A 57,132-nucleotide genomic window follows, 5' to 3' on the forward strand; every position below is an offset into this window, starting at 1 on the left:
GCGGCCGGTCCTGCTCGTGCAATACCTCGACCGATCCCGCGAACTGCTGCGCCTGTCGCCCTGCATGGCAGGTGCACCGTGCATCGATGCAGGAAACAACGGCCTGGCCATGCCACGGCTGCTCGACACCGATGGCGATGGCCGCGTGGACCTGGCCTACGCGGGCGATCTGCGGGGACAGCTATGGCGCTTCGACCTGGGCGGGGCCGAAAGCAGCTGGCGTGCAAACCGGATCTTCAGCGCCTGCGACGCGCAGGGCCGTCGCCAGCCCATCACCACGGCGCCGTACGCGCTGCCGCACCCGTCGGGCGGATGGATGCTGGTGCTTGGCACCGGTCGCCATCTGCAAAACCAGGATGGCCCCATGACCGACACGCAATCGCTGTACGGCTTGCACGACCGCGGTCCGTCCGACCCACTGCAGCCCGACGAAGCAGGTTGCCGCCGCCCCGACACCTTGGTGGCGCTGGCATATGGTGAAGCCACTGCCGTGCAGGGCACCGACTACCACACCATCCGCAGCATGGCGCAGACCGACCGCGCGCAGCAACGTGGCTGGTGGGTCGACCTGCCGCATGCCGGCCAACGCGTTCTGCACAACCCCCAGGCATTCGAAGGTTACAAGCTCCTCGTGCGCAGCGTCGTGCCGGCCGGGGGCGCACAGCAGCCGCGCACCGCCGGGCGCGCCTGGTTGTCGGTCCTGAACATGTTGACAGGACTGGCCCCGGCCCAGACGCCATTCGTGCTGACCGACACCACGCTGCAACCTCAGCCATTCGCCATGTCGGACGCAGCGGACGGACCCGCGCTGCTGGTGCGTCGGCCCGGCGAAGCCTGGTTGCGCTTTGCCAACGGCACGCAGTTGACGCTGCGCACCGGCACCACCGTGGGCGCGCGTGCCGGCTGGCGCGAACAGCCTTGAACGATCCCCGACAATCCGGCGCGTGATCCCCGATTTCATGCCCGAGGCACTGGCGCTGGCCGAACAGGCGCTGACTCTGTCCAATCCCAATCCGCGCGTCGGCTGCGTGCTCAGCGACGCCCAGGGCCGTGTGCTGGGCCGCGGCTTCACGCAGCAGGCGGGCGGTCCGCACGCGGAAATCATGGCCTTGCGCGACGCGCATGCCCAGGGCCATTCGTTGGCGGGTGCCACCGCCTGGGTCACGCTGGAGCCGTGCGCCCACCACGGCCGCACCGGCCCCTGCTGCGATGCGCTGATCGCTGCCGGCGTCGCCCGGGTGGTCGCAGCCTGCGAAGACCCCAATCCCAAGGTGGCCGGCCAGGGCCTGGCCCGGCTGGCCGCCGCCGGCATCGCAGTCGAATGCGGGCCTGGCGCCGACGCCGCGCGCGCGCTGAACATCGGCTTTTTCAGCCGCATGCTGCGCGGCCAGCCCTGGGTGCGCATGAAGATCGCGGCCTCGCTCGATGGCCGCACCGCGCTGGACGACGGCCGCAGCCAGTGGATCACCGACACGCCTGCCCGCACCGACGGCCACGCCTGGCGTGCCCGTGCCTGCGCCGTGCTGACCGGCATCGGCACCGTGCTGCAGGACGATCCGCTGCTCGACGTGCGTCTGGTGCCCAGCACGCGCCAGCCGCACCTGGTTCTGGTCGACAGCCGTCTGCAGTTGCCGTTGTCTGCCCGGCTGTTCGCCCCCCGGCGGCAGCTGTTGATCTACACCGCCAGCGACGATGCGGCCAAGGCCGACGCGCTGCGCGCACGCGGTGCCACGGTCATCTGCCTGCCGGGCAAGACGCCGCAGACGGCCGCCAAGGTCGACCTGGCCGACCTGCTGCGCGACCTGGCCATGCGCGAGGTCAACGAAGTCCATGTCGAAGCCGGCACGCAGCTCAACGGCTCGCTGCTGCGCGAAGGCCTGGTGGACGAACTGCTGGTCTACCTCGCGCCGAAGCTGATCGGCCAAGGCATGGGCATGGCGCGCCTGGGGCCGCTGGCCGACCTGGTCGAGGCGCAGGCCCTGGAATGGACCAGCGTGGAACACGTAGGCCCCGACCTCCGCATCCTCGCCCGCATCCCTGGCCGCGAGCACTTCTGACCCCGCGCGCCCGTCGCAGGCGCAAAGCCTGCGAAAATGCGCGGCTATGTTCACGGGAATCATCACCGGCGTGGGGCGCATCGCCGCCGTCCACGACCTCGGCAGCTCCTCCAGCTACGGCAAGCGGCTCGTCATCGAGACGCCCGCCGACTACCTCGACGACGTGGGCCTGGGCGACAGCATCGCCCTCAACGGCGCCTGCATGACGGTCACGACGCTGGACGCGCCCGCGCTGCGCTTCACCGTCGACGTCTCGGCCGAATCGCTGGCCCGCACCGCGGGACTGGCCGAAACCGGCCGCGTCAACCTCGAGAAGGCATTGCGCGCGCACGACCGGCTCGGCGGCCACATCGTCTCGGGCCATGTCGACGGCCTGGGCCACGTGCAGCGCTTCGAGCAGGTCGGCGAAAGCTGGACGCTGGACATCCTGGCGCCCACCGAACTGGCGCGCTACATGGCGTACAAGGGCTCGGTCACGGTGCAAGGCGTCAGCCTGACGGTCAATGCCGTGGAAGACGTGGAGGGTGGCTGCATCATCCGCATCAACCTCATTCCCCACACGGTCGAGAACACCACCCTGGGCGACCTGCGCCAGGGCTCGCCCGTGAACCTGGAAATCGACACCATCGCCCGCTATGTGGAACGCATGCTGCGGCTGGGCAAGGACAACAACGCATGACATCCCCTTTCCCCGCGCCGATTTCGCCTGTGCAGGACATCGTGGCCGAGCTGCGCGCCGGCCGCATGGTCATCCTCGTGGACGAGGAAGACCGCGAGAACGAAGGCGACCTGGTGCTGGCCGCCGACCATGTGACGCCCGAGGCCATCAACTTCATGGCCCGGCATGCGCGCGGCCTGATCTGCCTGACCCTGTCGCGTGAACTCTGCGAGCGCCTGCGTCTGCCGCCGATGGTGGCGCGCAACGGCGCCAAGCACTCCACCGCCTTCACCGTCTCCATCGAAGCTGCCGAGGGCGTCACGACCGGCATCTCGGCCGCCGACCGTGCCCGCACCGTGCAGGCCGCCGTGGCCCCGAACGCGCGCGCCGAAGACCTGGTGCAGCCCGGCCACATCTTCCCGCTGCAGGCCGTGGACGGCGGCGTGCTCATGCGCGCCGGCCACACCGAGGCGGGTTGCGATCTCTCCGTGATGGCCGGCTGCAGCCCGGCCTCGGTCATCTGCGAGGTCATGAACGAGGACGGCACCATGGCCCGGCTGCCAGACCTGCAGCTGTTCGCCGCGCAGCATGGCCTGAAGATCGGCACCATCGCCGACCTGATCGAGTACCGCAGCCGCACCGAGTCGCTCGTCGAGCGCGTGGGCAGCCGCGAGATCCAGACCGCCTATGGCCCGTTCACGGCCCATGCCTACCAGGACAAGCCCAGCGCCAGCGTGCACCTGGCCCTGGTCAAGGGCAGCTGGAGCCCCGACACCAGCGTGGCCGTGCGCGTGCACGAGCCGCTGTCCGCACTCGACCTGCTGGAAGTCGACCGCTCCATGCACTCCTGGACGCTGCCGTCCAGCCTGGAGCACATCGCGCGCGAGGGCGCTGGCGTGGCCGTGCTGCTCAACTGCGGCGAGAGCGCGGCCGACCTGCTGTCCCAATTCGAGGGCACGGCCCGCGCCGCACAGGCACCCGAACGCGGCCGCATGGACCTGCGCACCTACGGCGTGGGCGCGCAGATCCTGCGCGACTGCGGCGTGCACCGCATGCGCCTCATGGGCAACCCGCGCCGCATGCCCAGCATGACCGGCTACGGCCTGGAAAGCACGGGCTACCTGACGCCCGGCCAAGACAAGGAACAAGCATGAAAGGCGCCAACCAGGGTGAACTCGCCGGCAACGATCCCCGCCTGGACGGCCGTGGCCTGTCCATCGGCATCGTGCAGGCCCGCTTCAACGCCGACATCACCGACGCATTGGCCAACGCCTGCAAGCAGGAACTGGCCGCCCTGGGCGTCGCACCCGAGCAGGTGCGCCACGAAACCGTGCCCGGTGCGCTGGAGGTGCCCACCGCGCTGCAGGCCATGGCCGCCTCGCGCCGCTACGACGCCCTGGTCGCGCTGGGCTGCATCGTGCGCGGCGAGACCTACCACTTCGAACTGGTGGCCAACGAATCGGGCGCCAGCGTGAGCCGCATCGCACTGGACCACCGCATCCCCATCGCCAACGCGATCCTGACCACCGAAAACATGGAGCAGGCCGTGGCCCGCCAGACCGACAAGGGCCGCGACGCGGCCCGCGTGGCGGTCGAGATGGCACGCCTGCTCGAACAACTGCGCCCATGACCGAACCCCAAGACGACAGCCGCCCCGAAGGCGCGCAAGGCCACCAGACCCGCACCGGCCGCACTGCCACCGGGGCGCGCAAGGCCGCGGCCAAGAATCCGCGCAGCCGCGCGCGGGAGTTCGCGCTGCAGGCGCTCTACCAATACCAGGTCGGCGGCAACGACCCCACGGCGATCGACCTGTTCACGCGCGACCTGTCGGGCTTCCACAAGGCCGACGCCGTGCACTACGACGCGCTGCTGCACGGCTGCATCCGCGAAGCCGCCGAGCAGGACGCACTGATGGAGCCGCTGCTGGACCGCAGCATGGAGCGCATCTCGCCCATCGAGCGCGCCGTCCTGTGGATCGGCATCTACGAAATGCGGCATTGCCCCGACGTGCCCTGGCGCGTGGTGCTGAACGAAGCCATCGAGCTGGCCAAGGAATTCGGCGGCACCGATGGCCACAAGTACGTCAACGGCATCCTGAACAGCCTGGCCCCCACGCTGCGCGCCACCGAGGTCGAGGCCGACCGCGGCAGGAAGAAGCCGGCCGCATGAGGATCTCGCGCCGGGCCCAGGCCATCGAACCCTTCTACGTGATGGAGGTGGCCAAGGAGGCCGCCGCGCTCGCACGCGAGGTGGCCGGCGGTTCGCAGCCCATGGTGTTCCTCAACATCGGCGAGCCCGACTTCACGGCACCGCCGCTGGTGCAGGAAGCCGCCGCACGCGCGGTGCGCGATGGCCGCACGCAGTACACCCAGGCCACCGGCCTGCCCGAACTGCGCGAGCGCATCAGCGCCTGGTATGCCGAGCGCCTGGGCGTGCAGGTGCCGGCGCGCCGCATCGTGGTGACGGCCGGGGCCTCGGCCGCGCTGCAGCTGGCCTGCCTGGCGCTGGTCGAAGCCGGCGACGAGATCCTGATGCCGGACCCCAGCTACCCCTGCAACCGGCATTTCGTGAGCGCCGCCGAAGGCCGCGCCGTGCTGCTCCCGACGACGGCCGCCGAGCGCTTCCAGCTCAGCGCCGACAAGGTGGCCGCGGCCTGGAACGCGCAGACGCGCGGCGTGCTGCTGGCCTCGCCGTCCAACCCCACCGGCACGTCCATCGCACCCGACGAACTGTCCCGCATCCACGCCCAGGTGGTGCAGCGCGGCGGCATCACGCTCATCGACGAGATCTACCTGGGCCTGTCCTACGACCCGGCCTTCGGCCGCAGCGCGCTGGCGCTGGGCGAGGACGTGGTCAGCATCAACAGCTTCTCCAAGTACTTCAACATGACAGGCTGGCGGCTGGGCTGGCTGGTGGTGCCGGACGCGCTGGTGCCGGTGGTCGAGCGCATGGCGCAGAACCTGTTCATCTGCGCCAGCACCGTGGCCCAGCACGCCGCGCTGGCCTGCTTCGAGGCCGAAAGCCTCGCGCTGTACGAGCAACGCCGTGCGGAGTTCCGCGCGCGGCGCGACTACTTCGTGCCGGCCCTCGATGCGCTGGGCCTGAAGGTGCCGGTCATGCCCGACGGCGCCTTCTACGCCTGGGCCGATTGCTCGCAGGCCTGCGAGCGCCTGGGCGTCGACGGCAGCTGGGACCTCACCTTCGCGCTGATGCGCCAGGCCCACCTCGCCGTGACACCGGGCCGCGACTTCGGCCAGGCCGACACCGGCCGCTTCATCCGCTTCTCCACGGCCAGCTCCATGGCCCACCTGCAGGAAGCCGTGGCACGCCTGCGCGCGTTGCTCGCATGACCACCGCCGCTTTCCACTTCCCCGTGCGCGTGTACTGGGAAGACACCGATGCCGGCGGCATCGTGTTCTACGTGAACTACCTGAAGTTCTTCGAACGTGCACGCACCGAATGGCTGCGCGCACGCGGCATCGGCCAGCGCGCTTTGAAGGACCAGACCGGCGGCATGTTCGTGGTCAGCGACACGCAGGTGCGCTACCTGCAGCCTGCGCGGCTGGACGATGAACTTCTGGTCACCGTGCGCGTGGAACGTTTTGGCGCTGCCTCGCTCCTACTGGCCCAGCAGGTCCTGGCAGGGCCGGCACCCGGCGGGCCTGTTCTTTGCGAGGGAAGCATCCGCATCGGCTGGGTGCAGGCCGACACCCTGCGCCCTGCGAGAATTCCGCCCTCGGTCTTGAACGTACTAGAACAAACATGAAGCCTATCCTGCGCCCGTCCGTCCGGAGTTCCCGATGAACCAGGACATGTCCATCCTGCACCTGGTGCTCAATGCCAGCTTCGTCGTCCAGTTCGTGATGGCGCTGCTGGTCTGCGTTTCCATCGCCAGCTGGGCGGCGATCTTCCGCAAGCTGTTCGCTCTCAAGAAGGTGCACGCGCTCAACGAGGAGTTCGAGCGCGACTTCTGGTCCGGCAGCAACCTCAACGAGCTGCATGCGGCCGCCACGCAGAACGCCAAGAGCGCCGGCCCCATGGAACGCATCTTCGCCAGCGGCATGCGCGAGTACCAGAAGCTGCGCGAGCGCCGCATCACCGACGCCGGCACGCTGATGGACGGCGCACGCCGCGCCATGCGCGCCAGCTTCCAGCGCGAGATGGACGTGATCGAGACCAACCTCTCGTTCATGGCATCGGTCGGATCGGTCTCGCCCTATGTCGGCCTGTTCGGCACGGTCTGGGGCATCATGCACGCCTTCACGGGCCTGGCCAGCATGCAGCAGGTGACGCTGGCCACCGTGGCGCCCGGCATCGCCGAAGCGCTGGTGGCCACGGCCATCGGCCTGTTCGCCGCGATCCCGGCCGTGGTGGCCTACAACCGCTTCGCACGCGACATCGACCGCACGGCGATCCGGCTGGAGACCTTCATCGAAGAGTTCTGCAACATCCTGCAGCGCAACGTGGCGACGCAATCGCCATCCGGGCACTGACATGCCCGGAACGATCTCCCGGGGCCGCGGCCGCCGCACCATGAACGAGATCAACATGGTGCCCTTCATCGACGTGATGCTGGTGCTGCTGATCATCTTCATGGTCACCGCCCCCATGGTCACGCCCAGCCTGATCGACCTGCCCAGCGTCGGCAAGGCCGGCCGCCAGCCCGACAAGATCATCCAGGTCGTGATCGGCAAGGACGAGCGGCTGGAGGTCAAGGGCGGCGACAGCACCCAGCAGGTCTCCCAGCGCGAGCTGGCGGCCGCCGTCAAGCGCGCCCAGGGCGAGGACACGAACGCACCCGTGGTGATCAGCGCCGACCGCAACGTGAAGTACGAGACGGTGGTGAAGGCCATGGACGCGCTGCAGCGCGCCGGCGTCGCGCGCGTGGGCCTGTCGGTGCAACTCGGCGGGCAGTAGGCGCGGGCAGATGGCCACGTTGACCCACGCTGCACTGGACCCGTCCAGCCTCGCGCCACCGCAACAGGGCGGCCTGCTGCGCTCCATCGGCCTGGCGCTGGTGGCGCATGCGCTGTTGATCGCCGCACTGACCTGGGGCGTGAACTGGAAGTCGCAGGAAACCCCGGCCGTCGAGGCCGAGATCTGGTCGTCCGTGCGCCAGCAGGCAGCGCCACGTGCGGTCGAGCCGCCGGCCGTGCAGCCTGAACCCCAGCCACCCAGGCCCGAGCCACCGAAGCCCGAACCCAAGGTGGAGCCGCCGCCGACACCACCGGCGCCGCCCAAGGTGGCACCGCCACCGGACACCAGCGTGCGCGACGCGCAGATCGCGCTCGAACGCGAGAAGCAGGAACGCGAACGCAAGGAGCGCGAGCGCGACCTGGCCGAGCGGCGCGAGCAACAGAAGAAGGCCGCCGCCGAGAAGCAACGCCAGGAAGACCTGGCCGAAGCCAAGCGCGAAGCCCAGCAGAAGGCCGAGGCCCAAAAGAAGCTCGAAGCCCAGAAGAAGGCGGAAGCGCAGAAGAAGGCCGATGCCGAGGAACGCAAGGCCGCCGAGGCCGCCGAAGCCAAGCGCAAGCAACAGCAGCAACAACAGCAGGCCGCCGCCAAGGCGGCCGACGAGAAGGCCGCCGAAGCCCGCCGCCAGGAGAACATCCGCCGCATGCAGGGCATGGCCGGCGCCAGCGGCGGGCCCACCGCCACGGGCAGCGCGCTGCAGTCCAGCGGCCCGTCGGCCAGCTACGGCGCGCGGGTGGCCGCACGCGTGCGGCCCAACATCGTGTTCCCCGACAGCGTGCAGGGCAACCCGAGCGCCGAGGTCGAGGTGCGCAGCGCACCGGACGGCACCATCGTCGGCAAGCGCCTGGTCAAGTCCAGCGGCAACAAGGCCTGGGACGACGCCGTGCTGCGCGCCATCGACAAGACCGAGACCATGCCGCGCGACACCGACGGCCGCGTGCCTTCGCTGATGACCATCAGCTTCCGCCCCAAGGACAACTGAGGGCGTGTCGCTTCGACGGGGCGGCAGCCGGCTGCGGCGCCCACGCCGCTCAGGCGGTGGGCGGGGCCTTCTGCTCGCGCAGCCAGCGCCATAGCGTCGACCGGCTCACGCCGAGCAGCCGCGCGGCTTCCAGGCGGTTCTGCCCTGCGTTCCTCATGGCCTCGGCCACGCGCTCGGCCTGCGTCGCGGCCGGCAACGCCGGCGCCAGCACGCCGCGCGCGCCCGCGAACAGCTCGGGGCATTCGGCACGCAGTTCGCTGCAGTCCGCCTCGGGCGGCCGGTCCACCGCGCTGAAGAACACCGCCAGCCGCTCGCAGATGTTCTGCAGTTCGCGCACGTTGCCCGGCCAGTCGTAGCTGTACAGGGCGGGCAGCACAGGCCCCAGCATGGCGCCCGCGTCGCGCCGCACGCCAAGACGGCCCAGGCCCCGCTGCACCATCTGCACCGCCAGCGCCGCAATGTCTTCGCGCCGCTCGCGCAGCGGTGGCAGCGGCAGCCGCAGCGTGTTCAGCCGGTAGAACAGGTCTTCGCGGAACTGCCGCTGCGCGACGCGTTCGGCCAGGGGCTGGTGGGTGGCGGCGATGACGCGCAGGTCCACCGGGATGGCGCTGCTGCCCCCGAGCCGCGTCACCTCGCGCTCCTGCAGCACGCGCAACAGGCGGCTCTGCAGCGCCATCGGCATGTCGCCGATCTCGTCGAGGAACAAGGTGCCGGTGTGCGCCGCCTCGACCAGGCCGCGCTTGCCGCCACGGCGCGCGCCGGTGAAGGCGCCCTCCTCGTATCCGAACAGTTCGCTTTCGAGCAGCGATTCCGGGAACGACGCGCAGTTCACCGCGATGAATGGACGGGCCGCGCGCGCGCTCTCGTTGTGGATGGCCTGGGCAAACAACTCCTTGCCGGTGCCGCTCTCGCCCGTCAACAGCACCGTCAGGTCGGTGCGCGCGAAGCGCCGCGCCGCCTGCACGGCGCGCTGGAAGGCAGGCGCCTCGCCCACCAGGCCACCGAAGTCATGGCGCGCCGTGGCCTGGCGCCTGCGCTGCTGCAGGCGCAGGCTGGTGTCGGCCGCCTCGATGTCGCGGGCGTCGTACAGCATCAGCGCGGCGCCCACAGGGCTGCCCTGCTCGCGGATCGGCGTGCGGTGGGCGATCCAGTCGCGCTGCCCGAAGCGCAGCACCGCGCCGCGCTCGGCCACGCCGCGTTGCAGCGTGGCCTGCAGCGACAGCTCGGGCTCCACCTGCTCCAGCGCGCGGCCGAGCAGGCCTTCGGCCGGCAGGCCCAGCAGCGCCTGCATGGGTGGATTGACCGCCGTGATGCGGTGCAACCCGTCGACGGCCAGCACGGCCTCCTGCAGGTTGTCCAGCACGCCGTGCAGCAGTTCGTAGCGGCTGGCCTCCAGGCGCGCCACCCGCGCCAGTTCGATCGCGTCATCGATGCCGCGGCGCACCGAGGCCAGCGAATACGCCAACAGTCCCGCCAGCCCGCACTCCTCGGCCAGTTCCACCACCAGGCTGGAACCGATGATGACGCGGTAGCCCTCGCGGCGCAGTTGTTCGAAGCGCTCGCGCGCGTCGGCCGGCGTGTGGTAGGCGTACTGCTGCACCTCCACGTTCAGCAGCCCCTTGACCGCGTCCAGCTCCGGGATGGTCTGGCCGTACATCACGATGCCCACCCGGTCGGCGATGCGCCGGGCCCGGATCAGGGCCTGCAGCAGGTCGAAGCCGGTCAGCTGGATCGTGGCCACGGGCGCCTGCAGCCCCTTGCGCAACACGCTGGCGTTGGAGCCAGCGCTGACGAAGGCATCCACCTGCCCTCGGGCCAGGCGTTCGCGCGCCAGCATCAGCGCGTCGGTGAACACGCCGTCGACCAGCTCGATGTCGGCCCGGTCGTGGTACTCGGCGATCACGGGCATGGCGAACTGCCTGATGTGCCGGTAGCTCATGAAGCACAGCCGCGGCTTGAACGGCTGCAGGGCGGCGGGGGCGACGTTCGATGGCATCGCACCAGTGTCGCACGGACGTTGCACGACAGTCGCATGCAACATGGAGCAGCCCGGCCCACCGGTAAATCTTCAATCGAATCAACGCCCTCGCCGGGTTTGGACGCTTGGCATGCAAGCTGCAATCGGGCTGGTACCGACAACCAGGAGACAGCCCCTTGGCACTTGAGCACATCACCGTCCTTGACCTCACCCACATGCTGTCCGGCCCCTACGGCACCATGCTGCTGGCCGATCTCGGCGCCCGGACCATCAAGGTCGAGCCCCCCGGCACCGGCGAAGGCACGCGCCGCCTGCTGGAGCACGACCCGGACTACGCGCGCGACGGCATGGGTGCCTACTACCTGACGCTCAACCGCAACAAGCAAAGCGTCTGCGTCGACCTGAAGAGCCCCGCGGGCAAGGCCGTCTTCATGGACCTGGTGCGGCATGCCGACGTGGTGTTCGACAACTTCAGCGTGGGCGTTCCCGCGCGGCTGGGCATCGCCCACGCCGACCTGGCCCAGGTCAACCCGCGCATCATCACCTGCTCGGTGACCGGCTTCGGCGAGACCGGGCCCGAAACCCAGCGGCCCGCATTCGACCAGGTCGTGCAGGCCATGGGCGGCGGCATGTCGATCACCGGCACGCCGGAAAGCGGCCCCACGCGCAGCGGCATTCCGATCGGCGATTTGGGCGGCGGCATCTTCGGCGCCATCGGGGTGCTGGCGGCCCTGGCCGAACGCGAGCGCAGCGGCGTCGGCCAGCATGTCGACGTCTCCATGCTGGACGCGCAGATCTCGCTGCTGAACTACATGGCCACCATGCACCTGCTGTCCGGCCACGTGCCGGGCGGCATCGGCAACGGGCACTTCGTGCACGTGCCCTACAACAGCTACCCCACGGCCGACGGCCACGTCATCGTGGCCTGCATCGGCGACCCGTTCTTCGAGCGCTTCGTCGAGTTCATCGACCTGCCCGCGCTGCGCGACCCGGCCTACCGCAAGCAGCCCGTGCGCTTCGCCGCCAAGGCGCAGATCGACGCCCTGATCGCCGACGCCTTCCGCCAGCACGGCACCGCGCACTGGCTGGAGCGCCTGCGCGCGGCGCGCATCCCGTGCGGACCCGTCAACAACTTCGCGCAGGCCCTGGCCGACAGCCAGGTGCAGGCGCGCGACATGGTGGTGCCGGTGCAGCTCAAGACCGGCGAGACCGTGCGCATGCCCGGCAACCCGGTCAAGCTGTCCAACGCGCGGGCCAGCACCTACACCTGCCCGCCGGCTCTGGGCGAAGACACCGACGCGGTGCTCACGCAGCTGCTGGGCTATCCGCACGACAAGCTGGCCGCGCTCAAGAGCGCCGGCGTGGTGGCCTGAGGTGGAGCGCACGATGGAACGGATCCACATCACCGACGTGGCGCCGCGCGACGGCCTGCAGAACCAGCAGGTGCCGGTGTCGACCGACGCCAAGCTCCAGCTGATCCGCCTGCTGGCGGCGGCCGGCGTGCAGAGCGTGGAAGCCACGAGCTTCGTCTCGCCCAAGGCCGTGCCGCAGATGGCGGACGCCGGCGACCTGGTGCCGCGCCTGCACGCGGCATTGCCGCAGTTGCGCACGTCGGTGCTGGTGCCCAACCTCAAGGGCCTGGAGCGTGCGCACGCGGCCGGAGCGCAGGAGATCGCGGTCGTGCTCTCGGCCACCGAGACCATGAACCGCAAGAACATCAACATGGGGCTGGAGCAGGCCACCGAGGTCAGCGCGCAGACGCTGGCCGAGGCCCGGCGCCTGGGCCTGCGCACGCGGGCCTACGTGGCGGTGGCCTTCGACTGCCCCTTCGAGGGCCCGACCGCGCTGACGGCCGTGCAGGCCAGCTGCGCACGCATGCTGGAGGCCGGCGCCGGCGAGATCGTGGTGGCCGACACCATCGGCTCGGCCGCGCCGGGCCAGGTGCGCCAGCGCCTGGGCGCGCTCGCCGGCACGGTACCCATCGAACGGCTGGCCGTGCACTTCCACGACACGCGCGGCATGGGCGTGGCCAATGCCTGGGCCGCGCTGCAGGCGGGCGTGCGCCGCTTCGACGCCAGTGCCGGCGGCATCGGCGGATGTCCCTTCGCCCCCGGAGCGGCCGGCAACGTCGCCACGGAAGACCTGGTGCTGATGGCCGAGCAGAGCGGCTTTGCCACCGGCATCTCGCTGCCCGGGCTGCTGGAAGCCATCGACTTCGCCCAGGACCAGCTGCAACGGCCGCTGGGCGGGCGCGCCATCACCTGGCTGCGCAGGCAGCGCGACAAGGCGCTCGCCAGCACGTCCTGAAGCCTGCGCGCGCACCGGCCGCACCGGCGCACTGCCGCTGCGCGCGAACGGCGTGGCCGGCACGCGCGACCGCCCCCTCTCGACAACAACGACCGGAGACCTATGCAACCCCCATCGCAGCCCCGCACCGCCCGGCCAGCGCCGCCCAGCCCCGTTCGCCAGCGCCGCGCCGTGCTGTCCGCCCTGGCCGCATCGCTGGCCTGGCCGCTGGCCGGACCGGCGCAGGCCCAGGCGGCCTACCCCGCCAAGCTCGTCACGCTGGTCATCCCCTACTCGCCCGGCGGCGGCACCGACATCGTCGGCCGCATGGTGGCCCAGCGCCTCAGCGAGCTGTGGGGCCAGTCCGTGGTGGTCGACAACCGTCCGGGCGCCAACGGCGTGATCGGCACCCACCACGTGGCCAAGGCCGCGCCCGACGGCTCGACGCTGCTGCTGGTGGTCGGCTCGCACGCCATCAACCCGGTGCTGATGAAGTCCATTCCCTACGACACGGCCAAGGCCTTCACGCCGATCACCGTGCTGGCCCGCTCGCCGATGGTGGTGGTCGCGTCCACCAAGGGGCCCTACAAGGACCTGCCAGGCGTGCTGGCCGCCGCGCGCAAGGAAGAAGTGGCCTACGGCTACTCGGAAGGGCAGACGCGCCTGACCGGCGAGATGCTGCGCCAGGCCGGCAACCTCAAGCTCACGGGCGTGCCGTACAAGGGTGGCGCGCCCATCATGGTGGACGTGATCGGCGGCCACCTGCCGCTGGGCGTGACCAGCGTGCTGACCGCGTTGCCGCACGTGAACGCCGGCACGCTGCGCGTGGTGGCCACGGTCGCCGACCAGCGCCTGCCGCTGTTCCCGGACGCCATGACGCCCAGGGAGGCAGGGCTGCAAGGCGTGGAGTCGTTCAGCTGGTATGGCCTGTTCGGCCCCGCCGGCATGCCGCCTGCCATCGTCGAGCAGATCATCCGCGACCTGCGCAAGGTCACGGCCGAGCCCGCCGTGGCCAAGCAGATCCAGGACCAGGGCGCGGCCGTCGTGCTGAGCCCGCCGGACGAGTTCCGCCGCTTCCTGGACAGCGAACTCGCCAAGTGGGCGCAGGTCGCCCAGCGCGGCGGCATCCAGCCCGAATGAACGAACACCCCCAAGGAGGAGACATCCCATGCAACGACGCACCGCCCTGGCTGCCGGCATCGCCGGCGCCGCACTGCTGACCCAGGGCCCGGCCCTGCGCCTGGCCCAGGCCCAGGGCTATCCCGCCAAGCCGATCCGGCTGGTGGTGCCCTTCTCCCCGGGCGGCGTCTCGGACACCGCCGCGCGCGTGGTGGCCGAGAAGCTCGGCCAGCAACTGGGCCAGCAGGTCATCGTCGACAACAAGCCCGGCGCCTCCGGCAACATCGGCACGCAGCAGGTGGCGCAGGCCGAGCCCGACGGCTACAACATCGTGCTGGGCTACGACGGCACGCTGGTCATCAACCCCCACCTGCAGCGCGTGCCCTTCGACACGGTCAAGGACTTCGCCCCGGTCGGCAAGATCGGCGACGCCGTGCTGATCATCGTCGTCAACCCCAAGCTGCCGGTGCGCACCTTCGCCGAGCTCGTGGCCTACGCCAAGGCGCAGCCGGGCGGCCTGTCGTACGGCAGCGCGGGCACCGGCAGCACGCCGCACCTGGCCGGCGAGCTGCTCAAGCAGCGCACCGGCATTGCGCTGACGCACATTCCCTACAAGGGCGGTGGCCAGGCCATGGGCGATGTCGTCGGCGGCACGCTGCCCATGCTCTACACCGCAGTGGCCGGCGCGCTGCCGTTCGTGAAGAACCAGCAGCTGCGCGCCATCGCCGTCTCCAGCGCGGCGCGCGTGCCCTCCATGCCCGACGTGCCCACGCTGATCGAGTCCGGCGTGAAGGACTTCGTGTTCGACTCCTGGGTCGGCCTGATGGCACCGGCCCGCACGCCGCGGCCCGTCATCGACCGGCTCAACCAGGCCCTGCAGGCCGTGCTGCGTGCGCCCGACACGCGCGACCGGCTGCAGACCATGGGTGTCATCCCCACACCCGGCACGCCCGAGGCGTTCGGCCAGCAGATCGCCGCCGACCTCGAGAAGAACCGCGCCGTGGTCCAGGGCGCGCAGATCAAGATCGAGTGACCGGAACCCCCATGCCCACCTTGTTCGATGCGATCTGGGCCGCCCACGTGGTGGCCCGCAACGACGCCGGCGAAGACCTGGTCTACATCGACCGCCACCTCGTGCACGAGGTGTCCAGCCCGCAGGCCTTCGCCGGCCTGGCCGCGGCCGGCCGCCCGCTGCGCTCGGCACAACGCCACCTGGCGGTGCAGGACCACAACGTGCCCACCACGCCGGACCGCCTGCAGGCCATCCCCAACGCCGAGAGCGCCGCGCAGATCGCATTGCTGCGCAGCAACGCGCGGCAGTTCGGCGTGCCGCTGCTGGACCTGGACGACCCACGCCAGGGCATCGTGCACGTGGTGGCGCCCGAGCTCGGCCAGGTGCTGCCGGGCAGCACCGTGGTCTGCGGCGACTCGCACACCGCCACGCTGGGCGCCTTCGGCGCCATCGCCTGGGGCATCGGCACCTCGGAGGCCGAGCATGTGATGAGCACCCAGTCCCTGTGGCTGCGCAAGCCCGGCACGCTGGGCATCCGCGTGGACGGGGCGCTGCCCGCCGGCGTCTGTGCCAAGGACCTGGCGCTGGCCATCATCCACCGCATCGGCACCAGCGGCGGTGTCGGCCAGGCCATCGAGTACACCGGCGCGGCCGTGCGTGCGCTGTCCATGGAAGGCCGCATGACCCTGTGCAACATGACGATCGAGGCCGGTTCGCGCTTCGGCATGGTGGCCCCGGACGCGACCACCATCGACTACCTGCGCACCCGCGTACAGGGGCCCGCGCGACAGCACTTCGACACCGCCGCCCAAGCCTGGCTGGCGGCAGCCCATGCCGCCGGCGGCGGGCATGCACGCACGGTGCAGGTGGACGCCGGCGCCATCGGCCCGCGCGTGACCTGGGGCACCACGCCCGCCGACAGCGCGGGCTTCGACGGCCACGTGGCCGACCCGTCCAGCGTGGCCGACGCGGCCGAGCGCACGCGGCTGGCCGGCGCCCTCGCCTACATGGGCCTGGTGCCGGGCCAGGCGATCGCCAGCATTCCCGTGGACGTGGCCTTCATCGGCTCGTGCACCAACGGGCGCATCGAAGACCTGCGCGCGGCCGCCGCCGTGCTGCAGGGCCGCCGCATCGCGGCCGGGGTGCGCGGCCTGGTCGTGCCCGGTTCGAGCAGCGTCAAGCGCCAGGCCGAGGACGAAGGCCTGGCCCAGCGCTTCGTCGACGCCGGCTTCGAGTGGCGCGCCTCCGGCTGCTCCATGTGCGTGGGCATGAACGGCGACAACCTGGCGCCGGGGCAGCGCTGCGCCTCCACCTCCAACCGCAACTTCGAGAACCGCCAGGGCCCGGGTGGCCGCACCCACCTGATGAGCCCGGCGGCCGTCGTGGCATCGGCGCTGCGCGGGCGGCTGACCGACCCGCGGGAGGTGCAGCCATGAAGAAGGCCGTCCACGCCGTCGCCGGCCCCACCGCCGTCCTGCTGCGCGACGACATCGACACCGACGCGCTGCTGCCCGCCGAGTTCCTGAAAGTGACCACGCGCACCGGCCTGGGCCGCTGCCTGTTCGCCGACTGGGTGCGCGCGGGCCATCCGGAGGTGGCCTTCGTCGCCGCCGGGCGGCCCGTGCGGGTGCTGGTCGCCACGCGCAACTTCGGCTGCGGCTCCTCGCGCGAGCACGCGGTCTGGGCGCTGGCCGACTACGGCGTCGAGGCCATCGTCGCGCTGTCGTTCGGCGACATCTTCCGCAACAACTGCGCCAAGAACGACGTGGTCGCCGCCACCGTGTCGCCGCAGGTGCATGCCCGCCTGCTGGAGAGCCTGGCCGCGGCCGGCACCGCCGCGCAGTTGTCGCTGACGCTGGCCGACCTGACCTTGCACCTGCCCGACGGCCAGGCGCTGCCCTTTGCGCTGGCGCCCGGCCACGCCGAGCAGCTCACCTCGGCCGAGGACGACATCGCGCGCACGCTGCGGCTGGACGACGCGCTGCGCGCCCACGAAGCCCGCGTGGCATGCGACACCCCCTGGCTGCTGCCGCAGTCCTGATCCATCCACTGAACCAACGGACACCCGAATGGCCAACCCCATCCTTCGCCAGAAGCTCGACGCCGGCAACTACTTCACCGTTCCCGGCGTGCAGGACATGATCGCCGCCGTGGTGGCCGACAAGGTCGGCTTCGACATCGTCTACGGCTCGGGCTACTGGCTCACGGCCTCCAGCCTGGGCTTGCCGGACGCCGGCATCGCCACCTACACCGAGATGGTGGACCGCATGCGCACGCTGGTGCGCACCAGCAAGGCGGCCGTGATCGCGGATGCCGACACCGGCTACGGCGGCCTGCTCAACGTGCACCACACCGTGCGCGGCTACGAGGCGGCCGGCGTCACCGCCATCCAGCTGGAAGACCAGGAATTCCCCAAGAAGTGCGGACACACGCCCTTCAAGCGCTGCATCCCGACCGAGGACATGGTGCAGAAGATCCAGGTGGCGGCCGAGGCGCGCGAGGACAAGAAGAACTTCCTCATCATCGCGCGCACCGACGCGCGCGCAGGCGATGGTGTGGATGCCGCGCTGCGCCGGCTCGAAGCCTACGCGCGCGCAGGTGCCGACGTGCTGTTCTTCGAGGCGCCGCAATCCGAGGAGGAGATGCGCCGCGCCTGCGAGGCCTTCGACCTGCCGATGATGGCCAACCTCTCCAACGGCGGCAAGACGCCCATGCTGCCGGCGCAGACGCTGGCCGAGATCGGCTACGCCTTCGGCATCTACCCGGCGCTGACCAGCCTGTCGGCCGCCGCGGCCATGGAGCAGGCACTGCGCACGCTGAAGGACACCGGCAACGGCGACGCCCCGGGCCAGCCGCTGTTCGGCTTCCAGGACTTCTGCGAGCGCATCGGCTTCGAGGAGGTCTGGGCGTTCGAGCGGCGCTGGGCGCGCTGAGCCCCCGCAGGCGCGTGCCCCTGCGTCGCACGGGCGTTGCATGCGACAGCAGCGCACGTCGCATGGAAACAGCCGGCCGCACCTCCGCGCCCGCGCAAGCGCCGCAAGCTACAAAAACCGGAGCGGCATAGCGAGTCCACACAGGCTTTCCAGGCGCTCGCGCGCCAGGCAACAGCGGCCTACACCCCGCGTGTGAAGCTGGCATGGCACTTGCGCTGTGTCCTGCGCCATGCAGTTCACGCCAGTTGCTGTTCGACGCACATGACCAAGGGATACCACGTGGGGCCATCCAGGGATCTTCCTTCCGCTCCGCTGTGGTCGCTCTCGATCGGCGAGGCGCTGGCCGCTCTGCGCAGCGGCGCGCTCACCGCGTCGCAACTGGTCGAAGCCTGCATCGCCCGCGCCGCCGCGGTCGAACCCTGCATCCATTCCTACATCCATCTCGCCGCCGACGAGGCACGCCGGCACGCACAGGCGCTGGACGGCCGGCCCGCGGCTGAACGCGGGCTGTTCGGCGGCATCCCGTTCGCGGTGAAGGCCACGTACGACGTGGCCGGCATGCCGTCGAACGCCGGCTCGCGGCTGCGCAGCGCACGCGTGCCCGATGCCGATGCGGCACTGGTCGCGCAGCTGCGCGCGCTGGGCGCGGTCTGCCTGGGCCAGCTCAACACCTGGGAGTTCGGCACCGGCAACGGCGGCGAGTACTTCGACCTGCCGTACCCGCCGGCGCGCAACCCCTGGGACACGGCACGCTTCACGGGCGGATCGAGCTCCGGCTGCGGCACCTCGGTGGCCGCGGGCACCGCGCTGTTCGCGCTCGGCTCGGACACCACGGGCTCGGTGCGGCTGCCCGCGTCGGCCACCGGCGTGGTGGGCCTGATCCCCACACCCGGGCGCTTCAGCCTCGCGGGCATCCTGCCGAACTGCCATTCGCTGGACATCCCCGGCAGCTTCACGCGCACCGCGCACGACGCGGCCACGCTGTTCGCGGCACTGACGCTGCCCGATGCGGGCGCGGCCGAGCCATTCGCCGCGGGCCTGGCGGCGCAGGGCCTGCGCGGCATGCGGATCGCCGTGCTGCGCGATCCGGGGCCGGGCTTTCCGCAGGCCGACGCCGCGCTGGCCACCGGCTTCGACGCGGCGCTGCGCACCATCGAGGCGCTTGGCGCGCACTGCACCGCCGTGCGGCTGCCCGTGGCGGCCGCGGAATGCTTCGCCGTGACCCGGCTGATCGGCCCGGTCGAATCGGCCGCCATCCACGAGACGGAGTTGCGGACCCAAGCCGCGCAGATGGGCTTCGCGCTGCGCGACAAGCTGCTGGCCGGCTCGCTCGTCCGCGCGGTCGACTACCTCGCTGCGCAGCGGCGGCGCGCCGAGATCGGCGAGCAGATCCGCGCGCTGCTGGACGGCTACGACGCACTGGTGACCTTCGGCTCCCTGCACCTGCCGCCCTTGCTGGGCGTGGAGCCGGCGATGACGGCCTTCACGGTGGAGACGCTGCTGACACCGTTCAACCTGTCGGCCTCGCCCGCACTGGTGCAGTGCACTGGGTATTCGGAGACGGGCCTGCCCCTGCACTGGCAGATCGTCGGCCGCCAGCACCGCGAGGCCGACATCCTGCGCCTGGCCATCGCCTACGAGCGGGCCACCGGCTGGCACACCCGGCTGCCGGAACCCCAGCCGCATCCGCCGGCCCCGGTGGCCCTGGTGGCCCCGGTCGCCGATCCATTGCCGCCCGGCGCGCCCGCCCTGGACGAGGTGGCGGCCTTCGCCGCGCGCCATGGCCTGGCCCGGCTGGCGCCGGAACACCTGCACCGCCTGCAGCAGCAGGTGCCCGCGGTGGCCGGCTTCGGCAGCAGCCTGCAGCGTGTCACCGACAAACACCGCGCGCCGCTGGCCGGCCCGCCCACCGCATCCCCCGTCCCACCGCAGCGCCCAGAGGCTGCGGACTTTCCAACCTAGAAAGAAAGCGCCCCCATGTCGCGACGACTCGAACAACCCGACGACGCAGGCCGTCGTCATGTGCTCGCCCTGCTCGGCGCCATCGGCGCGGTGTCGGCGGCCGGCGGCTGGGCCGGCAGCGCGGCCGCGCAGACGGCGGCCAGGCAGCTGCGCATCCGCATCGGTGCCGACATCTCCGGCCTGGACCCGGCCAAGATCTTCCAGATCGAGAACCAGTCGGTCGCGACCAACGTCTACAACGGCCTGGTCAAGTACGACCCGGCGACCAACAACATCGTGCCCGACCTGGCCGCCAGCTGGACCGTGTCGCCCGACGCCAAGGTCTACACCTTCAAGCTGCGCAGCAACGTGAAGTGGCACAAGAACTACGGCGCGTTCAGCTCGGACGACGTGAAGTTCTCGTTCGAGCGCGTGATCAACCCGGCCACCGGCAGCGCCTACCGCGGCCAGATCGCCGACGTGATCCAGTCCATCGAGACGCCGGACGCCACCACCGTGCGCTTCACGCTGGCCGCGCCCAATGCCGAGTTCCTGCACAAGGTCACCGCGTTCAACCAGGGGTGGATCGTGTCGCGCAAGGCGGTGACCGAGCTGGCCGAGAAGTACACGATGAACCCGGTCGGCACCGGCCCGTTCGTGTTCAACCGCTGGGTGGCGGGCAGCGAGGTGCGCCTGTCCGCCAACCCCGAGTACTTCGACGGTGCGCCCAAGGTCGACGAGATCGTGCTGCGCGTGATCCGCGACGAGGCCGTGGCCGCCATCGCGCTGGAGAAGCGCGAGATCGACATCTTCTTCGCGCTGCAGCAGCCCGAGGTGATCGAGCGCCTGCGCCGCACCGCCGGCGTGAAGGTGGTCGACCGCGCCGCCAGCAACACCGTCAACCTGGTTCTCAACACCGCGATCAAGCCGCTGGACGATGTACGCGTGCGCCGCGCCATCTACCACGCGATCAACCGCAAGGCGCTGATCGAGGGCTTCTTCCGCAGCACCAAGTACGAAGCCGGCACGGTGCTGACCAGCGCCTTCCCCGAGAACACGACGGACGTGCCGGCCTACGCCTACGACCCCGACCGCGCCCGCGCGCTGCTGAAGGAAGCCGGCGTCTCCAACATGAAGTTGGAGATCACCACGCCGGGCCTGAACCCCTACGACAAGTTCGTGGTGCCGATCGCCAACGACCTGACGCAGGTGGGCATCCAGGGCACGGTGCGCGTGCTCGAGCGCGGCGCCTACGGCCAGGCGCGCGCGGCCGGCACCGTGCAGAGCTGCATCACCGCGGTGGTGGGCCCGCCGGACCCGGGCGCCCCGCTGGTGACGCTGTACGCGAAGAAGTCGTTCCCGCCGGGCCTGAACACCGCGCGCTACGAGGGCGTGGAAGACCTGCTGGGCAGCGTCACCAGCGAGCTGGACGCCGCCAAGCGCAAGGCGGCCTATGCGGCCATCCTGCGCAAGACCATGACGGACCTGCCGGTGATCCCGCTGTTCGCGGACCGCCTGTTCCTGGCCTATTCCGACGCGGTCGAGGGGCTGGCGCAGAACTCGATGTTCACGGTGCAGGTCTCCAACGGCGTCACGCTGAAGAGCGCCTGAGCCGTGCAGTACCTGTCGCGCTGGGTCCTCCAGCTGATCGTGACGGTGGTCGGCGTGGTCACCGTCACCTTCTTCCTGATGCGCGCGATTCCGGGCGACCCGGCGCTGTACATGCTCGGCGACTACGCCACCGCCGATGCGGTGGCCAGCCTGCGCGCCAAGCTGGGCCTGGACCTGCCGGTGGCCGAGCAGTACCTGCGCTTCATGGGGCGCGCGCTGAGCGGCGACCTGGGCGCATCCGTGGTCACCGGCCAGAGCGCGCTCAAGGAAGTCATGGACAGCGTGCCCTGGTCCATCGCGCTGACGGGCTGGGGCATGGCGATCGCGGTGGCGCTCGGCGTGCCGCTGGGCGTGGTGTCGGCCAGCAGGCAAGGCACCTGGGTCGACACCACGGTGATGGTGGTGGCACTGGGCGGCATCTCCTTCCCGGTGTTCTGGATCGGGCTGGTGGCCATCCTCGGGCTGTCGCACTGGGCCGGGCTGTTCCCCACGCTGGGCGCCTCCAGCGGCGGCGGCTTCTGGACGGCCATGCACCACCTGGCCCTGCCGGCGCTGGTGCTGGGCGTCTCCGTCGCGGCCTACATCGCCCGGCTCACGCGTTCGGCCATGCTGGAAGTGCTGGGCCAGGACTACATCCGCGTGGCGCGCGCGCTGGGCGTGCCGAAGCGGCGCGTGCTCTACCGGCTGGCGCTGCGCAACGCGGCCGTGCCCATCCTGGCGGTGATCAGCGTGACCTTCGCCTGGTCGCTGGGCAACGCCATCCTGGTCGAGATGGTGTTCAGCCGGCCCGGCCTGGGCTCCACCATCATGAAGGCCGTGCTGGCACGCGACTACCAGCTCGTGCAGGCCGGCCTGCTGGTGCTGGCCGCAGCCGTGGTGCTGGTGAACGCCACCTGCGACCTCCTTTACGTGGCCATCGATCCGCGCCTGAAGTCACGATGAAACAAGACACTCTGCTCCCCCCGGGCGGCGCGCACGCGCAGGCCGCCGCGCCGCTGGAAACGCCGACCCTGGCACGCCGGCCGCCGCGCTGGAAGACCATGCTGTCGCATCCGGGCCTGGCGATCGGCGCGGCCATCATCGCGGCGATGTTCGTCGTCGCGCTGGGCGCGCCCTGGCTGGCACCGCATTCGCCGACGGCGACCGACCTGATGGCCACGCTGGCACCGCCCTCGCTGGCCTACCCGCTGGGCACCGACCAGTTCGGCCGCTGCATCCTGTCGCGCCTGATCTGGGGCTCGCGGGTGTCGCTGCAGGTGGCGATGTCGGTGGTGCTGCTGTCGCTGTCGATCGGCACGCTGGTCGGCGCCATCGCCGGCTACGCGGGCGGCTGGGTGGAACGCGTATTCACCACGCTGACCGACGTGCTGCTGGCCTTCCCGGGCTTTTTGCTGGCGCTGGCCATCGTCGCGGCGCGCGGCTCCTCGCTGGAATCCATCATCATCGCCGTGTCGGTGGCCTACATCCCGCGCGTGGCGGTGGTCATGCGCTCGGTGGTGCTGACCATCAAGCCGCGGCCCTTCGTCGAGGCATCGCACGCGATCGGCATGTCGCACCTGCGCATCCTGTTCAAGCACATCGTGCCGAACGCGATGCCGCCGGTGATCGTGGTGGCCACCGTCAGCGCGGCCACGGCGATCCTGGCCGAGGCCGGGCTGAGCTACCTGGGGCTGGGCGTGCAACCGCCCACGCCGACCTGGGGCAACATCATTTCCGACGGGCAGGGCCTGATCGCGGACCACCCGCTGATCTCGCTGTCGGCCGGGCTGTGCATCGCCGTCACCGTGGTGGCGTTCAACCTGATGGGCGACGGCCTGCGCGACACGCTGGACCCGCAGATGCGCAAACAGACCGGGGCCTCGCTGCTATGAACCAGGTGACCCCCCTTCCTGCCGCGGCCGATGGCGCCTACGCGCTGGACATCCGCAACCTGCGCACCACCTTTCCGGGCGCGTACGGCCGCGCGGCCATCGTCGACGACGTGTCCCTGCGCCTGCACCCCGGCGAGATGCTGGCCGTGGTGGGCGAATCGGGCTCGGGCAAGAGCATGAGCTTCATGTCGGCCCTGGGCCTGGTGGCGCCGCCCGGCCGGGTGGAATCGGGCCAGGTGCTGGTCAACGGCACGGACCTGCTCAAGCTGTCGCCGCAGGCGCTGCGCCTGCAGCGCGGCAAGGCCATCTCGATGATCTTCCAGGACCCGCTGAGCGGGCTCAACCCTGTGTTCACCGTCGGCCAGCAGATCGTCGAGGTGCTGCAGGCGCACCTGCCGCTCGGCGCCGCGCAGGCCAAGGCCCGCGCCATCGGGCTGCTGGAGAAGGTGCAGATCCCGGATGCCGCGCGCCGCTTCGACCACTACCCGCACCAGTTCTCCGGCGGCATGCGACAGCGTGTGCTGACGGCGATGGCGATCGCGCTCGACCCCCAGGTGCTGATCGCCGACGAGCCCACCACCGCGCTGGACGTGACGGTGCAGGCGCAGGTGCTGGACCTGATCGACGGCCTGCGCCGCGACACCGGCATGGCGGTGGTGCTGATCACGCACGACCTGGGCATCGTGGCGCGCCATGCGGACCGCATGGCCGTGATGTACGCCGGCCGCTTGGTGGAGCAGGGCACGGTGCCCGAGGTGTTCGCCAGGCCGAGCCACCCCTACACCGTCTCGCTGCTGCGCAGCGTGCCCAACCTGGACGAGCCAGCCGGCCAGGAATTGATGTCCATCAGCGGCACGCCGCCGCTGCCCGGCAGCGTGCGCCAGGGCTGCGCGTTCGAGGCCCGGTGCTACCTGGGCAAGGGCCGCGAGGCCTGCCGGTCTGCCCGGCCGGCGCTGCAGGCCGTCGACGGCGGCGAACACCTCAGCGCCTGCCATTTCTCGGAAACAGTCACCCTGGAGGCGCGCGCAGCATGACGGCACCCGATCCGGCAGCCGCCCCGCTGCTGCAGGTCACCGACCTGGCCAAGACCTTCGGCGCCACCGGCGCGCTGCTCAGCAAGGGCGTGCAGGTGCGCGCGGTGGACGGTGTCTCGTTCTCCATCCGCGCCGGCGAAACGCTGGGCCTGGTCGGCGAGACCGGCAGCGGCAAGAGCACGCTGGGCCGCCTGGTGCTCAAGCTGATCGAGCCCAGCGCGGGCCGCATCGTGTTCGACGGGGCCGACGTGACGGCGCTGCAGGGCGCAGCGGCCCGGCAGTTGCGCGGGCGCATGCAGATGGTGTTCCAGGACCCCTACGGCTCGCTGAACCCGCGCATGACGGTGGGCGAACTGGTGCGCGAACCCATGGTCGTGCACGGCTACGGTGGCGACCTCATGCGCACGCGGCTGGAATCGACGCTGCGCGAGGTGGGCATCGATCCGCGCATGGCGGCGCGCTACCCGCACGAGTTCTCCGGCGGCCAGCGCCAGCGCATCGCGATCGCGCGCGCGCTGGTGCTGGACCCCAAACTGCTGATCCTGGACGAGCCGGTGTCTGCGCTGGACGTGTCGATCCAGGCCCAGATCCTGAACCTGCTGCAGGGCATCCAGCGCCGCACCGGCATCGCCTACCTGTTCATCGCGCACGACCTGGCGGTGGTGCGGCACATCAGCCACCGCGTGGCCGTGATGTACCTGGGCAAGATCGTCGAGAGCGCGCCGCGCGACCAGCTCTACAGCGCGCCCCACCATCCCTATACCAAGGCCCTGCTGTCGGCCGTGCCGGTGCCCGACCCGGTGCTGGAGCGCGGCAAGACGCGCATCGCGCTGCATGGCGAGATCGGCTCGGCCGCCTCCATGCCCGACGGCTGCCGCTTCCACCCGCGCTGCTTCCGCGCCCGCCAGGCCGGTGCGGAGCCTGGCACGCAGGCCGCATCGTGGCGTGGCCTGGCCATGCCGACGGCCTGCCTGCAGCAGCTGCCGCCGTTCGAAACCGTGGGCGCCGGGCACCAGGCCGCCTGCCACTTCGCCCGGCTGGAAGACCGCTTCGCGGCACCCCACGCCGTGCAGCAGCCGCCGGCCCTGGCCGGCGCCGCCTGAGCCCTGACACTTCGAGAGGAAAACGACATGGAATCGCGCGAGAACAACTATGCCGGCGTGTTCGCCACGCCGCTGGGCTTCGGCAAGCGGCCGGCGGTGGTGGTGATCGACTTCATCCTGGCCTACACCACCCCTGGCGAACCGCTGTTCGCGCAGGGCGTGGTCGAGGCCGTGCAGGCCAGCGTCCCGCTGCTGGCGGCCGCGCGCGCCGCGCAGGTGCCCATCATCTACACCAAGGTGCTCTACCACCCCTCCGGCCACGATGGCGGCCTGTTCGTGCGCAAGGTGCCGGTGCTGCGCACCATGGTCGAGGGCGAGCCCATGACCGAGATCGTGCCCGAGCTGCCGCCGCAACCCGACGACCTGGTGATCGTGAAGAACTACCCCAGCGCGTTCTTCGGCACGTCACTGGCGTCGACCCTGCATGCGCGCGGCATCGACACGCTGGTGCTGATCGGCTGCTCCACCAGCGGCTGCGTGCGCGCCACGGCGGTGGACAGCATCCAGCACGGCTACAACGTCGTGGTGCCGCGCGAATGCGTGGGCGACCGCCACGACGGCCCGCACGATGCGAACCTGTTCGACATCAACGCCAAGTACGGCGACGTGCTGGGCCGCGCCGAGGTCGAGGCCTACTTCGCGGGCCTGGACCCGCAGCGCTGAAGCGCCTGCGCGGCCCCCGACAACAGAAAAACCCGCCGAGGCGGGTTTTTTCTTTGGGGGAGCGGCGGCGCCGATGCCGCCGCGGCGATCAGGCCGTGGCCTTGTCGGCCACGTCCGTGTAGTCGTCGATCTTGTCGAAGTTCAGGTACTGGTAGATCTGGCTGCTGGCCGCGGTCAGCACGCCCATGTCGGCCATGTACTCTTCCTTGGTCGGGATGCGGCCCAGCTTGGAGCAGATCGAGGCCAGCTCGGCAGAACCCAGGTAGACGTTGGTGTTCTTGCCCAGCCGGTTCGGGAAGTTGCGGGTGCTGGTGGACATCACCGTCGCGCCTTCGCGCACCTGCGCCTGGTTGCCCATGCACAGCGAGCAGCCCGGCATCTCGGTGCGCGCACCGGCATTGCCGAACACGCCGTAATGGCCTTCCTCGGTCAACTGCTGCGCGTCCATCTTGGTCGGCGGTGCGATCCACAGCTTGACCGGGATGTCGCGCTTGCCTTCGAGCAGCTTGGAAGCCGCGCGGAAGTGGCCGATGTTGGTCATGCACGAGCCGATGAAGACTTCGTCGATCTTGGCGCCTGCCACGTCGGACAGCGTCTTCACGTCGTCCGGGTCGTTCGGGCAGGCCACGATGGGTTCGTGGATGTCCGCGAGGTCGATCTCGATGACGGCGGCGTATTCGGCGTCAGCATCGCCCTTGAGCAGTTGCTGGTCCTTGAGCCAGGCTTCCTGCGCGGCGATGCGGCGCTGCAGCGTGCGCGCGTCGGCATAGCCCTCGGCGATCATCCACTTCATCAGCGTGATGTTGCTGTTGATGTACTCGGCGATGGGCTCCTTGTTCAGGTGCACCGTGCAGCCGGCGGCGGAGCGCTCGGCGGACGCGTCCGACAGCTCGAAGGCTTGCTCGACCTTCAGGTCCGGCAGGCCTTCGATCTCGAGGATGCGGCCCGAGAAGATGTTCTTCTTGCCCTTCTTCTCGACCGTCAGCAGGCCCGCCTTGATCGCGTACAGCGGGATCGCATTGACCAGGTCGCGCAGCGTCACGCCGGGCTGCATCTTGCCCTTGAACTTCACGAGCACGGACTCGGGCATGTCCAGCGGCATCACGCCCGTGGCGGCCGCGAAGGCCACCAGGCCGGAACCGGCCGGGAAGCTGATGCCGATCGGGAAACGCGTGTGCGAGTCGCCGCCGGTGCCCACGGTGTCGGGCGTCAGCAGGCGGTTCAGCCAGCTGTGGATCACGCCGTCGCCCGGGCGCAGCGAGATGCCGCCGCGCGTGCTGATGAAGTCGGGCAGCTCGTGGTGCATCTTCACGTCCACCTTCTTCGGGTAGGCGGCCGTGTGGCAGAACGATTGCATGACGAGGTCGGCCGAGAAGCCCAGGCAGGCCAGGTCCTTGAGCTCGTCGCGCGTCATCGGGCCGGTGGTGTCCTGCGAGCCGACCGAGGTCATCTTGGGCTCGCAGTACGTGCCGGGACGCACGCCCTGGCCTTCCGGCAGGCCGCAGGCGCGGCCCACCATCTTCTGGGCCAGCGAGAAACCCTTGCCGCTGTCCACGGGGGCCTGCGGCAGGCGGAACAGGGTGGATGCAGGCAGGCCCAGGGCCTCGCGCGCCTTGGTCGTCAGGCCGCGGCCGACGATCAGCGGAATGCGGCCGCCGGCACGCACTTCGTCGAACAGCACGTCGCTCTTGACCTTGAACTCGGCGATGACCTGGCCATCCTTGAGCGCCTTGCCGTCGTAGGGGCGCAGCTCGATGGTGTCGCCCATGTTCATCTGGTCGACGTTCAGCTCGATCGGCAGCGAGCCGGCGTCTTCCATGGTGTTGTAGAAGATCGGCGCGATCTTGGTGCCCAGGCAGATGCCGCCGAACTTCTTGTTCGGGATGAAGGGGATGTCTTCGCCGGTGAACCACAGCACGGAGTTGGTGGCCGACTTGCGCGAGGAACCGGTGCCCACCACGTCGCCGACATACGCCACGGGCAGGCCGCGCTTGACCAGGTCCTCGATGTACTTGATCGGGCCGCGCTTGCCGTCTTCCTCGGGCACGAAGGCGGCGCCGTCGCGCTTGTTCTTGAGCATGGCCAACGCGTGCATCGGGATGTCCGGGCGCGTGGTGGCGTCGGGCGCGGGCGACAGGTCGTCGGTGTTGGTTTCGCCTGGCACCTTGAACACCGTGAAGGTGATGCTCTGCGGCACCTCGGGGCGGCTCGTGAACCACTCGGCGTCGGCCCAGCTCTGCAGCACGGCCTTGGCGTTGGCATTGCCGGCATCGGCCAGTTCCTTGACGTCGTGGAATTGGTCGAACATCAGCAGCGTCTTCTTCAGGCCTTCGGCCGCCACGGTGCCGACTTCGGCATCCTTGAGCAGATCGACCATGGGGCCGATGTTGTAGCCGCCCAGCATGGTGCCCAGCAGTTCGGTGGCCTTGGCGCGCGAGATCAGCGGGCTCTTCTCGGTGCCGTGCGCCACGGCGGCCAAATAGCTGGCCTTGACCTTGGCGGCATCGTCCACACCAGCCGGCACGCGGTGGGTGATCAGGTTCAGCAGGAACGCTTCCTCGCCCGCCGGCGGCGCCTTCAGCAGCTCGATGAGCTCGGCCGTCTGTTTCGCCGACAAGGGCAGCGGCGGGATGCCGAGCGCGGCGCGCTCGGCAACATGGTCACGGTAGGCTTGCAACATTGCGTTCTTCTCCGGTTCTGGGATGTGGGGAAAGGGGTGCGTCCGCCGTCAACGGTTGGCCGCGGGCTGGGCAGCAACCGCCGTGCCAGCGGGGATCTGTGCCGGCGCCGGGGCCGCGTCGAGCACGCTGGGCGGCGGCGTCAGCTTGAACTGCTCTGCCACGGCCACCTGTTGCGGGCTCTTGCATTCGTCGGCCATGCGCTGGCCGAGCTTGTGGTTCATCAGCATGGACTTGTTGGCCAGTTGCAGCCACACGGCACCGGAGTGCGCATCTTCCAGGCGGATGGCGCCGGTGGTCGTGGCGACCGGCACCAGCCGGTAGCGCGCCTTGGCGATCTGCAGGTCGAAATATCCGGGCTTTGCGGCATCGGCCGTCAGCTGCACCGTGTTGCCGAGCTCGCACGGCATGGAGCCGACGTGCACGCGTTCGGCAATCGCCAGTTCGGCAGCGCCCAGCACGGCTTCGGTGGCGGGCGCATGCGCCGCGAGTTGCTCCACGTCCAGCTTGCCTTTGGCGGGGGCCGCCTTCTTCGCCGTGGTGGTGGTCTTGGCTGGGGCGGTCTTGGCCGTGGCCGCCTTGGCGTTGGCCGCGGGCGCCTTGGCCGTTGTGGCGTTGCTCTTCGCGGCGGGCTTGGCCGTAGCGGCCTTCGCAGGCTCCTTGGCGGCGTCGTTCTGGGCCATTGCGAAACCGGCCGAGGTGGCCAGAACCAGGGTCAACAGCGTGGACTTCATCATGCTCATGCCTCCTTGGCCGGCGCGGTCGTGGCCGGATGGTCGAGAAAATACGCTTGCATTTCGGCAGGCAGGGGCCGGCCGGTCTGGTGTGCACGCTCCAGCACCTGCCAGAAGTAGCGGTAGCTGGCACGGTCGTGCAACTGCTTTTCGAACGCGACAGGCGCCCAGTCGGCCGACACCGCCGCCTGGATCAGGCGGCCGGCGGTGTCGATCTCCTCGGCGCTGGGCGCCATGGCTTCGACGATGGGGCGGATCTGCGCCGGGTGGATGCTCCACATGCGGGTGTAGCCGAACTCGCGCGCCGCACGGCGTGCAGCTGCGCGCATGGCCTCGTGGTCGCTGAACTCGGTGACCACGCAATGCGAGGGCACCTTGCCGTGTGCGTGGCAGGCCGAGGCGATCTCGAGCTTGGCCCGCACCACCAGCGGATGCGTGAACTGGCCCTGGGCACTCATGCCATCAGCCGGAATCGCGCCCGCATGGGCAGAAACGAAGTCCATGAGCCCGAAGCTGATGGACTGCACGCGTGGATGTGCCGCGATGTCGAAGGCGCGGTGCACCGCTGCGGGCGACTCCACCAAGACATGCAGGGGCAGGTCGGGGGCGCCAGCGGCGAGCAGTGCGCGTTCGGCGCGCTCGACGTCCTGCACGCTCTCGACCTTGGGCACCATGATGTGGGCCAGGCGAGCACCGGCCTGGCCGGCGATGGTGGCCATGTCGGCCTCGAACGCGGGATGGTCCACCGGGTGCACGCGCACGGCCACGCGGGCGCGCGGGTCGGCCGCCTGCGCCAGCGCGACGACCAGCGCAGCGTGGTCGGCTTCGCCGCCGACGGGCGCGCCGTCCTCGCAGTCCAGCGTCACGTCGAACACGCAGGCGCCGAACTCTTCGAGCATCTCGGCCTGCAGTGCCAGGCTCTTGCGCATGCGCAGCTCGACGCCGCTGTAGTGGTCGCACACCGGCAGCACGATCTGGCCGGCATGTGCGCCCAGCAGCACGTCGCGCGGGTGGGCAGGGTTCGGACGGTTCATGGCGCGGAGTCTTGGGCCTTGCGGGCCACGAGAAAGAAGCGCGGGAACGCCAGCAGGCGCTGGCCATCGGCGCGCGGCGGATAGGCTGCGTCGATGCGCCGCCCATACTCCGCCAGGAAGCCTGCCCGCTGGGCGTCGGACAGGGGATCGACAAAAGGCCGCAGCCCGGTGCTGCTCAGCCATTGGACGATGGCGCCGGCATCGGCCATGCGGTGCTGGTAGATGGTGTGCCAGACATCGACCTCGGCGGCCAGCGGCGCCAGCACGTCGTAGTAGCGCGCGATGCCCAGCAGCGGCGTGCGCAGCCGCTCTGCATCGCCGATCTGCGCGGCCCAAGCGGGATCGCGTGCGACCTCGCGCATCAGGCGGTGCGACGGCTCCTGCCAGTTGTCGGGCATCTGCACGGCCAGCACGCCGCCGGGCGCCAACAGGCCGAACAGGCGCGGCAGCAGCTCGGCGTGGTCGGGCACCCACTGCAGCGAGGCATTGGCGAACAGCAGGTCGGGCGCCTCGCCTGGTGCGGGCGACCAGTCGGCGATGTCGGATTCGACGAATTCGGCGCCGGGCAGCCGCTCGCGCGCGCTGGCCAGCATGGACGCGGAGTTGTCGACACCGACAACGCGCGCCTGCGGGAACCGCTTGACCAGCAATTCGGTGGAGTTGCCCGGGCCGCAGCCCAGGTCCACCGCGAAGATCGCGCGCGCGCTCCCGCCCACCAGGGGCACGCGGGCCAGCAACTCGGCCGCCGGACGCGTACGCTCATCCTCGAAGCGCCGGTACAGCGCAGGGTTCCAGTCGGCCATGGGTGCGCGCGAGCGTCCGTGGATCAGAGCAGGTGGGCGACGCCGGCCTGCTCGTCCTGCAGTTCCTTCAGCGTCTTGTCGATGCGCTCCTGGCTGAATGCGTCGATCTCCAGGCCCTCGACCAGCTTGTACTCGCCGTTCTCGCAGGTGACGGGGAAGCCGAACATCACGTCCTTCGGAATGCCGTACTGGCCGTCCGACGGGATGCCCATCGTGACCCACTTGCCGTTGGTGCCCAGGGCCCAGTCGCGCATGTGGTCGATGGCGGCGTTGGCAGCCGAGGCAGCCGACGACAGGCCGCGCGCCTCGATGATGGCGGCGCCGCGCTTGCCCACGGTGGGCAGGAAGGTGTCGGCGTTCCAGACCTGGTCGTTGATCAGCTTGGCCACGCTCTCGCCGCCGATGGTGGCGAAGCGGTAGTCGGCGTACATGGTGGGCGAGTGGTTGCCCCAGACGGTCAGCTTCTCGATGTCGGCCACGGGCTTGCCGGTCTTGGCAGCCAGTTGGCTGGCAGCGCGGTTGTGGTCCAGGCGCAGCATGGCGGTGAAGTTCTTGCGCGGCAGGTCCGGCGCGCTCTTCATGGCGATGTAGGCGTTGGTGTTGGCGGGGTTGCCGACGACCAGCACTTTGACATTGCGGCTGGCCACGGCGTTCAGTGCCTTGCCTTGCGCGGTGAAGATGGCGCCGTTGACGGCCAGCAGCTCGGCACGCTCCATGCCGGGGCCACGGGGGCGCGAGCCGACCAGCAGCGCGTAGTCGGTGTCCTTGAACGCGGTCATCGGGTCGCTATGGGCTTCGATGCCGACCAGCAGCGGGAATGCGCAGTCGTCCAGCTCCATGATCACGCCCTTGAGCGCCTTCTGCGCCTTCTCGTCCGGGATCTCCAGCAACTGCAGGATCACCGGCTGGTCCTTGCCCAGCATTTCGCCCGAGGCGATGCGGAACAGGAGGGCGTAACCGATTTGACCAGCGGCACCAGTGACGGCCACGCGGACGGGCTTTTTGCTCATGAGGAAGGCTCCGGAAAGGAAGGAGGGAGGAACACCCCCGCCCAGGCGACGGAACAGTGAGCGCACAGGCCCGGGGGACAGCCCTAGAGTTTACCCGTGTTCCATGAAAGCGGTCAATTTGTCTTATGTCTTATATAAGATAAGATTGCCCGTCCCTCAGCACCCCTGCGGGGCACCGTGTGCGCGGGCATGGAAGGTTGGCGGAACGCCGGCCGTCCGCGCGTCTTCCAACCCTGCCGGGCGTTCCGACTCCCGGCACCATGCCCAAGTTCCATGCCCGCACCCGCCCCTGGCAACGCCACCGAGCCGCCCCTGGACACCGGCCCGAACGCCACCCCGGCCTTCAGCCCGCTGTACCAGCAGATCAAGGGGCTGATCCTGCAGAGCCTGCAGGCCGGCGAATGGAAGCCGGGCGAGCTGATCCCGAGCGAGATCGAACTGGCCAGCCGCTTTCGCGTGAGCCAGGGCACGGTGCGCAAGGCGGTCGACGAATTGGCCGGCGACAACCTGCTGGTGCGGCGCCAGGGCAAGGGCACCTTCGTCGCGACCCACAGCGAACAGCACGTGCGCTACCGCTTCCTGAAGCTGGTGCCCGACGACGGCGACCTGAACCGCGAGGGCCCGGCGCAGCGCAGCTTCCTCGAATGCCGGCGCGCACGCGCTGGCGCCGAGATCGCACGCGCGCTGGGCCTGCGCAGCGGCGATGCAGTGATGCAGGTGCGCCGCGTGCTGTCCTTCGCCGCGGACGGCGGCGCGCAGACACCCACCATCCTCGAAGACCTCTGGCTGCCGGGCGGGCCGTTCAAGGGCCTGACCGCCGAGCGCATGGCGGCCTTCCGCGGGCCGACCTACGCGCTGTTCGAAACCGAATTCGGCGTGCGCATGGTGCGCGCCGAAGAGAAGATCCGCGCCGTGCTGCCCGATGCGGACCAAGCCGGCATCCTGCAGGTGGCGCCTGCCACGCCCCTCCTGAGCGTGGAGCGCGTGGCCTACACCTACAACGACACGCCCATGGAGCTGCGGCGCGGCCTGTACCGCACCGACACGCACCACTATCGCAACGATCTGAACTGATCCGAACTGCCATTCGCGCATCGCCCAGACACCTGTGCGACTGCCGCTGCAACGCTTCGTCGCGTTTGCCCTGTTGCATTGCAATAGAATTTTGGGCTAACCGCCGCGACAGAATTACAAGGCAGTTACATCCACGAAAGCGCATTCATGACAGAAGCCGCCTCCTCAGCACGACCCAAACGCCCCGAGTTCCGCAACATCAACGCCCTCACCGACCTGCCGAGCTACAGGCTGCCGGCAGCGGGCTGGGTGTCCATCCTGCACCGCGCCAGCGGCGTGCTGATGTTCCTGTTGATGCCCTTCATCATCTGGATGTTCGACACCTCGGTCACGTCCGAGCTGTCGTTCGCACGCTTCAAGGCCGCGTTCAACACGGGCCTGGGCTTCGCGCCGGGCTGGTTCCTCAAGCTCGTGGTGCTGGCCCTGATGTGGGCCTACCTGCACCACTTCATCGCCGGCCTACGCCACCTGTACATGGACGTGAGCCATGACGCAGTGAACAAGCAGTTCGGCAAGACCTCGGCCGTCACCGTGCTGGTGCTGAGCCTGGGCCTCACGCTGGTGCTGGGCCTGAAGCTGTTCGGCGTGTACTGATCACAACAAGGAAAAGTCTCCCCATGGCTGTCAATTACGGATCCAAGCGCGTCGTCGTCGGCGCGCACTACGGCCTGCGCGACTGGCTGGCGCAGCGCGTCACCGGCCTGCTCATGGCGCTGTTCACGTTCATCGTGCTGGCGCAATTGCTGCTGGCCAAAGGCCCGATCGGCTACGACCTGTGGGCCGGCATCTTCGCGGCCCAATGGATGAAGGTGCTGACCTTCTCCGTGATCATCGCCCTGCTCTACCACGTCTGGGTGGGCATGCGCGATGTGCTGATGGACTACATCACCGCAGCAGTCTGGCTCCGTCTCGCGCTCCAGATTTTCACCATCGTCTGGCTGGTCGGCTGTGCCGGCTGGGCCATCCAAGTCCTCTGGAGACTGTGAGCATGAGCTACACCAAGCAGAACATCAACAAGCGCAAGTTCGACGTCGTCATCGTCGGCGCCGGCGGCTCCGGCATGCGCGCCGCACTCGAACTGTCGCGCGCCGGCCTGTCCGTCGCATCGCTGTCCAAGGTCTTCCCGACGCGCTCGCACACGGTGGCGGCGCAGGGCGGCGTGTCGGCCTCGCTGGGCAATATGTCGGAGGACAACTGGCACTACCACTTCTACGACACCATCAAGGGCTCGGACTGGCTGGGCGACCAGGACGCCATCGAGTTCATGTGCCGTGAAGCCCCCAAGGTCGTGATCGAGCTCGAGCACTTCGGCATGCCGTTCGACCGCAACCCCGACGGCACGATCTACCAGCGCCCCTTCGGCGGCCACACCGCCAACTACGGCGAAAAGCCCGTGCAACGCGCCTGCGCCGCGGCAGACCGCACCGGCCACGCCATGCTGCACACGCTGTACCAGCAGAACGTCAAGGCCAAGACAAACTTCTTCGTCGAGTGGATGGCGCTCGACCTGATCCGCGACGCCGACGGCGACGTGGTCGGCGTCACCGCATTGGAGCTGGAAACCGGCGAGCTGTACGCCCTGCAGGCCAAGGCCGTGCTGCTGGCCACCGGCGGTGCCGGCCGCATCTTCGCGGCGTCGACCAACGCCTTCATCAACACCGGCGACGGCCTGGGCATGGCGGCGCGCGCCGGCATCCCGCTGCAGGACATGGAGTTCTGGCAGTTCCACCCGACCGGCGTGGCCGGCGCGGGCGTGCTGCTGACCGAAGGCTGCCGCGGCGAAGGCGCCATCCTGCTCAACAGCAACGGCGAACGCTTCATGGAGCGCTACGCGCCCACGCTGAAGGACCTGGCGCCGCGCGACTTCGTTTCGCGCTCCATGGACCAGGAGATCAAGGAAGGTCGTGGCTGCGGTCCCAACAAGGACTACATCCTCATGAAGCTGGACCACCTGGGCGCCGACACCATCCGCAAGCGCCTGCCCTCGGTGGAAGAGATCGGCCACAACTTCGCCAACGTCGACATCACCAAGGAACCGATCCCCGTGGTGCCGACCATCCATTACCAGATGGGTGGCATCCCGACCAACATCAACGGCCAGGTCGTCACGCACGACGGCCAGCAGAACAATATCGTGGGCGGCCTGTACGCCGTCGGCGAATGCTCCTGCGTGTCGGTGCACGGCGCCAACCGCCTGGGCACGAACTCGCTGCTCGACCTGCTGGTGTTCGGCAAGTCCGCCGGCAAGCACATCGTCGAATTCGTCAAGGGCAGCGGCGAGCACAAAGCGCTGCCGGCCGATGCCGGCGACAAGACGCTGGCACGCCTGAACCAGCTGCAGGAGTCCACCGACGGCGCCTACGCGCAAGACGTGGCCAACGACATCCGCGCCACCATGCAGCAGCACGCCGGCGTGTTCCGCACGCAGGCCAGCATGGACGAGGGCGTGACCAAGGTCAATGCGATCCGCGACCGCGTCTCGGGCGTCACGCTCAAGGACAAGTCCATGGTCTGGAACACGGCCCGCATGGAAGCGCTCGAAGTCGACAACCTGATCGAAGTCGCCCAGGCCACCATGACCTCGGCCGCCGCACGCAAGGAATGCCGCGGCGCCCACACGGTCTACGACTACGAGCACCCGGCCGACCACGCCGAGTTCCCGCTGGGCCGCAACGACAAGGAATGGATGAAGCACACGCTGTGGCACAGCGCGGGCAACAACCTGACCTACAAGCCCGTCAACCTCAAGCCGCTGACGGTTGACTCCATTCCGCCCAAGGTCCGCACGTTCTAACAAGGTCACCACGATGAAGCGCACATTCCAGATCTACCGCTACGACCCGGACAAGGACGCCAAGCCCTACATGCAGACCGTCGAGATCGAGCTCGACGGCAGCGAGCGCATGCTGCTGGATGCCCTGGTCAAGCTCAAGCAGCAAGACCCGACGATCTCGTTCCGCCGCTCCTGCCGCGAAGGCGTCTGCGGCTCGGACGCGATGAACATCAACGGCAAGAACGGCCTGGCCTGCCTGACCAACATGAACACGCTGAAGGACCCCGTGGTCCTGAAGCCGCTGCCCGGCCTGCCCGTGATCCGCGACCTGATCGTGGACATGACGCAGTTCTTCAAGCAGTACCACTCGATCAAGCCCTACCTCATCACCGAGAGCCTGGCACCCGACAAGGAACGCCTGCAATCGCCCGAGGAGCGCGAGGAGCTGAACGGCCTGTACGAGTGCATCCTGTGCGCGAGCTGCTCCACCAGCTGCCCCAGCTTCTGGTGGAACCCGGACAAGTTCGTCGGCCCCGCCGGCCTGCTGCAGGCCTACCGCTTCATCGCCGACAGCCGCGACGAGGCCACGGCCGAGCGCCTGGACAACCTGGAAGACCCGTACCGCCTGTTCCGCTGCCACACGATCATGAATTGCGTGGACGTGTGTCCCAAGCACCTGAACCCGACCAAGGCCATCGGGAAAATCAAGGAGATGATGGTGCTTCGCACCGTCTGATACCGTGGCACAGGCGCAGGAAACCCTCGACGAACGCGCGCTGGCGATGCTGCGCTGGCGTTGCCGGCGTGGCTTGCTGGAAAACGATCTGTTCCTGGAACGTTTCTTCGAGCGCCACGGCCCACGCGTCAACGCGGCCCAGGCCCAGGCCCTGTCGCAATTGATGGAATTGGGAGACCACGATCTGCTCGACCTGCAACTGGCACGCAAGACGCTGGCCCAGGTCAATCCTGCGCTGGACAACGCGGACACCCGCGAAGTCCTGAGTCTTTTGAGAGAAAACCGCTGAAAGGGTGAACATGAAACTAGCCGAAAACAAAGCCACGCTGTCGTTCAGCAATGGCAGTCCCAGCGTCGAGTTGCCGGTGTACCAGGGCAGCGTGGGCCCGGATGTCGTGGACATCCGCAAGCTGTACGCCCAGACCGGCATGTTCACGTACGACCCGGGTTTCCTCTCGACGGCTGCCTGCCAGTCCGCCATCACCTACATCGATGGCGACAAGGGCGAACTGCTGTACCGCGGCTACCCGATCGAGCAGCTGGCCACCAACTGCGACTTCCTGGAAACCTGCCACCTGCTGCTGTACGGCGAGCTGCCGAACACGGAAGACAAGGGCAAGTTCACCAAGCTCGTGACCAACCACACGATGGTCAACGAGCAGATGCAGTTCTTCCTGCGTGGCTTCCGCCGCGATGCGCACCCGATGGCCATCATGACCGGCCTGGTCGGCGCGTTGTCGGCCTTCTACCACGACAGCACGGACATCAACAATCCGGAGCACCGCAACATCTCCGCGATCCGCCTGATCGCCAAGATGCCGACGCTGGTGGCGATGGCCTACAAGTACACCATCGGCCAGCCGTACATGTACCCGCGCAACGACCTCAGCTATGCAGGCAACTTCCTGCACATGATGTTCGCCACGCCCTGCGAGGAGTACAAGGTCAGCCCGGTGCTCGAACGCGCGCTGGACCGCATCTTCATCCTGCACGCCGACCACGAGCAGAACGCCTCCACCTCCACCGTGCGCCTGTGCGGCTCCTCGGGCACGAACCCGTTCGCCGCCATCGCGGCCGGCGTGGCCTGCCTGTGGGGCCCGGCCCACGGCGGCGCCAACGAGGCGGCGCTGAACATGCTCTACGACATCCAGAAGGAAGGTGGCGTCGAGAAGATCGGCGAGTTCATCAAGAAGGTCAAGGACAAGAACTCCAGCGTCAAGCTGATGGGCTTCGGCCACCGGGTCTACAAGAACTACGACCCGCGCGCCAAGCTCATGCAGGAAACCTGCAACGAGGTGCTGACCGAGCTGGGCCTGGAAAAGGACCCGCTGTTCAAGCTGGCCAAGGAACTGGAGAAGATCGCGCTGGAAGACGAGTACTTCGTCTCGCGCAAGCTGTACCCGAACGTGGACTTCTACTCGGGCATCGTGCAGCGCGCCATCGGCATCCCGGTGCCGCTGTTCACGGCCATCTTCGCGCTGGCCCGCACGGTGGGCTGGATTGCCCAGCTGAACGAGATGATCGGCGATCCCGAGTACAAGATCGGCCGCCCGCGCCAGCTGTTCACGGGTTCCGTCAAGCGCGACGTGCAGCCGCTCGCCAAGCGCTAAGCTCTGCTCGGCCTTCACACACATGCCGCCTGGTGCAAGCCAGGCGGCATTTTTCATGGCGGTGCCACTGCTGCTGAGCCGCTGCCCTTAGCGCGATGTTATGAATCGCTGACAAAAAAGCAGTAGGCAGCATGTTCGATGGCTTCCTAGAATTTTTCGCCCGTATGCACCATCCGCGGTGTGCAAGGGCGTCATTCAACGTATACGCAGCCAATTTTCCACCGCCGGTGGTCGTTGGCCGCATCCGCCTAGGAAGCCTTTCATGTTTCGATTTTCCCGGTACGCGCTGGTCTTTGTCGCCTTGCAGCAAGCCGCCTGCCTGTCCCATGCCGACGTGGTGTTGGACGGCCGATCCGCCACCCCAGAGAGCATCGCCCGCATCGCCGATGGCGAAAAGGTGCGCATCGATCCCGCCGCGCTGCGGCGCGTCGCCCAGGCACATCGCGTACTGCTGGAGGCCGCGCAGGCGGGCCAGCAGATCTATGGCTTGACGACCGGCGTCGGCCTGAACAAAGACCGTGCCATGGTCGACGCCCGCGGCAAGCTCTCGCAGGACATCATCGACGCGTCCAGCCGCTTCAACATCGGCCTGTTGAAGGCACACGGCGGCGGCACCGGTCCCGACATGGCCCTGCGCACCGCGCGCGCCACCATGGCCGCCCGGCTCAACGCGATGCTCGACGGTGGCGCGGGCGTGCAAAGCGGCATCGTCGACACCTACGTGCAGTTCCTGAACCGCGGCATCACGCCCGTCATGCCGTCGGCCGGCTCGATGGGCGAGGCCGACATCACCATCCTCGGCCACGTCGGCCTGGCCATGCTCGGCGACGGAGAGGTGTATTTCCAGGGCCGCAAGCTGCCGGCCGCGGAAGCATTGCGCCAGACCGGCGTGGCGCCGATCAAGCCCTTCGGCAAGGATGCACTGGCCATCCTCAGTTCGAACGCCTACGCAAGCGCCATGGCTGCGCTGGCCCTGGACGACATGGCGCGCCTGCGCACGGTGTCGAAACTGGTCTACGCGCTGAGCCTGCAGGCGCTCAACGGCAATGTGTCACCGTTCCTGCAGGACACGCTGGCACTGCGGCCCTTTCCCTACACGGCCCAGGCGGGCAGCCAGTTGCGCGGCCTGTTGGCGGGCAGCAGCATCTGGGACCGCGACGACAAACGCGCGCTGCAAGATCCCTTGAGCTTCCGCTCCGGCGTCTACCTGCTGGGCGAGGAGGACCGCACCTTCGATGCCACGCGCGCCTTGCTCAACATCCAGCTCAATTCTTCGGACGACAATCCCGGCGTCGCGGTGGACGTGACGCCGCACTCGAACCGCGCACAGGAGAGCCGCGGCTACGTGAAGGCCGCCGACATCCAGGGCGCCGTCTTGCCGAGCGCGAACTTCGACCCCCTGCCATGGGTCGTGGCCTTCCAGGAAATGGGACTTGCACTGGCCCACAGCTCGATGGCTTCGGCACAGCGCATCGTCAAGCTCAACGACCCCCATTTCACCGGCCTGCCGCGCTTCCTCGGCGGCGAAGGCACCGTACATGCGTTCGGTGCAATGGAAAAGCCGGTCATGGCCCTGGCCTCGGAAAACCGCGAGCTGGCGCTGCCAGTGTCCCTGGATTACCTGCCCGTGGCCGGCGGCGTCGAAGACATTGCGACGAACGCACCCAGGGTCGTCGAACGCGTGCAGCGCCAAATCGACAACAGCTTCGCACTGCTCGGCATCGAACTGATCCACGCAGCACAGGCCATCGATCTACGCAAGCAGCAGCAGCCCGGATTCACGCTCTCCCCGCCGACTGCCGAGCTGTACGGAGCACTGCGCAAACAGGTGGCTTTCCTGGACACCGACCGACCGATGACGCCGGATTTCCGCGCGGCAGCAGCCCTGCTGGCCAGCTACCGCTGACGCCCCAGGGGGATCGGCCCCGCCGTGGCGGGGCCATCAGGCCCAGCGTCGCGGTCTTCGTCGCGCTTGTGTCGTTTCGGGCCGACCGGTTGTTGCGGTCGGCGCCCGCGGTCTGGACTGGCGATGCGCGTCAGCCCGGCTTGCGGCCCATGCAGGCCAGCGCGACCAGCGCCACGACGCAGGCGGCCATGACATAGAAGGCCGGCGCGAACGCCACCTGGGTGGTGTAGTTGATCCAGGTCAGGATCGCCGGGGCAAAGCCGCCCAGCACCGTGACCGCGGTGTTGTAGGAGATCGACATGCCCGACGAGCGCACGGCCGTCGGGAAAATCTCCGACAGCGCGGCCGGCGCCACGCCCACGAACAGCGCCACCAGCAGGCAGAACGTCGACTGCGCCACGATCAGCGCCGCCGTCGTGTGGTGGGTCTGCAGCCAGGCCATCAGCGGGTACACGGAGCACAGCAACAGCAACGCGCCCAGCGTCAGCATGGTGCGCCGGCCGATCCGGTCCGACAGGCGGCCCGCCACCAGACATCCAGCCACCAGGAACACGTTGCCCACCAGCGCGGCCGTGAAGGCCTGCGAGCTGCTGAAGCCCATGCTCTTCTGCACGTAGATCGGCATGTAGATGATCAGTGCGTAAGGCCCCACCGCCCACAGCACCGACAGGCCGAATCCCTTGAGCAGCAGGCCGGGATGGCGCCGCACCACGTCGAGCAACGGGGCCTTGGGTCGTTCGCCGTGCTGCGTCCATTGGCGCTGCTGCTCCTTGAACTCGGGCGTCTCATCGAGCGCGCGGCGCATCCACAGGCCCACCGGCGCGATCGCCAGGCCGATGATGAACGGCACGCGCCAGCCCCAGCTGCCGACCTGTTCCGCGGTGAGCAACGTCGTCACCAGCGTGGCCACGGCCGCGGCCAGCAGGTTGGAGATGCCCATGCTGGCCTGCAGCCAGGACGCGTACTCGCCGCGCCTGCCCGGCGGCGCATGCTCGACCAGGAAGGCGGTGGCGCCACCGACCTCCCCGCCGGCGGAAAAGCCCTGCAGCACCCGGCCGAGCACGATCAACAGCGGCGCGCCGATGCCGATGGCCGCGTACGGCGGCGCAATGGCGATGAGCAGCGTGCCCAGAGCCATGAGCATGATGGTCAGCGTCAGCGCCGCCTTGCGGCCGGCACGGTCGCCATAGGAGCCGATCAGCAGTGCACCGAGCGGCCGCGCCACGAAGCCCAGGCCGAAGGCCAGGAACGAGGCCATGAGCTGCACCGTGGGGTCGTCGTTCTTGAAGAAGTTCTGTCCGATGTAGACCGCGAACAGTGCGTAGACGGTGAAGTCGTACCACTCGAGCGCATTGCCGGCCGAGGCCGCGATGATGGCCCGGCGTCCGGCGGCTTCGCGCGTCGATGGGACGGGCGGCGCGGGCCCGCGGCCAACGGCATTGAGCGTGGTGTCGTTCATGGGAACTCCTGCGGGTTGCATGCTGCGGCAGCGGCGAACTCGGCCGTGTCGACGCGGTGGATGGATTTCTTGCGGACTTCGTCCAGCGCTTCTTCGTAGCCGGCATCGGCGTAGCGCAGCACGCCGCTGGCGGTGTCGTTGGTGATGGACAGGCGCAGCCGCTCGTCGGCCTCGGGCGTGCCGTCGGCGACGACGGTGACGCCGGCGCTGGTCATGTAGCCGCTGTAGCCGCCCCCGCCGGAATGGATGGCCACCAGGTCGGCCATCGACGAGCAACTGAGCATGGCGTTGAGCAAGGGCCAGTCGGCGATGGCATCGGAGCCGTCGCGCATGCGCTCGGTCATGATGTTCGGATGGGCCATGCCGCCGGCATCGAGGTGGTCACGCGTGAACGCGACGGGCCCCTTGAGCCGGCCATCGCGCACCATGGCGTTCACCGCCAGCGCCAGTTCGGTGCGTTCTCCGTGGCCGAGCCAGGCGATGCGCGCGGGCAGGCCCTCGAACGGAACGTGTTCACGCGCGAGCCGGATCCAGTTCGTGACGATGCGGTTGTCGGCGAAACGCTGGAGCAGGTAGTCGTCGATGCGGCCGATGTCGGCCGCGTCGTTGGACAGCGCGATCCAGCGGAACGGCCCGATGGCGCGGCAGAACAGCGGCCGCAGGAAGGCCTCGGTGAAGATCGGGATCTCGAAGGCACGCTCCACGCCGCCATCCCTGGCATGCGTGCGGATCAGGTTGCCGTTGTCGAACACCACCGCGCCGCGGTCCTTGAAACCCAGCATGGCCTGGACATGGCGCACGATGGACGTGCGGCTGGCATCCATCAGTGCCGGGATGTCGGTCTGGCGCATGGCCTTGACCTGCTCCAGCGTGTAGCCGGAGGGCACATAGCCGTAGACCAGGTCGTGCGCCGCGGTCTGGTCGGTCACCACGTCGGGCACGATGCCGCGCGCGAGGATCTCCGGAAACACGTCGGCCGCATTGCCCAGCAAGCCGACCGACAACGGTACGCGCCGCTGCTGCGCATCCTGGATCAGCGCCAGCGCTTCGTCCAGGTCGCGCGCCTGCCGCTCGAGGAAACCGATCTTCAGGCGTTTGGCGATGCTGTCCTGGCTCACGTCCACGGCCAGGATGGCGGCATGCGCCATGCGGCCCGCCAGCGGCTGCGCGCCCCCCATGCCGCCGAGCCCGGCGGTGAGGATGAAACGCCCGCGCAGGTCGCCGTCGAAATGCCGCTCGGCGATGCGCGAGAAGATTTCGTAGGTGCCCTGGATCACGCCCTGCGAGCCGATGTACTGCCAATCGCCGGCGGTGAGTCCACCCCAGCAGATCAGGTTCTGCTGTTCCCAAGCGTAGAAGTTCTCGGCCTTGGCCCACTGGCCGACGATGTTGCAGTTGGCCATGATCACCAGCGGCGCACGTGCATGCGTCTTCAGCACGCCGATGGGTTTGCCCGACTGCACCAGCAGGGTCTCGTCCTCGCCCATGGTTTTCAGCGCCTGCACGATGGCGTCATGGGAAGGCCAGTCGCGCGCGGCCTTGCCGAGCGCCGCGTAGACGACCAGGCTGGCCGGATCCTCACCCACGGCCAGCACGTTCTCCAGCAGCCGCAGCAAGCCCTCCTGTCGCCAGCCCTTGCAGCGCAGCGTGGTGCCCCCGGTCACGTCGAATGCGCGCTTCATGCGGCCACCCCGCCGAGCGCATAGGACGCGATCGCGATGCCCATGGCCTTCTCGACCGGCGGATACACGGCCGGGTCCTTGACCGACGAAGACAGCGGAATCCTGGCCTTGTCCACGTGCAGGATGTGCACCTCCATGCCCTCGCGCAGCTGGCCGGCGCTCACGGGCTGGCCTTGCGCGTCCAGCGTGGTGATCACGTCGGGATAGGTCGCCAGGCGGCGGCCTTCGCCGTCGTCCACCGCCATGTGTTCGTTCATCACATGGACCACGCGCCGGCCCGCGCCGGTGCCGATCTCGACCACACCGATGTCGAAAGCCTCCTCGGTGTAGCGCAGCGTGTTGCGCACCACCTTGCCGCTGCCCAGGATGTGGCCGCCGGTCGCCTTGCAGATGGCGTCGATCACCGCAGCCGCGCCACGCGGCTCGGCCGCCAGGATGGCCTCACCCAGCGCCAGCGCGCGGCTGATGCCGCCCAGCGCGGCATGCTGGCGGACGTAGGCGCCACGCAGGGGGTTGCGGCAACTCGCGATGAAGCCGCCCGACATGTCCGAAGCCTTGCGCAGGATGGGCGAGACCTTGGCCGTGGCGCCGCGCACCACGAGTTCGATGTAGGCGTTCCTGGCCCGGTTGCCGCCTGCGGCGGCCTGGATGACCTGGTCGGGGCTGGAGGCCATGCCGAGCGAGCCCATGTCGCCCGTGGGATGGGCGCGCAGGTCGCCGACCGCATCGACCACCTTGGTGCCCAGCACGGCCGAGGGCAGCCAGCCGTTGAGCGTGCTGGACATGCCGTTCTGGCCGATGATCAGGCCGTGGATCGGCGCGCCCAGCTCCTGCTGCACGAGCTGCACCGCGCGCACATAGTCCACGCCCAGCATTTCCCAGTCGGTCAGGCCGCCCGGCGCGCCGATGGCCGCCGCGGTGGCGATCCAGGCATCGTCGGGCACCTCGGCCATCGCCACCAGTTCCGGCCGGCCGATGGTCACGGCCAAGGTTCCCAACTGTCGGCCGTGCTCGACCCAGCCACCCCCGCCACAGGCGAACACCGAGCCGCCCTTGACCGCCGCCTCGACGTCCCCGATCGTCAGAATTCTCCCCATCTGTCTCGCTCCTCGCCGCCCAGCCAGCGGCCCCGCATCGTCCGTCGCGGCTTGCGCCGCCATGCACCCGGACGAACATTGACCGCGCTTGGAACGGTGCGCGGCTTACCGTTCGCGAGAAATTGTGGAGTTGAAGAGGGCTGCGCCCCAAATCACATTTTGTGAGGGTCACATAACATCAAGGCATGGATTTTCAGTCGACGGAATGGCCTGACCAGTCGGCTTTCATGGCTTCCAGCGTTTCCACGAAGGCATGTCCCAGGCGCGACAAGGGCTCGAACGCCGGATGGACGATGAGCACCGGCGCCTTCACCGTGACATTCAGTGGCCGCATGACCACACGCGTCCAGACCGGCCCGGTGGCGGTGATCTCGTCGATCAGCGCCACACCGACACCGGCCTGCACCAGCGCACAGGCGACATGCACTTGCTGCGCCTCGACCTTGGGCCGCACCTCGAGCCCCGCCTCGGCGAACAGTTGGCGCACCACCTGCCCGATCGGCACGTCGGCGCCATAGCCGATGAAGTTTTCGCCCGCCAGTTCCTCCAGTGCCACGCTGTTGCGCGCCGTGAGCGGGTGGTTGGCGGGCAGCGCCACCACCAGGCGGTTGCCATACAGCTGGCGCGACTGCAGGTTGGGATGCGAATCGGCGAGGAACACCACGCCGAGATCAGCCTGCTGCGACAGCAGCGCCTGGGTCAGCACCTGCGGGATCAACGTGAACAGGCTGACCCGGGCCTCGGGATAGCCGCGCAGGAAGTTGGCGATGGCGCGCGGGATCAAGCCTTGCCCCAGGCTCGGGCTGCAGGCCACCCGCAGGTGGCCGATGCGGTGCTCGATCAGGTCCTCGGCCACTTCATTGACGCGCTGCACGCCCTGGTAGACCGCGTTCACCTCGGTCAGCAGGCGCTTGGCCTCGGGCGTGGGGTACAGCCGGCCCTTGATGCGCTCGAACAGCAGCAGGCCGAGCCGCTGCTCGGTGTACGACAGCAGGCGCGAGACGGCCGGCTGGGACACGTTGAGCAGCTTGGCCGCGCGGCTGATCGAGCCGGTCAGCATGATCGAGCGAAAGACCTCGATCTGGCGGAGGTTGAAACGCATGGCATTAACTTGCTGTTATGTGAATCGAATAAACAAGCATAAGACGGACGACCTGCAAGCTCGCAGAATTTGGCGGTCAGGCAACGCACCGACGTCCACCGGACGCTCGCAGCGCGGCCTCATCCACCGAAAAAAGGACAACCGAATGAGCGACTTCGACCTGGTCATCGTGGGCGATTGCGTGGACGAACACCGGGTGACACCCGACGGCTGGCTCGGCGTGCGCGATGGGCGCATCGCCGCGCGCGGCACCGGCACGCCGCCAATGGCCCGCGAACGCGTGGACGCCACCGGCCAGTGGGTGATGCCCGGCGTCATCGATGGCCAGGTGCACGCCGGCAGCCAGGCCAACCAGGAAGGACTGGGCTGGGCCTCGCGCGCGGCGGCGGCCGGCGGCGTCACGGTGATGGTCGACATGCCCTACGACGACCCCGAACCGGTGGCCTCGCGTGCCCAGCTCGATGCCAAGATCGCCGAGGTCGAACGCGATTGCCACGTGGACGTGGGGTTGTTCGGCACCCTCAACGAACGGCATGGCCTGCAGGCCGCGGCCGGGCTGATCGAAGGCGGCGTCTGCGCCTTCAAGTTCTCCACCTTCGAGGCCACGCCTGGCCGCTTCCCGCGCGTCGACGAAGACGACCTCTACGAGGCCTTCCGCCTGATCGCGCCTTCCGGCCTGGTCTGCGGCGTGCACAACCAGATGCAGGAACTCACGCGCAAGCACATCGGCCGGCTCGTCGAGGCCGGCGACACCGGCTGGGACGCTTTCCTGCGCGCGCATCCGCCCTTGATCGAAAACCTGGCCACCGCGCTGATCTACGAGATCGGCGCGGAAACCGGCGCCCGCGCGCATGCGGTGCACGTGTCCACCTCGCGCGGCTTCGAGCTGTGCAACATGTACCGCCGCGCCGGACACCAGGCCAGCATCGAGACCTGCATCCAGTACCTCATGCTCAACCATGAGGAACACACCAGGAAATTCGGGGCGAAGACCAAGCACTACCCACCGATCCGGCCACGCGCCGAGATGGAGCGGCTGTGGACCCACATCGCCAACGGCGAATGCACCTTCGTCTCATCGGACCACGTGAGCTGGGGCCTGGAACGCAAGGGCAACCCCAACGTGTTCAAGAACGCCTCGGGCGGCCCGGGCCTGGAGACGCTGCTGCCCGCGTTCTGGACCGGCTGCGAGGAGCGCGGCATTTCGCCGACCATGGTGGTGCGGCAGTTGTGCGCCAACCCGGCCCAACATTTCCTGCTCGACGACCGCAAGGGATCGCTGGCCGTGGGCAAGGACGCGGACATCGTGATCGTGCGCCCGGAGCGCCATGCGTTCGATCCGTCGAACAGCCTGGCCGCCGTCAACTGGAGTTCGTTCGAAGGCCGACAGTTCAACGTGAAGGTGGCCGCCACCTATTGCCGCGGCGTGCTCGCCTTCGACGGCCACGCCGTACGCAACAAAAAGGGCTTCGGCCAGTTCCTGCGGCCCCGGGCCGCCGCGGCCACGGCATGAGCGCCGCCCGGCCGCCCGAAGGCGCTCGCTCCGCAGCCGCAGGCGAAGGTGCCCGAGTGAACCACCCATCTGCCTTTTCCACGCCCATGCGCACTCCCCAACCCCCACTGAACGCCGAACGCCTGTGGGCGCGCGTCGAGGCGCTGTCGAAGATGACGATGCCCGACATCCCGTGGACACGCCGCGCGTTCTCGCCCTTGTTCCTGCAGTCGCGCGACTGGCTGCGCCAGCAGTTCCTTGACGCCGGCATGGCCGTGCACCTGGACGCCGGCGGCAATCTCGTCGGCCGGCTGGCCGCACGGCGCGAAGGCGCCCAGGCCAAGCCCATCGCCACGGGCTCGCATTGCGACACGGTGATGATGGGCGGGCGCTTCGACGGCATCATCGGCGTGCTGGCCGGCATCGAGGTGGCGCACACGCTGCACGAGTACGGCATTGCGCTGGCCCACCCCTTCGAGGTCATCGACTTCCTGTCGGAAGAGCCGAGCGACTACGGCATCTCCTGCATCGGCAGCCGGGCGCTGTCGGGCCAGTTGCCGAGCGACATGTTGCGGGCCACCAACCCGGACGGCGAAACCCTGGCGCAAGGCCTGCGCCGCATCGGCGGCAACCCCGACGCGCTGGGCCAGGCCTTGCGCGCCCCGGACAGCACGGCCGCCTTCGTCGAGTTGCACATCGAACAGGGACCTGTACTGGAGACACGCGGGCTGCCCATCGGCGTGGTGACCAACATCGTCGGCATCCAGCGCGTGTCCATCGTCGTCGAAGGCCAGCCCGACCACGCCGGCACCACGCCGATGGACATCCGCCGCGACGCGCTGGTGGGCGCTGCCGGCGTGATCGAAGCCGTGCACCAGCGCGCCTCGGCGCTCACGGGCCGGCCGCACTATGTGGTCGCCACCATCGGCCGGCTGACGCTCACACCCAACGCCTCCAACGCCGTGCCAGGCCGTGTCGAGATGATGATGGAGGTGCGCAGCGAGAGCGCCGAGGTGCTGGACAGCTTCGCCCGCGAGGTCATGGCCGCGGTCGAGGCGCCGTTGCGCGAGCTGCGCGTCGCAGCCCACGTCACGCCGGTGAGCCGTTCCAAGCCGACCGACTGCGCGCCCTGGGTCATGGACACCATCGAACGTGCGGCAGGCACGCTGGGCTACCGGTCGATGCGCCTGCCCAGCGGAGCCGGCCACGACGCGGTGTACATGGCGCCGACCGGCCCGATCGGCATGATCTTCATTCCCTGCCTGGGCGGGCGCAGCCATTGCCCGCAAGAATGGATCGAGCCCGCACAGTTGCTGGACGGCACGCGCGTGCTGTACCAGACCGTGCTCGACCTCGACCGCAAGCTGGCGGCCGGCTGAACCTGGGCGATCGCTGGTTTCCGGCAACAGGGTCATCGCCAATGGCGATGGCTTTGCGAAAAATCATGGAGGAAAATGGCTGCCCTCGTCGTCACTGACGATGACTGCACCACGATGAAACCCTCCGAACGCAACTTCGCCCGTCGCATCGACCTCACGTCGTTGCAATTGTTCGTGGCCGTCTACGAACTGGGCAGCATCGGCAAGGCGGCGGAGCGCGAATTCATCGCCGCCTCGGCCGTCAGCAAGCGCCTGTCGGATCTGGAAACCCTGCTGCAGACCACGCTGCTGTACCGCCATGCGCGCGGCGTCGACCTGACGCCCGCTGGCGAGAGCCTGCTGCACCACGCGCGGTCGGTGCTGTTCAGCCTGGACCGGATGCAGGGCGAGCTCAGCGAGTACGCCGACGGCGTGCGCGGCCACGTGCGCGTGCATGCCAGCATCTCGGCCATCGTGCAGTTCCTGCCGGAGGACCTGGGCGCCTTCGTGCGCGCCCATGGCGGCATCAAGATCGACCTGGAGGAGCACCTGTCCAGCGAGATCGTGCGCGCCGTCCAGGAAGGCGCTGCCGACCTGGGGATCTGCAATGCCGCAGCGGCGGAGTCGGCCGGCGAGACGCTGAAGACGCGCGCCTACCGCCGCGACCGGCTCGTGCTGATCGTGCCGCGCGGCCATCCCCTCGCCAGCCGGGGTGCCGTGCGCTACGAAGACTCGCTGGCCTTCGACCAGGTCGGCCTGCCCAGCAACAGCTCCATCCACCTGGCCACCCGCAGCGCTGCCGCGCAGCTGGGCCATGCGATCAAGCTGCGCATCCAGGTCACGGGCCTGGACGCCATGTGCCGCATGATCCACAACGGCCTGGGCATCGGCGTGATGCCGCAGCGCGCGTTCGAGCTCATGCACGGCGTGGGCGACCTCGAACACGTGCCGCTCAGCGACGCCTGGGCCGAACGCCAGATCCGCATGGTGGCGCGCGACTTCTCCACGCTGCCGGTCACGGCGCGGCTGCTCGTCGAGCACCTGGCGCCGCCCACCGAATCGCTCGAGTCCCCCACCGAGCCTGCGCCTGCCGAGCGGCAGGCCCTGGCCATCTGAGAAACCAGTCCCCCACGAAGGAAGCCCATGAGCCTCACCACCAGCCCCACGGGTGCGCGCACCCTGTACGACAAGATCTTCGACGAGCACACCGTCCACACCGAGGAGGACGGCACGACGGTGCTCTACATCGACCGGCACCTGGTGCACGAGGTCACGAGCCCGCAGGCCTTCGAGGGCATCCGCCAGGCCGGCCGCAAGGTCTGGCGCGTGAGCTCCATCGTCGCCACCGCCGACCACAACACGCCCACGACCGGCTGGGAGCAGGGCTACGACGGCATCGCCGACCCGATCAGCAAGGAACAGATCACCACGCTGGACAGCAACATCAAGGAGTTCGGCGCCGCCGCGTTCTTCCCCTTCATGCACAAGCGCCAGGGCATCGTGCACGTGATCGGCCCGGAGAACGGCGCCACGCTGCCGGGCATGACGGTGGTGTGCGGCGACAGCCACACCAGCACGCACGGCGCCTTCGGTGCGCTGGCGCACGGCATCGGCACCAGCGAGGTCGAGCACGTGATGGCCACGCAGACGCTGCTGGCCAAGAAGGCCAAGAACATGCTGGTCAAGGTCGATGGGGCGCTGGCCAAGGGCGTGACCGCCAAGGACATCGTGCTGGCCATCATCGGCAGGATCGGCACGGCCGGCGGTACGGGCTACACCATCGAGTTCGCCGGCTCGGCCATCCGCGGCCTCAGCATGGAAGGCCGCATGACGGTCTGCAACATGGCCATCGAAGGCGGCGCACGCGCCGGCCTGGTGGCGGTGGACGACAAGACGATCGAGTACGTCAAGGGCCGCCCGCTCGCGCCCACCGGCGTGGCCTGGGACCAGGCCGTGGCCTACTGGAAGACGCTGCACTCCGACCCCGGCGCGAAGTTCGACACCGTGGTCGAGCTCGATGCCGCGCAGATCGTGCCGCAGGTGACATGGGGCACCTCGCCCGAAATGGTGCTCGGCATCGACGGCCGCGTGCCCGACCCGGACAAGGAAAAGGACGCCAACAAGCGCGGCGCCATCGAGCGCGCGCTGACCTACATGAACCTGGAGCCGGGCAAGGCGCTCGACGACATCTTCGTCGACAAGGTGTTCATCGGCAGCTGCACCAACAGCCGCATCGAGGACATGCGCGAGGCCGCGGCCGTGGTCAAGAAGCTGGGCCAGAAGGTGGCCAAGAACGTGAAGCTGGCCATGGTGGTGCCAGGCTCGGGCCTCGTGAAGGAACAGGCCGAGCGCGAAGGCCTGCACGAGATCTTCAAGGCCGCCGGCTTCGAGTGGCGCGAGCCAGGCTGTTCCATGTGCCTGGCCATGAACGCCGACCGGCTGGAACCCGGCGAGCGTTGCGCCTCCACCAGCAACCGCAACTTCGAAGGCCGCCAGGGCGCCGGCGGCCGCACCCACCTGGTCAGCCCGGCCATGGCCGCTGCGGCCGCCGTGCATGGCCACTTCGTCGACATCCGCCAATTCGCCTGAGGACGCACCATGCAGAAATTCACCATCCACAAGGGCCTCGTGGCGCCGATGGACCGCGAGAACGTCGACACCGACGCCATCATCCCCAAGCAGTTCCTGAAGTCGATCAAGAAGACCGGCTTCGGCACCAACCTGTTCGACGAGTGGCGCTACCTGGACAAGGGCGAGCCCGGCGTGCCCGAGTCGCAGCGCAAACCCAACCCGGATTTCGTGCTGAACCAGCCGCGCTACGCAGGCGCCTCCGTGCTGCTGGCGCGCAAGAACTTCGGCTGCGGCTCCTCGCGCGAGCACGCGCCCTGGGCGCTGGACCAGTACGGCTTCCGCGCCATCCTGGCGCCGAGCTTTGCCGACATCTTCTTCAACAACAGCTTCAAGAACGGCCTCTTGCCCATCGTGCTGCCCGAGGCCACCGTGGCCCAGCTGTTCGACGAGTGCTTCGCCTTCCCGGGCTACCAGCTGACGGTCGACCTGGAGCGCCAGGTCATCGTGCGTCCGCAGGGCGAGGAGATCGCGTTCGACGTGCAGCCCTTCCGCAAGTACTGCCTGCTCAACGGCTTCGACGACATCGGCCTGACGCTGCGCCACGCCGACAAGATCCGCGCCTACGAGGCCGAGCGCCTGGCGGCCAAGCCCTGGCTGGCCAACACCATGCTGTCTGCCTGATTCCGTTCCAACCTACCTTCATCGCTTATGAAAATCGCAGTCCTGCCGGGTGACGGCATCGGCACCGAAATCGTCGAACAGGCCGTCCGCGTGCTCAACGCGCTCGATCTGAAGTTCGAGCTGGAAACCGCCCTGGTCGGCGGCGCCGCCTACGACGCCCACGGCCACCCGCTGCCCGAGGCCACGCTCAAGCTGGCCAAGGAAGCCGACGCCGTGCTGTTCGGCGCCGTCGGCGACTGGAAGTACGACACGCTGGACCGCCCGCTGCGGCCGGAGCAGGCCATCCTGGGCCTGCGCAAGAACCTGGGGCTGTTCGCCAACTTCCGCCCGGCCATCTGCTACGAGCAGCTCGTCGGCGCCTCCAGCCTCAAGCCCGAGCTGGTCGCAGGCCTGGACATCCTGATCATCCGCGAGCTGACCGGCGACATCTACTTCGGCCAGCCGCGCGGCCGCCGCGTGTCACCCGACGGCCACTTCCCGGGCGCCGAGGAAGCCTTCGACACGATGCGCTATTCGCGCCCGGAGATCGAGCGCATCGCACGCGTGGCCTTCGAGGCCGCCCGCAAGCGCAGCAAGCGCGTGACCAGCGTGGACAAGGCCAACGTGCTGGAGACCTTCCAGCTCTGGAAAGACGTGGTCACCGAGATCGGCAAGGAGTATCCCGACGTCGCGCTCGACCACATGTACGTGGACAACGCCGCGATGCAGCTGGTCAAGGCGCCCAAGAAGTTCGACGTGGTCGTGACCGGCAACATGTTCGGCGACATCCTGTCCGACGCCGCCGCGATGCTGACCGGCTCCATCGGCATGCTGCCCTCGGCCAGCTTGAACAGCAGCAACCAGGGCCTGTACGAGCCCAGCCACGGCAGCGCGCCCGACATCGCCGGCAAGGGCGTGGCCAACCCGCTGGCCACCATCCTGTCGGCCGCGATGATGCTGCGCTTCTCGCTGAACCAGCCGGCAGCCGCCGACCGCATCGAGGCTGCCGTGCAGAAGGTGCTGGCCCAAGGCCTGCGCACGCCCGACATCCACAGCCAGGGCACGACCAAGGTCGGCACGCGCGAGATGGGCGATGCGGTGCTCAAGGCGCTGGGCTAGAATCGCGCGCCATGTCCGCCGCCGCCTGCTCCGCAATCCTGTCCATGCCGTTCGGCACGGCTGCGGCGGCCGACATCTCCACCAAAACCACGACGACCATTAAGGGCTGATCCAGCCTGGTTCGTCGTGCGCCCCTTCCTGGCCTCCGACGAGCCAGGCGAGCAGTCCGCGAGGCGCTGTTTGTTTGTTTTTCAACTGAAAGGGCAATGTGATGAAGGTAGGTAATCTGGTCGGCCTCGTCGGCTGGCGCGGCATGGTCGGCTCGGTCCTGATCGACCGCATGCAGGCCGAGGGCGATTTCGCACTCATCGAGCCGGTGTTCTTCTCGACCTCCAATGCGGGCGGCAAGGCCCCCGCGCAGGCCAAGAACGAGACCACGCTGCAGGACGCCTACGACATCGCCGCGCTCAAGCGCTGCGACATCATCATCACGGCCCAGGGCGGCGACTACACCTCTGAAGTCTTCCCCAAGCTGCGCGCCGCCGGCTGGAACGGCCACTGGATCGACGCGGCTTCCACGCTGCGCATGAAGGACGACGCCGTCATCGTGCTCGACCCGGTCAACCTGCCCGTGATGCAGCGCGCACTGGCCAAGGGCGGCAAGAACTGGATCGGCGGCAACTGCACGGTCAGCTGCATGCTGATGGGCGTGGGTGCGCTCTACAAGGCCGGACTGGTCGAATGGATGAGCACCATGACCTACCAGGCCGCATCCGGTGGCGGCGCCCAGCACATGCGCGAGCTGCTGACGCAGTTCGGCAGCATCCACAACGAGGTGCGCGACCTGCTCAACGACCCCAAGTCCGCCATCCTGGAAATCGACCGCAAGGTGCTGGCCAAGCAGAAGGCCCTGACGGCCGATGAGACGGCCAACTTCGGCGTGCCGCTGGGCGGCAGCCTGATCCCCTGGATCGACAAGGACCTGGGACTGGGCAAGTCGCAGGACGACGCGGAATGGGGCATGTCCAAGGAAGAGTGGAAGGGCGGCGCCGAGACCAACAAGATCCTGGGCCAGGGCCCGTCCTTCGGCACCGGCATCACGCCGGTCGACGGTTTCTGCGTGCGCGTCGGCGCCATGCGCTGCCACAGCCAGGCCTTGACCTTCAAGCTCAAGAAGAACGTGCCGCTGGCCGACATCGAGGCCATGATCGCGCAGGACAACGACTGGGTGCGCGTGGTGCCGAACACGCGCGAGGACACGCTCAAGGGCCTGACGCCCGTCGTCACCACCGGCACCTTGAACATCCCGGTCGGCCGCATCCGCAAGCTGGCCATGGGGCCGGAATACGTGGGCGCCTTCACGATCGGCGACCAGTTGCTGTGGGGCGCGGCCGAGCCGCTGCGCCGCACGCTGCGCGTGCTGCTGCAGGCCTGAAGCCCGCGGCCCCTTGGCACGGCCCGCCCATGGCGGGCCGTTGTCGTCTGGCAACATTGCAGTGCAGCGAGAATGTGGCGCTGGAAGCAGCGCCAGGTTCGAACCCGTCTCAGCTTGTCAGCCTAAAGCATTGCTGCTACCGTTCTTTTTAGTAACCAAGTCGGCCCGTCCATTTGCATGATCAAACGTTCCAATGCTGCTGAACAGGCTGATGACAAACCAAAGGTGAGGCCGGCTCTGCAGGGTTGGAAGCGCGGCATGGTGGCCGCGACCGCGACCGCTGCGCTGTGGGCACCGCTGCAGCATGCGCATGCGCTGACGCTGGGCCGGGCCACCGTGCAGTCGGCCCTCGGCGAACCGCTGCGTGCCGAGATCGAGCTGCCGGACATCACGGAAGAAGAAGCCCGCACGTTGCAGGCCGCGATCGCCACGCCTCAGGCGTTCCGCGCGGCCGGCCTCGAATACAACGCCGCCTTGGGCACCGTGCGCATCGAGCGGACACGCAGGGCAGACGGCCGCACCGTGCTGCGGCTGAGCAGCGACCAGCCGGTCAGCGAGCCTTTCATCGACCTGATCCTGCAGGCCAACTGGGCCTCGGGCCGGGCCGTGCGCGACTACACCCTGCTGCTGGACCCGCCGCAGCAGCGCCAGGCCCAGTCCGCCGTGCCGACCGCGCCGCAGCTGGCGCCCAACGCCGCCCCGGCACCGGGGGCCGCGGCATCGCCACCCGCCCGCGCGCCGGCCCCGCCAGTCGCTGCGGCCCCACCGGCATCTGCTCCTGCTCCTGCTCCGGCACCTGCACCAGCCCCGGCGCCTGCGCCCGCCCAGCCGCCGGCTCCCGCTGCGCCACGGGCGCCGGCAGCGCGTGCCGCCGCTCCCGCGCCTGCACCGGCACCTGCGGCCGCAGCGGCAACCACCACCGTGCGTCGCGGCGACACCGCCAGCCGCATCGCGGCCGCCAACCGGCCACCCAGTGTCTCGCTCGACCAGATGCTGGTCGCCATGCTGCGCAGCAACCCCGGCGCGTTCGCCGATGGCAACGTCAACCGCCTGCGCGCCGGCGCGGTGCTGGACCTGCCCAGCGCGAGCCAGGCCGCCGCCATCCCGCCGGACGAGGCCACGCGCACCATTGCGGCGCAGTCGCGCGACTTCAACGCCTACCGCAGCCAGATGGCGGGCCAGGTGCCCGCCGTCCCGGGCGGGGCGCAGCGCTCGGCCAGCGGGCGGGTGCAGGGCAAGGTCGACGACACCCGCCCGGCGGCCACGGCACCGGACCGGCTCACGCTCTCCAAGGGCGGCGTCCAGAATCGCGCGCAGGAAGAAAAGATCGCGCGCGACAAGGCCGGCAAGGAAGCGGCCGAACGCGTTGCTGAACTGTCGCGCAACATCGATGCGCTCAACAAGCTGGGCGCCAGCGGCGCCGGTCCGGCTGCATCCGCACCTTCATCCGCCCCCACACCTGTACCGGCGCCGGCGCCCTCTCCTGCACCAGCACCGGCCCCAGCAGCAGCACCCGCGGCATCCGCGCCTGTGCCCGCGCCGGTACCGGCGCCATCCGCGCCAGCGGTGGAGCCGCCCGCTGCGACGACCGTGCCCGCCCCCGTGCCGCTGCCCACGGCCCAGGAAGATGGCAGCCTGCTCGACAGGCTGCGCCACAACCCGCTGCTGTTGGCCGTCGCGGCAGCGCTGATCGCCTTGCTCGCCGCACTGGGCATTTACCGCGCGCGCCAGCGCCGGCAGGCGGCCGAAGAGGAAGGCCGCCTGCAGGAGCCGGTGGAGTCGTTCTTCGCCAGCAGCGGCGGCCAGCACGTGGACACCACTGCCGAGAGCGAAGCAGCGGCCACGGCGGTCTATTCGCCCAGCCAGTTCGACACCAGCAGCGAGGTCGATCCGGTGGCCGAGGCCGAGGTCTACCTGGCCTACGGCCGCGACCTGCAGGCCGAGGAGATCCTCAAGGAAGCGCTGCGCACCACGCCCGAGCGCGTGGCCATCCACGCCAAGCTGGCCGAGATCTACGCCAAGCGCCGCGACGCGATCGCCCTGCAGGCGACCGCCGAGAAGGCGCATGCGCTGACCGGCGGCACCGGACCGGAGTGGGAAGCCATCGCCGCGCTGGGCCGCGAACTGCAACCGTCCTACCCGCTCTGGCGCGACGCCGCCGTCGGCGCGGCCGCCGCGGGCCTGGCGGCGGCAACGCCTGCGCCGGAAGCGGCCGACGACGACGGCGAATCGCTGTGGCCCGACTCCTTGCTGACGCCGCCAGCGCCGCCGCAGGCGCCGGCACCGGCGCTGCAGCCGATGCCGGACATCAGCCTGGACCTCGGCGAAGACGACACCTCGGCCCCACCGGCCCCGCCCGCCTCCCCGGCAGCTCCGGCCAAGCCCGCCCCCGACGCGGAGCCGCCCACCCCGCCGATGGCCGAGGCCATGGACCTCGACTTCGACGTGCAGAGCACCTACACGGCGCCGCTGGCGGCCCCCACACCGGCGCCGGCCGCAGATTCCGACCCGCTGCCGTTCGACCTGGGCTCGCTGTCGCTGGACCTCGGCGAGCCGCCCAGCAAGGCACCCGCCGCCGAGCCCCTGCCGGAACCCGATGCCGACGACCCGCTGGCCACCAAGCTGGCCCTGGCCGAG

51 protein-coding genes (2 of these 51 running past the window's edge) are annotated in these 57,132 nt (G+C 69.2%); 41 read left to right on the forward strand and 10 right to left on the reverse strand.

Annotated elements, in window-relative coordinates; genetic code table 11:
* The 11 genes in view from ASF44_RS30030 to tolA are tightly spaced (at most 46 nt apart) and all read left to right on the forward strand, a layout consistent with a single transcriptional unit that may run on beyond the window.
* Window positions 1-922, forward strand: partial view of a pilus assembly protein gene (locus ASF44_RS30030; protein WP_162243888.1) — the 3' portion only. The gene continues 791 nt to the left of window position 1, outside the view; the window shows 922 of its 1,713 coding nt (coding positions 792-1,713); the start codon falls outside the window, past its left edge; its stop codon occupies window positions 920-922.
* A 37-nt stretch (window positions 923-959) separates the two neighbouring features.
* A complete protein-coding gene (gene ribD, locus ASF44_RS30035; RefSeq protein ID WP_056903079.1) occupies window positions 960-2,057 on the forward strand; it encodes a bifunctional diaminohydroxyphosphoribosylaminopyrimidine deaminase/5-amino-6-(5-phosphoribosylamino)uracil reductase RibD in 1,098 nt (365 codons plus the stop codon).
* Window positions 2,058-2,103: 46 nt separating this feature from the next.
* A complete protein-coding gene (locus tag ASF44_RS30040; protein ID WP_056902906.1) occupies window positions 2,104-2,736 on the forward strand; it encodes a riboflavin synthase in 633 nt (210 codons plus the stop codon).
* Window positions 2,733-3,869: a bifunctional 3,4-dihydroxy-2-butanone-4-phosphate synthase/GTP cyclohydrolase II gene (gene ribBA / locus ASF44_RS30045; protein WP_056902907.1), complete on the forward strand. Its 1,137-nt coding sequence runs from the start codon at window positions 2,733-2,735 to the stop codon at window positions 3,867-3,869. Before ASF44_RS30040 ends, ribBA begins: the two co-directional genes overlap by 4 nt.
* Window positions 3,866-4,345: a 6,7-dimethyl-8-ribityllumazine synthase gene (gene ribH / locus ASF44_RS30050; RefSeq protein ID WP_056902908.1), complete on the forward strand. Its 480-nt coding sequence runs from the start codon at window positions 3,866-3,868 to the stop codon at window positions 4,343-4,345. Before ribBA ends, ribH begins: the two co-directional genes overlap by 4 nt.
* Window positions 4,342-4,884 carry a transcription antitermination factor NusB gene (gene nusB, locus ASF44_RS30055; RefSeq protein WP_056902909.1) on the forward strand — a complete coding sequence of 181 codons (543 nt, stop codon included), beginning with the start codon at window positions 4,342-4,344 and terminating at the stop codon, window positions 4,882-4,884. The genes ribH and nusB overlap by 4 nt, the downstream gene beginning before the upstream one ends.
* Window positions 4,881-6,065 (forward strand): pyridoxal phosphate-dependent aminotransferase, encoded by a 1,185-nt coding sequence (locus ASF44_RS30060; RefSeq protein WP_056902910.1) that lies wholly within the window; start codon window positions 4,881-4,883, stop codon window positions 6,063-6,065. The genes nusB and ASF44_RS30060 overlap by 4 nt, the downstream gene beginning before the upstream one ends.
* Window positions 6,062-6,481 carry a tol-pal system-associated acyl-CoA thioesterase gene (gene ybgC, locus ASF44_RS30065; RefSeq protein WP_056902911.1) on the forward strand — a complete coding sequence of 140 codons (420 nt, stop codon included), beginning with the start codon at window positions 6,062-6,064 and terminating at the stop codon, window positions 6,479-6,481. The genes ASF44_RS30060 and ybgC overlap by 4 nt, the downstream gene beginning before the upstream one ends.
* A gap of 34 nt (window positions 6,482-6,515) precedes the next feature.
* Window positions 6,516-7,208, forward strand: coding sequence for a protein TolQ (gene tolQ, locus ASF44_RS30070; RefSeq protein ID WP_056672648.1), 693 nt, complete (start codon window positions 6,516-6,518; stop codon window positions 7,206-7,208).
* Between the two features lies 1 nt (window position 7,209).
* Complete coding sequence (gene tolR / locus ASF44_RS30075; protein ID WP_056902912.1) at window positions 7,210-7,632, forward strand: protein TolR; 423 nt, start codon at window positions 7,210-7,212, stop codon at window positions 7,630-7,632.
* A 10-nt stretch (window positions 7,633-7,642) separates the two neighbouring features.
* Entirely contained in the window at window positions 7,643-8,671 is a 1,029-nt protein-coding gene (gene tolA / locus ASF44_RS30080; protein ID WP_056902913.1) for a cell envelope integrity protein TolA, read from the forward strand.
* A gap of 49 nt (window positions 8,672-8,720) precedes the next feature.
* Here the strand turns inward: tolA and prpR are convergent, their stop codons facing one another.
* On the reverse strand, window positions 8,721-10,667 hold the full coding sequence (gene prpR, locus ASF44_RS30085; RefSeq protein ID WP_056902914.1) for a propionate catabolism operon regulatory protein PrpR: 1,947 nt from the start codon (window positions 10,665-10,667) through the stop codon (window positions 8,721-8,723).
* 158 nt (window positions 10,668-10,825) lie between these two features.
* Between prpR and ASF44_RS30090 the strand changes: the two genes are divergently transcribed.
* The 14 genes from ASF44_RS30090 (at window position 10,826) to ASF44_RS30155 (ending at window position 26,222) form a co-directional block, all read left to right on the forward strand.
* Window positions 10,826-12,022 carry a CaiB/BaiF CoA-transferase family protein gene (locus ASF44_RS30090; RefSeq protein ID WP_056902915.1) on the forward strand — a complete coding sequence of 399 codons (1,197 nt, stop codon included), beginning with the start codon at window positions 10,826-10,828 and terminating at the stop codon, window positions 12,020-12,022.
* A gap of 13 nt (window positions 12,023-12,035) precedes the next feature.
* Window positions 12,036-12,956 (forward strand): hydroxymethylglutaryl-CoA lyase, encoded by a 921-nt coding sequence (locus ASF44_RS30095; RefSeq protein WP_056903080.1) that lies wholly within the window; start codon window positions 12,036-12,038, stop codon window positions 12,954-12,956.
* A gap of 102 nt (window positions 12,957-13,058) precedes the next feature.
* Window positions 13,059-14,075, forward strand: a complete 1,017-nt coding sequence (locus ASF44_RS30100; protein ID WP_056902916.1) for a tripartite tricarboxylate transporter substrate binding protein — start codon at window positions 13,059-13,061, stop codon at window positions 14,073-14,075.
* Window positions 14,076-14,103: 28 nt separating this feature from the next.
* Window positions 14,104-15,087: a tripartite tricarboxylate transporter substrate binding protein gene (locus ASF44_RS30105; protein ID WP_056902917.1), complete on the forward strand. Its 984-nt coding sequence runs from the start codon at window positions 14,104-14,106 to the stop codon at window positions 15,085-15,087.
* A gap of 11 nt (window positions 15,088-15,098) precedes the next feature.
* Entirely contained in the window at window positions 15,099-16,502 is a 1,404-nt protein-coding gene (leuC, locus tag ASF44_RS30110) for a 3-isopropylmalate dehydratase large subunit (RefSeq protein WP_056902918.1), read from the forward strand.
* A complete protein-coding gene (leuD, locus tag ASF44_RS30115) occupies window positions 16,499-17,107 on the forward strand; it encodes a 3-isopropylmalate dehydratase small subunit (RefSeq protein ID WP_056902919.1) in 609 nt (202 codons plus the stop codon). The genes leuC (ASF44_RS30110) and leuD (ASF44_RS30115) overlap by 4 nt, the downstream gene beginning before the upstream one ends.
* A gap of 28 nt (window positions 17,108-17,135) precedes the next feature.
* A complete protein-coding gene (locus ASF44_RS30120; RefSeq protein ID WP_056902920.1) occupies window positions 17,136-17,999 on the forward strand; it encodes an oxaloacetate decarboxylase in 864 nt (287 codons plus the stop codon).
* Window positions 18,000-18,260: 261 nt separating this feature from the next.
* The gene (locus ASF44_RS30125; protein ID WP_056902921.1) at window positions 18,261-19,961 is read left to right on the forward strand and encodes an amidase; all 1,701 of its coding nucleotides are present in this window, start codon (window positions 18,261-18,263) and stop codon (window positions 19,959-19,961) included.
* Window positions 19,962-19,976: 15 nt separating this feature from the next.
* Window positions 19,977-21,551 carry an ABC transporter substrate-binding protein gene (locus tag ASF44_RS30130; protein WP_082525136.1) on the forward strand — a complete coding sequence of 525 codons (1,575 nt, stop codon included), beginning with the start codon at window positions 19,977-19,979 and terminating at the stop codon, window positions 21,549-21,551.
* 3 nt (window positions 21,552-21,554) lie between these two features.
* Window positions 21,555-22,493 (forward strand): ABC transporter permease, encoded by a 939-nt coding sequence (locus ASF44_RS30135; protein WP_056902922.1) that lies wholly within the window; start codon window positions 21,555-21,557, stop codon window positions 22,491-22,493.
* Window positions 22,490-23,422, forward strand: a complete 933-nt coding sequence (locus ASF44_RS30140) for an ABC transporter permease (protein ID WP_235579393.1) — start codon at window positions 22,490-22,492, stop codon at window positions 23,420-23,422. Before ASF44_RS30135 ends, ASF44_RS30140 begins: the two co-directional genes overlap by 4 nt.
* Window positions 23,419-24,456 carry an ABC transporter ATP-binding protein gene (locus ASF44_RS30145; RefSeq protein WP_056902923.1) on the forward strand — a complete coding sequence of 346 codons (1,038 nt, stop codon included), beginning with the start codon at window positions 23,419-23,421 and terminating at the stop codon, window positions 24,454-24,456. Before ASF44_RS30140 ends, ASF44_RS30145 begins: the two co-directional genes overlap by 4 nt.
* Window positions 24,453-25,559: an ABC transporter ATP-binding protein gene (locus tag ASF44_RS30150; RefSeq protein WP_056902924.1), complete on the forward strand. Its 1,107-nt coding sequence runs from the start codon at window positions 24,453-24,455 to the stop codon at window positions 25,557-25,559. Before ASF44_RS30145 ends, ASF44_RS30150 begins: the two co-directional genes overlap by 4 nt.
* A gap of 27 nt (window positions 25,560-25,586) precedes the next feature.
* Window positions 25,587-26,222, forward strand: coding sequence for an N-carbamoylsarcosine amidohydrolase (locus ASF44_RS30155; protein ID WP_056902925.1), 636 nt, complete (start codon window positions 25,587-25,589; stop codon window positions 26,220-26,222).
* A gap of 88 nt (window positions 26,223-26,310) precedes the next feature.
* Here ASF44_RS30155 and acnB read toward each other — a convergent pair whose 3' ends face one another.
* From acnB to ASF44_RS30180, 5 genes are read right to left on the reverse strand one after another with little or no spacing between them, the layout of a single operon-like run.
* A complete protein-coding gene (gene acnB, locus ASF44_RS30160) occupies window positions 26,311-28,902 on the reverse strand; it encodes a bifunctional aconitate hydratase 2/2-methylisocitrate dehydratase (protein WP_056902926.1) in 2,592 nt (863 codons plus the stop codon).
* Window positions 28,903-28,950: 48 nt separating this feature from the next.
* The gene (locus tag ASF44_RS30165) at window positions 28,951-29,634 is read right to left on the reverse strand and encodes a hypothetical protein (RefSeq protein ID WP_056903083.1); all 684 of its coding nucleotides are present in this window, start codon (window positions 29,632-29,634) and stop codon (window positions 28,951-28,953) included.
* A gap of 5 nt (window positions 29,635-29,639) precedes the next feature.
* Window positions 29,640-30,668: a CoA ester lyase gene (locus ASF44_RS30170; RefSeq protein WP_056902927.1), complete on the reverse strand. Its 1,029-nt coding sequence runs from the start codon at window positions 30,666-30,668 to the stop codon at window positions 29,640-29,642.
* The gene (gene tam, locus ASF44_RS30175; protein ID WP_056902928.1) at window positions 30,665-31,471 is read right to left on the reverse strand and encodes a trans-aconitate 2-methyltransferase; all 807 of its coding nucleotides are present in this window, start codon (window positions 31,469-31,471) and stop codon (window positions 30,665-30,667) included. The genes ASF44_RS30170 and tam overlap by 4 nt, the downstream gene beginning before the upstream one ends.
* 23 nt (window positions 31,472-31,494) lie before the next feature.
* Entirely contained in the window at window positions 31,495-32,481 is a 987-nt protein-coding gene (locus tag ASF44_RS30180; RefSeq protein ID WP_056902929.1) for a malate dehydrogenase, read from the reverse strand.
* Window positions 32,482-32,754: 273 nt separating this feature from the next.
* On the opposite strand from ASF44_RS30180, the gene ASF44_RS30185 reads away from it, so the two are divergent.
* The 8 genes from ASF44_RS30185 (at window position 32,755) to hutH (ending at window position 40,580) form a co-directional block, all read left to right on the forward strand.
* Window positions 32,755-33,555 (forward strand): GntR family transcriptional regulator, encoded by an 801-nt coding sequence (locus tag ASF44_RS30185; RefSeq protein ID WP_056902930.1) that lies wholly within the window; start codon window positions 32,755-32,757, stop codon window positions 33,553-33,555.
* Window positions 33,556-33,702: 147 nt separating this feature from the next.
* On the forward strand, window positions 33,703-34,149 hold the full coding sequence (sdhC, locus tag ASF44_RS30190; RefSeq protein WP_056902931.1) for a succinate dehydrogenase, cytochrome b556 subunit: 447 nt from the start codon (window positions 33,703-33,705) through the stop codon (window positions 34,147-34,149).
* Between the two features lie 23 nt (window positions 34,150-34,172).
* Entirely contained in the window at window positions 34,173-34,541 is a 369-nt protein-coding gene (gene sdhD / locus ASF44_RS30195; protein ID WP_056902932.1) for a succinate dehydrogenase, hydrophobic membrane anchor protein, read from the forward strand.
* A 2-nt stretch (window positions 34,542-34,543) separates the two neighbouring features.
* On the forward strand, window positions 34,544-36,349 hold the full coding sequence (sdhA, locus tag ASF44_RS30200) for a succinate dehydrogenase flavoprotein subunit (RefSeq protein WP_056902933.1): 1,806 nt from the start codon (window positions 34,544-34,546) through the stop codon (window positions 36,347-36,349).
* Window positions 36,350-36,362: 13 nt separating this feature from the next.
* Window positions 36,363-37,064, forward strand: coding sequence for a succinate dehydrogenase iron-sulfur subunit (locus ASF44_RS30205; protein ID WP_056672626.1), 702 nt, complete (start codon window positions 36,363-36,365; stop codon window positions 37,062-37,064).
* Between the two features lie 4 nt (window positions 37,065-37,068).
* Window positions 37,069-37,353: a succinate dehydrogenase assembly factor 2 gene (locus ASF44_RS30210; protein WP_369820971.1), complete on the forward strand. Its 285-nt coding sequence runs from the start codon at window positions 37,069-37,071 to the stop codon at window positions 37,351-37,353.
* A 10-nt stretch (window positions 37,354-37,363) separates the two neighbouring features.
* Window positions 37,364-38,674 carry a citrate synthase gene (locus tag ASF44_RS30215; RefSeq protein WP_056902934.1) on the forward strand — a complete coding sequence of 437 codons (1,311 nt, stop codon included), beginning with the start codon at window positions 37,364-37,366 and terminating at the stop codon, window positions 38,672-38,674.
* Between the two features lie 262 nt (window positions 38,675-38,936).
* The gene (hutH, locus tag ASF44_RS30220; RefSeq protein WP_056902935.1) at window positions 38,937-40,580 is read left to right on the forward strand and encodes a histidine ammonia-lyase; all 1,644 of its coding nucleotides are present in this window, start codon (window positions 38,937-38,939) and stop codon (window positions 40,578-40,580) included.
* Window positions 40,581-40,710: 130 nt separating this feature from the next.
* On the opposite strand, the gene ASF44_RS30225 is transcribed toward hutH, so the two are convergent.
* From ASF44_RS30225 to ASF44_RS30240, 4 genes are all read right to left on the reverse strand, one after another.
* On the reverse strand, window positions 40,711-42,060 hold the full coding sequence (locus ASF44_RS30225) for an MFS transporter (RefSeq protein WP_056902936.1): 1,350 nt from the start codon (window positions 42,058-42,060) through the stop codon (window positions 40,711-40,713).
* Window positions 42,036-43,721 carry a urocanate hydratase gene (locus tag ASF44_RS30230; protein ID WP_056902937.1) on the reverse strand — a complete coding sequence of 562 codons (1,686 nt, stop codon included), beginning with the start codon at window positions 43,719-43,721 and terminating at the stop codon, window positions 42,036-42,038. Before ASF44_RS30230 ends, ASF44_RS30225 begins: the two co-directional genes overlap by 25 nt.
* A complete protein-coding gene (locus ASF44_RS30235) occupies window positions 43,718-44,818 on the reverse strand; it encodes a DUF917 domain-containing protein (protein ID WP_056902938.1) in 1,101 nt (366 codons plus the stop codon). Before ASF44_RS30235 ends, ASF44_RS30230 begins: the two co-directional genes overlap by 4 nt.
* A gap of 193 nt (window positions 44,819-45,011) precedes the next feature.
* Window positions 45,012-45,920 carry a LysR family transcriptional regulator gene (locus ASF44_RS30240; RefSeq protein WP_056902939.1) on the reverse strand — a complete coding sequence of 303 codons (909 nt, stop codon included), beginning with the start codon at window positions 45,918-45,920 and terminating at the stop codon, window positions 45,012-45,014.
* A gap of 145 nt (window positions 45,921-46,065) precedes the next feature.
* Between ASF44_RS30240 and ASF44_RS30245 the strand changes: the two genes are divergently transcribed.
* The 8 genes from ASF44_RS30245 to ASF44_RS30280 form a co-directional block, all read left to right on the forward strand.
* Window positions 46,066-47,433 (forward strand): dihydroorotase family protein, encoded by a 1,368-nt coding sequence (locus ASF44_RS30245; RefSeq protein ID WP_056902940.1) that lies wholly within the window; start codon window positions 46,066-46,068, stop codon window positions 47,431-47,433.
* A gap of 86 nt (window positions 47,434-47,519) precedes the next feature.
* On the forward strand, window positions 47,520-48,791 hold the full coding sequence (locus tag ASF44_RS30250; protein ID WP_056903085.1) for a Zn-dependent hydrolase: 1,272 nt from the start codon (window positions 47,520-47,522) through the stop codon (window positions 48,789-48,791).
* Between the two features lie 114 nt (window positions 48,792-48,905).
* Entirely contained in the window at window positions 48,906-49,886 is a 981-nt protein-coding gene (locus ASF44_RS30255; RefSeq protein ID WP_056902941.1) for a LysR substrate-binding domain-containing protein, read from the forward strand.
* Window positions 49,887-49,913: 27 nt separating this feature from the next.
* Window positions 49,914-51,359, forward strand: a complete 1,446-nt coding sequence (gene leuC, locus ASF44_RS30260; RefSeq protein WP_056902942.1) for a 3-isopropylmalate dehydratase large subunit — start codon at window positions 49,914-49,916, stop codon at window positions 51,357-51,359.
* A 9-nt stretch (window positions 51,360-51,368) separates the two neighbouring features.
* Complete coding sequence (leuD, locus tag ASF44_RS30265) at window positions 51,369-52,022, forward strand: 3-isopropylmalate dehydratase small subunit (RefSeq protein WP_056902943.1); 654 nt, start codon at window positions 51,369-51,371, stop codon at window positions 52,020-52,022.
* 27 nt (window positions 52,023-52,049) lie between these two features.
* Window positions 52,050-53,120, forward strand: coding sequence for a 3-isopropylmalate dehydrogenase (gene leuB, locus ASF44_RS30270; protein WP_056902944.1), 1,071 nt, complete (start codon window positions 52,050-52,052; stop codon window positions 53,118-53,120).
* Between the two features lie 211 nt (window positions 53,121-53,331).
* Window positions 53,332-54,495, forward strand: a complete 1,164-nt coding sequence (gene asd, locus ASF44_RS30275; protein ID WP_056902945.1) for an aspartate-semialdehyde dehydrogenase — start codon at window positions 53,332-53,334, stop codon at window positions 54,493-54,495.
* Window positions 54,496-54,753: 258 nt separating this feature from the next.
* Window positions 54,754-57,132, forward strand: the 5' portion of a protein-coding gene (locus tag ASF44_RS30280; RefSeq protein ID WP_235579395.1) for a FimV/HubP family polar landmark protein. The gene runs 117 nt beyond the window's last position; 2,379 of the gene's 2,496 nt are visible here — the first part of the coding sequence; it begins with the start codon at window positions 54,754-54,756; the stop codon falls past the right edge of the window.

This window comes from Pseudorhodoferax sp. Leaf274, assembly GCF_001422445.1.
Taxonomy (GTDB): Bacteria; Pseudomonadota; Gammaproteobacteria; order Burkholderiales; family Burkholderiaceae_C; genus Pseudorhodoferax.

Coding starts and splice junctions, on each gene's coding strand:
- ribD (WP_056903079.1), top strand. CDS start 960: ATGCCCGAGGCACTGGCGCTGGCCGAACAGGCGCTGACTCTGTCCAAT.
- ASF44_RS30040 (WP_056902906.1), top strand. CDS start 2,104: ATGTTCACGGGAATCATCACCGGCGTGGGGCGCATCGCCGCCGTCCAC.
- ribBA (WP_056902907.1), top strand. CDS start 2,733: ATGACATCCCCTTTCCCCGCGCCGATTTCGCCTGTGCAGGACATCGTG.
- ribH (WP_056902908.1), top strand. CDS start 3,866: ATGAAAGGCGCCAACCAGGGTGAACTCGCCGGCAACGATCCCCGCCTG.
- nusB (WP_056902909.1), top strand. CDS start 4,342: ATGACCGAACCCCAAGACGACAGCCGCCCCGAAGGCGCGCAAGGCCAC.
- ASF44_RS30060 (WP_056902910.1), top strand. CDS start 4,881: ATGAGGATCTCGCGCCGGGCCCAGGCCATCGAACCCTTCTACGTGATG.
- ybgC (WP_056902911.1), top strand. CDS start 6,062: ATGACCACCGCCGCTTTCCACTTCCCCGTGCGCGTGTACTGGGAAGAC.
- tolQ (WP_056672648.1), top strand. CDS start 6,516: ATGAACCAGGACATGTCCATCCTGCACCTGGTGCTCAATGCCAGCTTC.
- tolR (WP_056902912.1), top strand. CDS start 7,210: ATGCCCGGAACGATCTCCCGGGGCCGCGGCCGCCGCACCATGAACGAG.
- tolA (WP_056902913.1), top strand. CDS start 7,643: ATGGCCACGTTGACCCACGCTGCACTGGACCCGTCCAGCCTCGCGCCA.
- prpR (WP_056902914.1), bottom strand. CDS start 10,667: ATGCCATCGAACGTCGCCCCCGCCGCCCTGCAGCCGTTCAAGCCGCGG.
- ASF44_RS30095 (WP_056903080.1), top strand. CDS start 12,036: ATGGAACGGATCCACATCACCGACGTGGCGCCGCGCGACGGCCTGCAG.
- ASF44_RS30100 (WP_056902916.1), top strand. CDS start 13,059: ATGCAACCCCCATCGCAGCCCCGCACCGCCCGGCCAGCGCCGCCCAGC.
- ASF44_RS30105 (WP_056902917.1), top strand. CDS start 14,104: ATGCAACGACGCACCGCCCTGGCTGCCGGCATCGCCGGCGCCGCACTG.
- leuC (WP_056902918.1), top strand. CDS start 15,099: ATGCCCACCTTGTTCGATGCGATCTGGGCCGCCCACGTGGTGGCCCGC.
- leuD (WP_056902919.1), top strand. CDS start 16,499: ATGAAGAAGGCCGTCCACGCCGTCGCCGGCCCCACCGCCGTCCTGCTG.
- ASF44_RS30120 (WP_056902920.1), top strand. CDS start 17,136: ATGGCCAACCCCATCCTTCGCCAGAAGCTCGACGCCGGCAACTACTTC.
- ASF44_RS30125 (WP_056902921.1), top strand. CDS start 18,261: ATGACCAAGGGATACCACGTGGGGCCATCCAGGGATCTTCCTTCCGCT.
- ASF44_RS30130 (WP_082525136.1), top strand. CDS start 19,977: ATGTCGCGACGACTCGAACAACCCGACGACGCAGGCCGTCGTCATGTG.
- ASF44_RS30140 (WP_235579393.1), top strand. CDS start 22,490: ATGAAACAAGACACTCTGCTCCCCCCGGGCGGCGCGCACGCGCAGGCC.
- ASF44_RS30145 (WP_056902923.1), top strand. CDS start 23,419: ATGAACCAGGTGACCCCCCTTCCTGCCGCGGCCGATGGCGCCTACGCG.
- ASF44_RS30150 (WP_056902924.1), top strand. CDS start 24,453: ATGACGGCACCCGATCCGGCAGCCGCCCCGCTGCTGCAGGTCACCGAC.
- ASF44_RS30155 (WP_056902925.1), top strand. CDS start 25,587: ATGGAATCGCGCGAGAACAACTATGCCGGCGTGTTCGCCACGCCGCTG.
- acnB (WP_056902926.1), bottom strand. CDS start 28,902: ATGTTGCAAGCCTACCGTGACCATGTTGCCGAGCGCGCCGCGCTCGGC.
- ASF44_RS30165 (WP_056903083.1), bottom strand. CDS start 29,634: ATGAAGTCCACGCTGTTGACCCTGGTTCTGGCCACCTCGGCCGGTTTC.
- ASF44_RS30170 (WP_056902927.1), bottom strand. CDS start 30,668: ATGAACCGTCCGAACCCTGCCCACCCGCGCGACGTGCTGCTGGGCGCA.
- tam (WP_056902928.1), bottom strand. CDS start 31,471: ATGGCCGACTGGAACCCTGCGCTGTACCGGCGCTTCGAGGATGAGCGT.
- ASF44_RS30180 (WP_056902929.1), bottom strand. CDS start 32,481: ATGAGCAAAAAGCCCGTCCGCGTGGCCGTCACTGGTGCCGCTGGTCAA.
- ASF44_RS30185 (WP_056902930.1), top strand. CDS start 32,755: ATGCCCGCACCCGCCCCTGGCAACGCCACCGAGCCGCCCCTGGACACC.
- sdhC (WP_056902931.1), top strand. CDS start 33,703: ATGACAGAAGCCGCCTCCTCAGCACGACCCAAACGCCCCGAGTTCCGC.
- sdhD (WP_056902932.1), top strand. CDS start 34,173: ATGGCTGTCAATTACGGATCCAAGCGCGTCGTCGTCGGCGCGCACTAC.
- sdhA (WP_056902933.1), top strand. CDS start 34,544: ATGAGCTACACCAAGCAGAACATCAACAAGCGCAAGTTCGACGTCGTC.
- ASF44_RS30205 (WP_056672626.1), top strand. CDS start 36,363: ATGAAGCGCACATTCCAGATCTACCGCTACGACCCGGACAAGGACGCC.
- ASF44_RS30215 (WP_056902934.1), top strand. CDS start 37,364: ATGAAACTAGCCGAAAACAAAGCCACGCTGTCGTTCAGCAATGGCAGT.
- hutH (WP_056902935.1), top strand. CDS start 38,937: ATGTTTCGATTTTCCCGGTACGCGCTGGTCTTTGTCGCCTTGCAGCAA.
- ASF44_RS30225 (WP_056902936.1), bottom strand. CDS start 42,060: ATGCAACCCGCAGGAGTTCCCATGAACGACACCACGCTCAATGCCGTT.
- ASF44_RS30230 (WP_056902937.1), bottom strand. CDS start 43,721: ATGAAGCGCGCATTCGACGTGACCGGGGGCACCACGCTGCGCTGCAAG.
- ASF44_RS30235 (WP_056902938.1), bottom strand. CDS start 44,818: ATGGGGAGAATTCTGACGATCGGGGACGTCGAGGCGGCGGTCAAGGGC.
- ASF44_RS30240 (WP_056902939.1), bottom strand. CDS start 45,920: ATGCGTTTCAACCTCCGCCAGATCGAGGTCTTTCGCTCGATCATGCTG.
- ASF44_RS30245 (WP_056902940.1), top strand. CDS start 46,066: ATGAGCGACTTCGACCTGGTCATCGTGGGCGATTGCGTGGACGAACAC.
- ASF44_RS30250 (WP_056903085.1), top strand. CDS start 47,520: ATGCGCACTCCCCAACCCCCACTGAACGCCGAACGCCTGTGGGCGCGC.
- ASF44_RS30255 (WP_056902941.1), top strand. CDS start 48,906: ATGAAACCCTCCGAACGCAACTTCGCCCGTCGCATCGACCTCACGTCG.
- leuC (WP_056902942.1), top strand. CDS start 49,914: ATGAGCCTCACCACCAGCCCCACGGGTGCGCGCACCCTGTACGACAAG.
- leuD (WP_056902943.1), top strand. CDS start 51,369: ATGCAGAAATTCACCATCCACAAGGGCCTCGTGGCGCCGATGGACCGC.
- leuB (WP_056902944.1), top strand. CDS start 52,050: ATGAAAATCGCAGTCCTGCCGGGTGACGGCATCGGCACCGAAATCGTC.
- asd (WP_056902945.1), top strand. CDS start 53,332: ATGAAGGTAGGTAATCTGGTCGGCCTCGTCGGCTGGCGCGGCATGGTC.